At 57.1% G+C, this 57,050-nt stretch carries 54 protein-coding genes (2 of these 54 cut by a window edge); 43 read left to right on the top strand and 11 right to left on the bottom strand.

Features of this window, described 5'->3' with window-relative positions; translation table 11 throughout:
• Positions 1-13, bottom strand: the 5' portion of a protein-coding gene (gene pepT, locus NHF56_RS08195) for a peptidase T (protein WP_252803247.1). 1,223 nt of this gene lie to the left of the window's left edge; the window shows 13 of its 1,236 coding nt (coding positions 1-13); its start codon is at positions 11-13; its stop codon lies beyond the left edge, outside the window.
• Between the two features lie 387 nt (positions 14-400).
• On the opposite strand from pepT, the gene NHF56_RS08190 reads away from it, so the two are divergent.
• A complete protein-coding gene (locus NHF56_RS08190; protein ID WP_252803246.1) occupies positions 401-1,366 on the top strand; it encodes an alpha/beta hydrolase in 966 nt (321 codons plus the stop codon).
• 16 nt (positions 1,367-1,382) lie between these two features.
• Here the strand turns inward: NHF56_RS08190 and NHF56_RS08185 are convergent, their stop codons facing one another.
• Positions 1,383-2,237 (bottom strand): DUF1989 domain-containing protein, encoded by an 855-nt coding sequence (locus NHF56_RS08185; RefSeq protein WP_252803245.1) that lies wholly within the window; start codon positions 2,235-2,237, stop codon positions 1,383-1,385.
• A gap of 114 nt (positions 2,238-2,351) precedes the next feature.
• Here NHF56_RS08185 and NHF56_RS08180 point away from each other — a divergent pair, with 114 nt between their 5' ends.
• The 5 genes from NHF56_RS08180 to NHF56_RS08160 all read left to right on the top strand — a co-directional run bounded on the left by NHF56_RS08180 (position 2,352) and on the right by NHF56_RS08160 (position 7,199).
• Positions 2,352-3,089, top strand: a complete 738-nt coding sequence (locus tag NHF56_RS08180) for a hypothetical protein (RefSeq protein WP_252803244.1) — start codon at positions 2,352-2,354, stop codon at positions 3,087-3,089.
• 251 nt (positions 3,090-3,340) lie between these two features.
• Entirely contained in the window at positions 3,341-3,958 is a 618-nt protein-coding gene (gene rpsD, locus NHF56_RS08175) for a 30S ribosomal protein S4 (protein ID WP_252803243.1), read from the top strand.
• 116 nt (positions 3,959-4,074) lie between these two features.
• Positions 4,075-4,935 (top strand): tRNA 2-thiocytidine(32) synthetase TtcA, encoded by an 861-nt coding sequence (gene ttcA, locus NHF56_RS08170; protein ID WP_252804928.1) that lies wholly within the window; start codon positions 4,075-4,077, stop codon positions 4,933-4,935.
• Positions 4,936-4,941: 6 nt separating this feature from the next.
• Positions 4,942-5,772 (top strand): inositol monophosphatase, encoded by an 831-nt coding sequence (locus NHF56_RS08165; protein ID WP_252803242.1) that lies wholly within the window; start codon positions 4,942-4,944, stop codon positions 5,770-5,772.
• Between the two features lie 104 nt (positions 5,773-5,876).
• The gene (locus NHF56_RS08160; protein ID WP_252803240.1) at positions 5,877-7,199 is read left to right on the top strand and encodes an alpha/beta fold hydrolase; all 1,323 of its coding nucleotides are present in this window, start codon (positions 5,877-5,879) and stop codon (positions 7,197-7,199) included.
• 93 nt (positions 7,200-7,292) lie between these two features.
• Here NHF56_RS08160 and NHF56_RS08155 read toward each other — a convergent pair whose 3' ends face one another.
• On the bottom strand, positions 7,293-7,799 hold the full coding sequence (locus tag NHF56_RS08155) for a hemerythrin domain-containing protein (protein ID WP_252803238.1): 507 nt from the start codon (positions 7,797-7,799) through the stop codon (positions 7,293-7,295).
• Positions 7,800-8,006: 207 nt separating this feature from the next.
• Here NHF56_RS08155 and ccoN point away from each other — a divergent pair, with 207 nt between their 5' ends.
• The 9 genes from ccoN (at position 8,007) to gndA (ending at position 17,862) form a co-directional block, all read left to right on the top strand.
• The gene (gene ccoN, locus NHF56_RS08150) at positions 8,007-9,614 is read left to right on the top strand and encodes a cytochrome-c oxidase, cbb3-type subunit I (RefSeq protein WP_252803237.1); all 1,608 of its coding nucleotides are present in this window, start codon (positions 8,007-8,009) and stop codon (positions 9,612-9,614) included.
• Between the two features lie 12 nt (positions 9,615-9,626).
• Positions 9,627-10,358, top strand: coding sequence for a cytochrome-c oxidase, cbb3-type subunit II (gene ccoO / locus NHF56_RS08145; RefSeq protein ID WP_252803236.1), 732 nt, complete (start codon positions 9,627-9,629; stop codon positions 10,356-10,358).
• Between the two features lie 13 nt (positions 10,359-10,371).
• Positions 10,372-10,524 (top strand): cbb3-type cytochrome c oxidase subunit 3, encoded by a 153-nt coding sequence (locus tag NHF56_RS08140; protein WP_252803234.1) that lies wholly within the window; start codon positions 10,372-10,374, stop codon positions 10,522-10,524.
• A gap of 3 nt (positions 10,525-10,527) precedes the next feature.
• Positions 10,528-11,394, top strand: a complete 867-nt coding sequence (ccoP, locus tag NHF56_RS08135) for a cytochrome-c oxidase, cbb3-type subunit III (RefSeq protein ID WP_252803233.1) — start codon at positions 10,528-10,530, stop codon at positions 11,392-11,394.
• Positions 11,395-11,841: 447 nt separating this feature from the next.
• Complete coding sequence (gene ccoG, locus NHF56_RS08130) at positions 11,842-13,428, top strand: cytochrome c oxidase accessory protein CcoG (RefSeq protein ID WP_252803231.1); 1,587 nt, start codon at positions 11,842-11,844, stop codon at positions 13,426-13,428.
• 10 nt (positions 13,429-13,438) lie between these two features.
• Positions 13,439-13,924, top strand: coding sequence for a FixH family protein (locus NHF56_RS08125; protein ID WP_373456290.1), 486 nt, complete (start codon positions 13,439-13,441; stop codon positions 13,922-13,924).
• Position 13,925: 1 nt separating this feature from the next.
• The gene (locus NHF56_RS08120) at positions 13,926-16,202 is read left to right on the top strand and encodes a cation-translocating P-type ATPase (RefSeq protein WP_252803227.1); all 2,277 of its coding nucleotides are present in this window, start codon (positions 13,926-13,928) and stop codon (positions 16,200-16,202) included.
• Entirely contained in the window at positions 16,199-16,354 is a 156-nt protein-coding gene (gene ccoS, locus NHF56_RS08115; protein WP_252803225.1) for a cbb3-type cytochrome oxidase assembly protein CcoS, read from the top strand. The genes NHF56_RS08120 and ccoS overlap by 4 nt, the downstream gene beginning before the upstream one ends.
• An 86-nt stretch (positions 16,355-16,440) precedes the next feature.
• Positions 16,441-17,862, top strand: coding sequence for an NADP-dependent phosphogluconate dehydrogenase (gene gndA, locus NHF56_RS08110; protein WP_252803223.1), 1,422 nt, complete (start codon positions 16,441-16,443; stop codon positions 17,860-17,862).
• Positions 17,863-17,973: 111 nt separating this feature from the next.
• On the opposite strand, the gene NHF56_RS08105 is transcribed toward gndA, so the two are convergent.
• The gene (locus tag NHF56_RS08105; RefSeq protein WP_252803221.1) at positions 17,974-19,893 is read right to left on the bottom strand and encodes a hypothetical protein; all 1,920 of its coding nucleotides are present in this window, start codon (positions 19,891-19,893) and stop codon (positions 17,974-17,976) included.
• A gap of 128 nt (positions 19,894-20,021) precedes the next feature.
• Positions 20,022-21,041, bottom strand: coding sequence for a zinc ABC transporter substrate-binding protein ZnuA (gene znuA, locus NHF56_RS08100; protein ID WP_252803220.1), 1,020 nt, complete (start codon positions 21,039-21,041; stop codon positions 20,022-20,024).
• Between the two features lie 108 nt (positions 21,042-21,149).
• Between znuA and NHF56_RS08095 the strand changes: the two genes are divergently transcribed.
• Genes NHF56_RS08095 through NHF56_RS08085 form a run of 3 tightly spaced genes read left to right on the top strand, consistent with a single transcriptional unit; the run spans position 21,150 to position 23,216 of the window.
• On the top strand, positions 21,150-22,019 hold the full coding sequence (locus tag NHF56_RS08095) for a metal ABC transporter ATP-binding protein (RefSeq protein WP_252803218.1): 870 nt from the start codon (positions 21,150-21,152) through the stop codon (positions 22,017-22,019).
• Positions 22,012-22,824, top strand: coding sequence for an iron chelate uptake ABC transporter family permease subunit (locus NHF56_RS08090; protein WP_252804926.1), 813 nt, complete (start codon positions 22,012-22,014; stop codon positions 22,822-22,824). The genes NHF56_RS08095 and NHF56_RS08090 overlap by 8 nt, the downstream gene beginning before the upstream one ends.
• Positions 22,821-23,216: a Fur family transcriptional regulator gene (locus NHF56_RS08085; protein WP_252803216.1), complete on the top strand. Its 396-nt coding sequence runs from the start codon at positions 22,821-22,823 to the stop codon at positions 23,214-23,216. The genes NHF56_RS08090 and NHF56_RS08085 overlap by 4 nt, the downstream gene beginning before the upstream one ends.
• A gap of 6 nt (positions 23,217-23,222) precedes the next feature.
• Here the strand turns inward: NHF56_RS08085 and NHF56_RS08080 are convergent, their stop codons facing one another.
• The gene (locus NHF56_RS08080; protein ID WP_252803214.1) at positions 23,223-24,260 is read right to left on the bottom strand and encodes an alcohol dehydrogenase catalytic domain-containing protein; all 1,038 of its coding nucleotides are present in this window, start codon (positions 24,258-24,260) and stop codon (positions 23,223-23,225) included.
• A 116-nt stretch (positions 24,261-24,376) separates the two neighbouring features.
• Between NHF56_RS08080 and NHF56_RS08075 the strand changes: the two genes are divergently transcribed.
• Positions 24,377-25,222 carry an SDR family NAD(P)-dependent oxidoreductase gene (locus NHF56_RS08075; protein WP_252803212.1) on the top strand — a complete coding sequence of 282 codons (846 nt, stop codon included), beginning with the start codon at positions 24,377-24,379 and terminating at the stop codon, positions 25,220-25,222.
• A gap of 50 nt (positions 25,223-25,272) precedes the next feature.
• Here the strand turns inward: NHF56_RS08075 and NHF56_RS08070 are convergent, their stop codons facing one another.
• Positions 25,273-25,806 (bottom strand): gamma carbonic anhydrase family protein, encoded by a 534-nt coding sequence (locus tag NHF56_RS08070; protein WP_252803210.1) that lies wholly within the window; start codon positions 25,804-25,806, stop codon positions 25,273-25,275.
• Positions 25,807-26,009: 203 nt separating this feature from the next.
• On the opposite strand from NHF56_RS08070, the gene NHF56_RS08065 reads away from it, so the two are divergent.
• Positions 26,010-26,681, top strand: coding sequence for a YjbE family putative metal transport protein (locus tag NHF56_RS08065; RefSeq protein WP_252803209.1), 672 nt, complete (start codon positions 26,010-26,012; stop codon positions 26,679-26,681).
• Entirely contained in the window at positions 26,659-27,714 is a 1,056-nt protein-coding gene (dusA, locus tag NHF56_RS08060; RefSeq protein ID WP_373456264.1) for a tRNA dihydrouridine(20/20a) synthase DusA, read from the top strand. The genes NHF56_RS08065 and dusA overlap by 23 nt, the downstream gene beginning before the upstream one ends.
• On the opposite strand, the gene NHF56_RS08055 is transcribed toward dusA, so the two are convergent.
• Positions 27,703-29,370 carry a SulP family inorganic anion transporter gene (locus tag NHF56_RS08055; protein ID WP_252803207.1) on the bottom strand — a complete coding sequence of 556 codons (1,668 nt, stop codon included), beginning with the start codon at positions 29,368-29,370 and terminating at the stop codon, positions 27,703-27,705. The genes dusA and NHF56_RS08055 overlap by 12 nt on opposite strands.
• A 303-nt stretch (positions 29,371-29,673) precedes the next feature.
• On the opposite strand from NHF56_RS08055, the gene crcB reads away from it, so the two are divergent.
• The 7 genes from crcB to NHF56_RS08020 all read left to right on the top strand — a co-directional run bounded on the left by crcB (position 29,674) and on the right by NHF56_RS08020 (position 37,319).
• Positions 29,674-30,051 carry a fluoride efflux transporter CrcB gene (crcB, locus tag NHF56_RS08050; RefSeq protein WP_252803205.1) on the top strand — a complete coding sequence of 126 codons (378 nt, stop codon included), beginning with the start codon at positions 29,674-29,676 and terminating at the stop codon, positions 30,049-30,051.
• A 35-nt stretch (positions 30,052-30,086) separates the two neighbouring features.
• The gene (locus NHF56_RS08045) at positions 30,087-31,073 is read left to right on the top strand and encodes an RluA family pseudouridine synthase (RefSeq protein WP_252803202.1); all 987 of its coding nucleotides are present in this window, start codon (positions 30,087-30,089) and stop codon (positions 31,071-31,073) included.
• Entirely contained in the window at positions 31,070-31,738 is a 669-nt protein-coding gene (locus NHF56_RS08040; RefSeq protein WP_252803200.1) for an HAD-IA family hydrolase, read from the top strand. Before NHF56_RS08045 ends, NHF56_RS08040 begins: the two co-directional genes overlap by 4 nt.
• Entirely contained in the window at positions 31,731-32,519 is a 789-nt protein-coding gene (locus NHF56_RS08035; protein WP_252803199.1) for an ATP12 family chaperone protein, read from the top strand. Before NHF56_RS08040 ends, NHF56_RS08035 begins: the two co-directional genes overlap by 8 nt.
• A gap of 226 nt (positions 32,520-32,745) precedes the next feature.
• Complete coding sequence (locus NHF56_RS08030) at positions 32,746-33,174, top strand: CBS domain-containing protein (protein ID WP_252803197.1); 429 nt, start codon at positions 32,746-32,748, stop codon at positions 33,172-33,174.
• Between the two features lie 130 nt (positions 33,175-33,304).
• Positions 33,305-36,232 carry a valine--tRNA ligase gene (locus NHF56_RS08025; protein WP_252803195.1) on the top strand — a complete coding sequence of 976 codons (2,928 nt, stop codon included), beginning with the start codon at positions 33,305-33,307 and terminating at the stop codon, positions 36,230-36,232.
• A gap of 280 nt (positions 36,233-36,512) precedes the next feature.
• On the top strand, positions 36,513-37,319 hold the full coding sequence (locus tag NHF56_RS08020) for a tetratricopeptide repeat protein (protein WP_252803193.1): 807 nt from the start codon (positions 36,513-36,515) through the stop codon (positions 37,317-37,319).
• A gap of 41 nt (positions 37,320-37,360) precedes the next feature.
• Here NHF56_RS08020 and xth read toward each other — a convergent pair whose 3' ends face one another.
• Positions 37,361-38,149: an exodeoxyribonuclease III gene (xth, locus tag NHF56_RS08015; protein WP_252804922.1), complete on the bottom strand. Its 789-nt coding sequence runs from the start codon at positions 38,147-38,149 to the stop codon at positions 37,361-37,363.
• A gap of 224 nt (positions 38,150-38,373) precedes the next feature.
• Between xth and NHF56_RS08010 the strand changes: the two genes are divergently transcribed.
• Positions 38,374-39,723, top strand: coding sequence for a uracil-xanthine permease family protein (locus NHF56_RS08010; RefSeq protein ID WP_252803191.1), 1,350 nt, complete (start codon positions 38,374-38,376; stop codon positions 39,721-39,723).
• A 63-nt stretch (positions 39,724-39,786) separates the two neighbouring features.
• On the opposite strand, the gene erpA is transcribed toward NHF56_RS08010, so the two are convergent.
• Positions 39,787-40,119: an iron-sulfur cluster insertion protein ErpA gene (gene erpA / locus NHF56_RS08005; protein ID WP_252803189.1), complete on the bottom strand. Its 333-nt coding sequence runs from the start codon at positions 40,117-40,119 to the stop codon at positions 39,787-39,789.
• Positions 40,120-40,310: 191 nt separating this feature from the next.
• On the opposite strand from erpA, the gene NHF56_RS08000 reads away from it, so the two are divergent.
• From NHF56_RS08000 to NHF56_RS07935, 14 genes are all read left to right on the top strand, one after another.
• A complete protein-coding gene (locus NHF56_RS08000; RefSeq protein WP_252803187.1) occupies positions 40,311-41,528 on the top strand; it encodes a deoxyguanosinetriphosphate triphosphohydrolase in 1,218 nt (405 codons plus the stop codon).
• 73 nt (positions 41,529-41,601) lie between these two features.
• Complete coding sequence (argS, locus tag NHF56_RS07995) at positions 41,602-43,362, top strand: arginine--tRNA ligase (RefSeq protein ID WP_252803185.1); 1,761 nt, start codon at positions 41,602-41,604, stop codon at positions 43,360-43,362.
• A gap of 61 nt (positions 43,363-43,423) precedes the next feature.
• Positions 43,424-46,129, top strand: coding sequence for an SPOR domain-containing protein (locus NHF56_RS07990; RefSeq protein WP_252803181.1), 2,706 nt, complete (start codon positions 43,424-43,426; stop codon positions 46,127-46,129).
• A 116-nt stretch (positions 46,130-46,245) separates the two neighbouring features.
• Complete coding sequence (gene nagZ / locus NHF56_RS07985; RefSeq protein WP_252803178.1) at positions 46,246-47,271, top strand: beta-N-acetylhexosaminidase; 1,026 nt, start codon at positions 46,246-46,248, stop codon at positions 47,269-47,271.
• Positions 47,268-48,131 (top strand): ScpA family protein, encoded by an 864-nt coding sequence (locus NHF56_RS07980; RefSeq protein WP_252803176.1) that lies wholly within the window; start codon positions 47,268-47,270, stop codon positions 48,129-48,131. The genes nagZ and NHF56_RS07980 overlap by 4 nt, the downstream gene beginning before the upstream one ends.
• A 19-nt stretch (positions 48,132-48,150) precedes the next feature.
• Positions 48,151-48,846 (top strand): SMC-Scp complex subunit ScpB, encoded by a 696-nt coding sequence (scpB, locus tag NHF56_RS07975; RefSeq protein ID WP_252804920.1) that lies wholly within the window; start codon positions 48,151-48,153, stop codon positions 48,844-48,846.
• Between the two features lie 56 nt (positions 48,847-48,902).
• Complete coding sequence (locus NHF56_RS07970; protein ID WP_252803174.1) at positions 48,903-50,039, top strand: ABC transporter ATP-binding protein; 1,137 nt, start codon at positions 48,903-48,905, stop codon at positions 50,037-50,039.
• 15 nt (positions 50,040-50,054) lie between these two features.
• A complete protein-coding gene (locus NHF56_RS07965) occupies positions 50,055-50,246 on the top strand; it encodes a twin-arginine translocase TatA/TatE family subunit (RefSeq protein WP_252803171.1) in 192 nt (63 codons plus the stop codon).
• A 73-nt stretch (positions 50,247-50,319) separates the two neighbouring features.
• Positions 50,320-51,045 carry a Sec-independent protein translocase protein TatB gene (tatB, locus tag NHF56_RS07960; protein ID WP_252803169.1) on the top strand — a complete coding sequence of 242 codons (726 nt, stop codon included), beginning with the start codon at positions 50,320-50,322 and terminating at the stop codon, positions 51,043-51,045.
• The gene (gene tatC / locus NHF56_RS07955; RefSeq protein WP_252803167.1) at positions 51,042-51,872 is read left to right on the top strand and encodes a twin-arginine translocase subunit TatC; all 831 of its coding nucleotides are present in this window, start codon (positions 51,042-51,044) and stop codon (positions 51,870-51,872) included. Before tatB ends, tatC begins: the two co-directional genes overlap by 4 nt.
• Before the next feature lie 97 nt (positions 51,873-51,969).
• Positions 51,970-53,247, top strand: coding sequence for a serine--tRNA ligase (gene serS, locus NHF56_RS07950; protein ID WP_252803165.1), 1,278 nt, complete (start codon positions 51,970-51,972; stop codon positions 53,245-53,247).
• A gap of 18 nt (positions 53,248-53,265) precedes the next feature.
• Positions 53,266-54,027 carry a 5'/3'-nucleotidase SurE gene (gene surE, locus NHF56_RS07945; RefSeq protein ID WP_252803164.1) on the top strand — a complete coding sequence of 254 codons (762 nt, stop codon included), beginning with the start codon at positions 53,266-53,268 and terminating at the stop codon, positions 54,025-54,027.
• A gap of 3 nt (positions 54,028-54,030) precedes the next feature.
• Positions 54,031-54,684, top strand: a complete 654-nt coding sequence (locus NHF56_RS07940) for a protein-L-isoaspartate(D-aspartate) O-methyltransferase (RefSeq protein WP_256995385.1) — start codon at positions 54,031-54,033, stop codon at positions 54,682-54,684.
• A gap of 378 nt (positions 54,685-55,062) precedes the next feature.
• Positions 55,063-56,115, top strand: a complete 1,053-nt coding sequence (locus tag NHF56_RS07935) for a peptidoglycan DD-metalloendopeptidase family protein (RefSeq protein WP_252803163.1) — start codon at positions 55,063-55,065, stop codon at positions 56,113-56,115.
• Between the two features lie 71 nt (positions 56,116-56,186).
• Here the strand turns inward: NHF56_RS07935 and NHF56_RS07930 are convergent, their stop codons facing one another.
• Positions 56,187-57,050: the 3' portion of an ATP-binding protein gene (locus tag NHF56_RS07930; RefSeq protein ID WP_252803162.1), read on the bottom strand. The gene runs 6 nt beyond the window's last position; 864 of the gene's 870 nt are visible here — the last part of the coding sequence; its start codon lies beyond the right edge, outside the window; it ends in the stop codon at positions 56,187-56,189.

Genomic DNA, 57,050 nt, shown 5'->3' with positions numbered 1-57,050 from the left:
CGGTGTCGGTCATGAAAATACCCGGATTTTGATTGGTCTGGAAACGTGGCGCGGTTGCCTGGAAAACGACCATAGGCATAGCAATGCATCTAGATGTTGTCCAACAAACTTGCTGCAGGCGACAACGGTCGGCGAACGCAAACAGCCGGTGGTCTCGGACTCTCTTCAAGACGATTAGATGACAAAAATCATGTAAACGTGTCACGCCTTAGAGGAAATTGTCTGTCGATCGTATCCTGACGCACGAATTCTATGGCGTTTTGGTCTCAATCAGGCACAGGTTATTCCAATAATCGGCGTGCATACTGCGTTGGGCTTTGCTGTGGCCTGGCAGGTGATTTGTGAACTGTTTCGGATTTACGCATTTCCAGCGCCGCTCCATCAAAGGAGTGCAGCGCAAATGGGGGCCCTGATGCAACTGTGGCGGCAGTTTCTCTTTGCGGCAAGCATGCTCTTGGCACTTGCTCTGCCATTCTCTTCATTTGCAGGTGGAACCGGCGGCATGGAGGTGGTGCCTCTGTGGCATAGCCATCAGTGGCGTGGCGGCCCGAAGGGTGCGGCAACCGAAACCGCTCGCGGTTTTGTCAAGAATGTCGCCAATCCCGATATCCGCGCGTTTCTGCCGGAAAAGCCCAATGGTGCCGGCGTATTGGTCATGCCGGGCGGCGGTTACAAGGCGATTTCGCGCAGAGACGAGGGCTACGCCGCCGCCAAATGGCTGAACGAGCGAGGCTATGCCGCATTCGTCTTGACCTACCGCCTGCCGCGCGAAGGCTGGGACGATGGTGTGATTGTATCGCTGCAGGACGCCCAGCGCGCGATCCGCGTGATACGCTCCATGGCCTCTCGCTTCGGCATCAAGTCAGAACGCCTTGGCGTGCTCGGCTTTTCGGCGGGCGGACATCTGGCAGGCCTGACAGCCCTTCGCTCCGGGTTCCGCTCCTATGCAAGTGTCGACGAAATCGACAAGCTCTCCGCCAAGCCCGATTGGGCAGCACTCATCTATCCGGTCATCACGCTCAAGCCGCCCTATCAGCGAAGCTCAACGTTCAAACAGATGCTTGACCCTTCACCAAGTGCCGAGCAGATGATGAAATGGTCTGTCGAAACCTATGTCGATCATCAGGCACCGCCGTTTTTGCTCGTGCACGCCGACGATGATCCGTCAGTAGATGTGCATCACAGTCGCATCATGAAGAAATATTGCGACGCGGCCAAGGTGCCGGCTGAACTGGTGGAACTTCCCGCTGGCGGACACGGCTTTGGCATGAGCAGACCGGGTGCGCCAAGTTTCGGCTGGAGTGCAAAGCTCGAAACCTGGTTGAAGCAGGTGGACAAACCGTCTTCCGAAACCGCGCGACTTTGAAACGCCTGAAAGTCGCTCAGCGCGGTGGCTGGTAGGCGCTTTCTTTCGGCCACGGCCAATCGCCGAGCAGCGCCATATCGGGCCTGAAGATTTCGACCTTGAGCGGGTAACAGGCAGCAGCATCGCTGGAATGGGATGAACTGCAATCGCCACCGGGGCAAGCCGACAGGGCTCCTAGAAGATCGATTTCGGCGAAAAATTCGAGATAGTCACCGGGACGAACCGGGCTTGCCTTCATGAAATATTGATGCGTGTCCTTGGTGAAACCGGTGCACATGAAGACGTTCAGAACGTCGTGCACATATTTCTCCGCTTCCGCGAAACCGAACCCCTTGGCGACCGCCAATGCATTGCAGAGATTGGAATGGCAGCAGTGATGATAATCGTCGCCGCTCAGAAGTCGGTTTGTATAAGGATCGCAACGCGTACCGATCACATCATGAACGCTGCCGCCATCCGCATCAAACCCGTACCAGCCGAGCGTGTCGTGCGTAATGGTCGCCATGGGACGCAGAGAAGGCATGGAACTCCATAAGCGATGGCCGGTGGTGACATGGGTGGCATGAAGCTGGCGTGTCTTGCCGCTGAAGAAACGTTCGCTCAGGTCTTTGGCGTTCCAGAGATTGAGGTCGCCGACTTGCGGACCATCAATGCTGACGATCCGTGCGAAATGGCCTTCTGGCACTGAAAAGGTCGAAGCCTCACGCGGCGGCACGATCACCTCATCAATCTTGGCAAGCGTTTGCCGCGCCTGTTCAAGCAGACCCATATTCGGCTGTGGCAATTGCGAAACCGGGTAGCAGATGACCGGCTTGGCAGCCTGCCGTTCGGCAGCATCGGCGGGCGCGGCGATTGTGTTTTCCGTGTTCATCAAAATCTCTTTCCCCGGGACCTTTGAAAATGTCGCGCTAAGGTGCACAAGGGTTTTGGCGAAAGCAATATGCCAGCAGTGTGATACCGGCTTGAATGATCCAATGGAGGCGAAATGAATTCCAATCTGCTCAAGTGTGTACTGGCTGCGTGTCTGTATGCGTTTGCATGTCCCGCGACCTTGCTGGCCAAAGAGCCCGGCTCGAAGATTGAGGCCGTGAACGAGCTTCTCGACAGGGCAGGACTGAACACGCCGCCTGTGGCCTACGAGGCTGTGCTCGGCCCGCCGATCTCCATCTACAGGCAGAGGGAGGGCGCACCGCTGCGCCACATACGCTATGAGGATGGCCACGGTATCAGGCTGCAGATTGCACTGGTGAATGAACAGGTTTTCTCGATCTCCGGCTTTGACTCGGGATCAAACCTGCGCATTCCGAAGCTTAACATGGGGAGCAAGAGCCGCAGCGGAGAAGAAAAGACCTACACAAAACTGTCCGACTTCACCGTCAGCGATGCGCTTTATCAATGCGGCGGTGCCCATGGCTCGATGTCGGCAGGCAAAGCGGGCAATTTCTTTGTCGGGCCCTGCTATTTTGGACGGCCAGGGGGCTACGCCCAGTTTTATTTCATCTTCTATCCGCAAGAAGACACGAGCGAAGCCTGTATAACCATGATTTTTAGGGCTGCAGAAATCGAGCCGGACAAGCTCGGCGCATGTGAACATGAAAAGCTCTCGCCCGTCGGATTCATGGTCTATAAGGACGACGAGCTGCCGGAAGGTTTTGATGCCGAAGAGGCGGCTCATGACGCGCTGGACCGATTCATCGGTGTGCTCAACGGGGATTATGATTGAGCCGAAGCCCATGATGCGCGCATTTTCGTGTGCGATGCTTGACTTTCCGCCCCGTTGCCCCTAAAGACCGCGCCAACGCCGGAGGCCCAGTGTTTCCGGTGTTTTTAATGACATGTCCCGTGGCCGCTTCGAGCGCAGATTCGCAAGCAGCCTGTCAGGACCTCCAAAACGGGGTTCAGAGGAGGGCGTGTTTCCTTCAACTGGTTTGGCAACAAACCGGCATAAAAACTTGTTATAAGAAAGGAAATGCGATGAGCAAGCGCAACGCATCCAAGTATAAAATCGACCGCCGCATGGGCGAAAACATCTGGGGTCGTCCGAAGTCTCCGGTCAACCGCCGCGAATATGGTCCGGGTCAGCACGGTCAGCGCCGCAAGGGCAAGCTTTCCGACTTCGGTGTTCAGCTCCGCGCCAAGCAGAAGCTCAAAGGCTACTACGGCGAAATCCGCGAAAAGCAGTTCCGCGCGATCTTCGAAGAAGCCAACCGCCGCAAGGGCGACACGGGTGAAAACCTGATCGGCCTGCTGGAAAGCCGTCTTGATGCGATCGTTTACCGCGCCAAGTTCGTTTCGACCGTGTTCGCCGCCCGCCAATTCATCAACCACGGCCACGTGAGCGTGAACGGCGTGAAGGTCAACATCCCGTCTTACCGCTGCAAGGCCGGCGACGTGATTGAAGTTCGCGAAAAGTCCAAGCAGCTCGTCATCGTTTTGGAAGCTTCGCAGCTCGCAGAGCGCGATGTTCCGGACTATATCGACGCCGACCACAACAAGATGAGCGCAACCTTCGTCCGCGTTCCGTCGCTCTCTGACGTACCGTACCCGGTCGTCATGGAACCGAACCTCGTCGTCGAGTTTTACTCACGTTAATTCGAGGTCCGATTTCGGATTTTGGAAAAGCCGCCCTCGGGGCGGCTTTTTTCGTTTTGTTTGCAGCGCAAGATGCGCTATGGCCTGCACGCAGACCAAGGGGCGCAAATATGCTGATGGAAAATCCGCAAATTGATGAAAACGATGGCGGCTTTGCAGGCGACCCATCCATGGCGGCCCTCTTTCGCCACGCACCCGACAGCAACAATTTCAACAAGCTGAGAAAGCGTCTTTTGCGCAATACACGCCAGGCGCTGGACGACTATGGCATGCTGAACGGCCAGAAACGCTGGTTGGTGGCGCTGTCCGGCGGCAAGGACTCCTACGGCCTTTTGGCCCTGCTGATGGAGCTGAAATGGCGCGGCCTGCTGCCGGTTGATCTGGTTGCCTGCAACCTCGATCAGGGGCAGCCGAATTTTCCCAAACACATTCTGCCCGATTATCTGGCCTCGCTCGGGATCGAATACCGGATCGAATATGAGGATACCTATTCGATCGTGAAGGAGAAGATGCCGGAAGGGGCGACTTACTGCTCGCTCTGTTCGCGGCTGAGACGCGGCAATCTCTACCGGATTGCCCGTGAAGAAGGATGTGACGCGCTGGTGCTGGGCCACCACCGTGAGGATATTCTGGAAACCTTTTTCATGAACCTCTTCCACGGCGGCAAGATGGCCACCATGCCGCCGAAGCTTCTCAATGATGAGGGCGATCTGATGGTGCTCCGGCCGCTCGCACTCTGCGCCGAAGATGACCTCGCAAAATTTGCCGGCGCCATGCAGTTTCCCATCATCCCGTGTGATTTGTGCGGCTCGCAGGATGGCTTGCAGCGCAACGCGATGAAGGCAATGCTGGCCGATATGGAAGCGAAGATGCCGGGCCGCAAGGACGTGATGCTGCGCGCCATGGCAAACATCAACCCGTCGCATATGCTCGATAAAAAGCTTTTTGATTTCGCAAGTCTTGAACCAAAGGAATGATGGAAAATGACATCTGCCGTGCCGCTAGAAGCCCTGTGTGATCTCTTACGGCGGGCGGCAAAAGCCGAAATCATGCCGCGCTTCCGCAATCTGGGCGAGGGGCAGGTCCGTGCCAAATCCGAGGCGAGTGACCTTGTGACCGAGGCAGACGAATCCGCCGAACGGTTCATGCGCGGTGAAATCGGTGACATCGTGCCGGGCGCGCTTTTCATCGGTGAAGAATCCGTTGCAGCCGATGCGGCCCTTCTTGGCCGACTGAAGGACGCGGAGACCGCCATTATCGTCGATCCGGTGGATGGAACCTACAATTTCGCCGCCGGTGTGCCGCTCTTCGGCGTGATGCTCTCGATGGTCCGCAACGGCGAGACGGTTGCGGGCATCATTTATGATCCGGTGGGCGATGACTGGTTCGTTGCCGAAAAGGGCGCTGGCGCGTTTCGCATAACCCCTGACGGGTCAAGAAGCAGGCTGGCAGTGGCAGAGCCGCTGCCGCTCGAGCAAATGGTCGGCACGGCCTCCATCGGCTTCCTGTTCGGCAATCAGCGTGCACAGGTGCTGAGCAATCTGGCGCGCGCCCGCAGCTTTTTCAATTACCGCTGCGCGGCCCATGAATATCGTGTTTTGTCCGCTGGCGTCACCCAATTCACCATCTACAACAAGCTGATGCCCTGGGACCACCTGGCGGGCGTTCTGATCCATCAGGAAGCAGGCGGATATGCGGCCAAATTCGACGGCTCGCCTTATCTGCCGACCGATACGGATGGCGGCCTGATTGCGGCAGTCGACAAGGAAAGCTGGAAGCTCATCCTCAAGGAGATCATCGAGCGCGGTGCATGACGTTAGGCAAGGTATTGTGCCTACGGCACAACCAGGAATGTAAACAAAACCTTCGACAAGCGAAATTTTACTTCTTAAAGTTTCGGCGAATGGGAGGAAAAAGAATGCGGAAAATATGGATGCGGCTTGCAGCAGTGGGCCTGGTTTTGGGAACGACGTTTAATATGGCTGCTGCAGCAGATGAACTGCCGATCGTGTTCGTGCATGGCGACAGCGACACGGCGGCCCTCTGGATTGCGCCGATCTGGCGCTTTGAAAGCAACGATTATCCCGCAGACCATCTGTTCGCCGTAGACATTCCCCATCCCCAGGCGCGCGCCGATGTCAGTGTTGCCGAAGACAATCGTTCCTCACCGGAAGATGCCGCAAAGGCCGTTGCTGCTGAGGTCGATGAGGCGCTTGCAGCCACCGGTGCAAAGAAAGTGATTCTGATCGCCAATTCGCGCGGCTGCCAGACCTCACGCAATTACGTGAAAAATTTCGGCGGCGCTGAAAAGGTCGCCAAGATGGTGCTGACCGGCTGCGTGCATCATGGTGTCTTCGTTGCGCCCGGCTTTGCAGAAGGCTCGGAATATAACGGCGCAGGCAAATTCCTGAAGGCGTTGAATGCCACGCCCGAGGTACCAGCCGACATTCCGGTGACGCTCATCCGCTCCGACAAGTTCGACCTTTATACCCAGCCGGACGCCCGCTTCATCGGCAATCCGGGCCAACCGACCGGCGTTACCTACGAATCGCAGGAACTGGAAGGCGCTGACAACCATATTCTCGAAGGTGTCGACCACCGCGAAACGGCCTACTCGCCGCAGGCGTTTGAGATCATGTACAAGGCGGTCACCGGCGAGGAGCCGGAGACACTGGATATTGTCAAAGAGGGCGATATCGTTCTGACCGGCAAGATCACCGGATTTGAAAACGGCGCGCCGACGAATATGCCGCTGAATGGTGCGCGGCTAACCGTCTACGCCACAGACGCTGCAACGGGCGCGCGTCTTGCCGCTCCCGTCTATGAAAAGACGGTTGGTGCAGATGGCGTCTGGGGCGATTTCCAAGCCAAGGCGAGCCAGTCTTACGAGTTTGTTATTCAGGCAGACGGCTATCCGTTGACGCGCATTTTCCGCTCGGCCTTTCCGCGGTCGTTCAAATATCTGAATTTGCGGCTTTATCCGGCGCTTGGAGAGGGGTCGGCGGTAAATATCATGCGTCCACGCGGATATATCGGACCCGACGACAAGGCGCTGGTCAACGGCAACCCAATGCCGGATATACCGAGCGACACACCTGTGCCGCATGTGTGGAAGGTGACGATACCCGTTGATGCCAACAAGCAGGAAAGCGTGAAGGCGGAATTCAACGGCGAACGCATCGCAGCCTTGAGCACGGTCGACACCAAGGACACCGTCACCTGGATCGAATTCACGTACTGATTCCAAGCTTGAGCCGCTGAAACGGGCAGCGTGAAGACAACAAAAAAGCGCCGCGCGGGTTAATCGCACGGCGCTTCCTTGAATTCGTTTCGGTCACGCGTCGTAGTCGCCCGAAAGCCTGGTGACCAAACCCATCAGGTGCTCGCGCTCAAAGGCAATGTGCCGTCTGACGCTCTCGAAGAAGCCACGCAACATATAGCCTGCTGCTTCTGCATTGGCAGGCTTGCCGCCGACTGCCATCTTGTGCAAGAGGTCGAGAAGCTCCTCGGCGAAACATTCATCCTCCACGTGCTCGAATTTGAGCCGGTTGAGTGTTTCGCGCAAATCCTCCCGATCCGGAAGCTGCGCCTCAAGCCAGGGAAAGAGGGTGTTTTCCTCAAACTCATGGATGCGTTTGATCAGCGAGGGGAGGGATTTTTCCACAGCAAGACATTGGGCTTTATCAACGTCGTCCGGCAGGCTGTCGGCGATCTTTTCAAGGGTGTCGCAAAGCGAAAGCTGTTCGATATGGCCTTGGGTCAGCCAACGCAGCTTGGAAGCATCCATTGTCACGGGGGCTTTGCTTTCCCCGCTTGTCATGACTGCAGAGGTATGGGGCATGCCGATTTCTTCCCAGTTCGTTTTGCAAGAGCTGGTCCTCCAGCTTGGTGTCTTTATGCACGAAATTCCCCATGCTCTGCCTTGATCTAAGTCAAGGTAGGGGCACCCTTCAAATGCGAAGTCTCAGCAAGCCGCGGAAGGCGGGCAGGGATGATTCCTTGCGCGCATTCCGGGGATGATCAGCCAGGACGTTGGGGGAAACCAACAATGACTTATGTATTTGAAACTGTGGCGCTGGCAGCTTTTGCCTTTCTCGCGCTACTCGGAGCGGCTTTCGCACAAGATAGCCTGTTCCAGGCCCACATGTGGGTTCTATTCGCTGTGCTGTTGATCAGCACGGTTCTCATGTTGCGGCGGATTTCGTTTGCGCCTGCCGCAACCGACAAATCCGCCTATATGGACACCGTGGTAAAATACGGTGTTATCGCGACCACGTTTTGGGGTGTCGTCGGCTTTCTGGTCGGCGTTGTGGTCGCTCTGCAGCTCGCATTTCCGGATCTGAACATTGAACCGTGGTTCAACTTCGGCCGTATGCGCCCGCTGCACACATCAGCCGTGATCTTCGCATTCGGCGGTAACGCGTTGATTGCCAGCTCGCTCTACGTGGTTCAGAGAACATCGCGTGTTCGTCTCTTCGGCGGCGATCTCGCATGGTTCGTTTTCTGGGGTTACCAGCTCTTCATCGTACTGGCTGCAACCGGCTATCTTCTGGGCATTACCCAGGGCCGTGAGTATGCCGAGCCGGAATGGTATGTCGATATCTGGCTGACCATTGTCTGGGTTGCCTATCTCGTGGTGTTCCTCGGAACGATCATGACCCGCAAGGAAAGTCACATCTATGTGGCCAACTGGTTCTACCTGTCCTTCATTGTCACCATTGCCATGCTGCACCTGGTGAACAATCTGGCCGTGCCGGTGTCGTTCCTCGGTGTGAAGAGCTACTCGGCTTTCGCAGGGGTGCAGGACGCTCTGACCCAATGGTGGTATGGCCACAATGCTGTGGGCTTCTTCCTGACAGCCGGCTTCCTAGGAATGATGTATTACTTCGTTCCCAAGCAGGCCAACCGTCCGGTCTATTCCTATCGCCTTTCAATCGTGCACTTCTGGGCGCTGATCTTCCTGTACATCTGGGCCGGTCCGCACCATCTGCACTACACCGCTCTGCCTGACTGGGCACAGACACTGGGCATGGTTTTCTCGATCATGTTGTGGATGCCTTCATGGGGCGGCATGATCAACGGTCTGATGACGCTCTCGGGCGCCTGGGACAAGATCCGTACCGATCCGATCATCCGCATGATGGTCATGGCGATTGCCTTCTACGGCATGTCGACCTTCGAAGGTCCGATGATGTCGATCAAGGCGGTGAACTCGCTCAGCCACTACACAGACTGGACCATCGGTCACGTGCACTCTGGTGCGCTCGGCTGGGTCGGCATGATCTCCTTCGGCATGGTCTATTACCTTGCACCGAAGCTGTGGGGCCGCACCCGTCTGTACTCGCTGCGTCTGGTTAACTGGCACTTCTGGCTCGCAACACTCGGCATCGTCGTCTACGCCGCTGTCATGTGGGTTGCCGGTATCCAGCAGGGTCTGATGTGGCGCGAATATGACGAGCAGGGCTTCCTGGTTTACTCGTTTGCCGAATCCGTTGCAGCGATGAAGCCTTACTACATCCTGCGCGCAGTCGGTGGTCTCATGTACCTCACAGGCGCTATCATCATGGCTTACAACGTCTTCATGACGATCATGGGCCACGAACGCAACGAAGCGCCGATCCCGGGTGCAGAACCTGCCATGCAGCCTGCCGAATAAGGAGTTGGACCAATGTCTTTAATGTCAAAACACGAAGTTCTTGAAAAGAACGCGACCCTTCTCCTGGTTGGCTCACTTCTGGTGGTCACAATTGGCGGTATCGTTGAAATCGCGCCGCTCTTCTACCTGGAGAACACGATCGAGAAGGTGGAGGGGATGCGTCCCTATTCACCGCTCGAGCTGGCTGGCCGTGACATCTACGTCCGCGAGGGCTGCTATGTCTGTCACAGCCAGATGATCCGCCCGTTCCGCGACGAAGTGGAGCGTTACGGTCACTACTCTCTGGCAGCGGAATCGATGTTCGATCACCCGTTCCAGTGGGGTTCAAAGCGCACCGGGCCGGATCTGGCCCGCGTGGGTGGACGCTACTCCGACGAGTGGCATGTTCAACACCTGATCGAGCCGCGTGATGTGGTGCCCGAATCGGTCATGCCCAGCTATTCCTTCCTCAAAGACACGCCGCTGGAAATGGCCAATGTGGCGGGTCATCTCAAGGCAAACCAGATGGTCGGAGTTCCTTACTCCGACGAGGCTCTGGAAAATGCCGAGGCTGACCTGGTCGCACAGGCAAATCCGGATGCGGACACGGACGGTCTGCTGGCGCGTTACCCGAAGGCGAAGGTCTCGAATTTCGATGGCGACCCGACGAAACTGACCGAGATGGATGCGCTTGTGGCCTATCTCCAGATGCTCGGCACGCTGGTTGATTTCTCGACCTACGACGATGCCTCGGGCTATCGCTAAGGAGGTGTGAGACATGGAAACTTACACCGCAATGCGCCAATTTGCCGACAGTTGGGGGCTTCTCTTTATGGCTCTCTTCTTCGTAGGCGTCATCCTTTTCGCGATACGCCCCGGCTCCAAGAAACAGGCCGAAGAGGCCGCATCTATCCCTCTGAAGGAGGACTAAGAGATGTCGGAAAAACATGTTGACGAACTCAGTGGCGTTGAGACCACAGGCCATTCCTGGGACGGTATCAAGGAACTGAACAATCCGCTGCCCAGATGGTGGGTTTACACCTTCTATCTGACCATTGTGTGGGCCATCGGCTACACGATTGTCTACCCGGCCTGGCCCTTGCTGAACAGCGCCACCGCAGGCATCTGGGGCTGGAGCAGTCGTGCAGAGCTGACCGAAGAAGTCGCTGCCGCAAAAGCCTCGCAGAAGGTCTATCTGGACAAGATCGCCGCCACGGACGTGACGGAAATCGCTGCTGATCCGGAATTGACCCAGTTTGCTCTGGCCGGTGGTGCAGCTGCCTTCAAGGTGAACTGCACGCCCTGCCATGGTTCGGGTGCTCAAGGTGGGGTCGGCTACCCGAACCTCAACGATGACGATTGGCTGTGGGGTGGCGACGTTGAAGCCATCTATACCACCATCGCCCACGGCATCCGCGATACATCGGACGACGATACCCGCATCTCGGAAATGCCGGCATTCGGCGACATTCTGCAGCCTGAGGAAATCAAGCAGGCCGCAGCCTATGTCTACAGCCTGAGTGGTGGCACACCTGCCGATCCGTCTCTTGTAGAACCGGGCAAGACGGTGTTTGCCGACAACTGTGCGGCCTGCCATGGCGAAAACGCAGAAGGTGGACGTGACTTCGGTGCACCGAACCTGTCTGATGCGATCACGCTGAAGGCTTCGACCGAGCCGCAGATCGTGGCACAGATCACCCAGCCGAAACATGGTGTCATGCCCGCTTGGGCCGGACGCCTGGGCGAAGCAACGGTCAAGGAACTTGCCGTCTACGTCCATTCGCTGGGTGGTGGCGAATAAGCCTTACCTGAACCAATCTTGAGAAAATGCCGCCCGCCTGTCTCAGGCGGGCGGTTTTCGTTTGGCGCTCAAGCCGGATGGAAAACCGGAAATAAATCAGGTGTTTGATCTGAATCAATGAGGCGGGATTAAGGCTGGTGGATAGTACATCCATCGCCGGTGATTGCCGCATGGTTTTTCACAGGCTGGCCTGCAGATGACGCGGGCCTACTCTTCTCTCCAGCATGATTTAATCATGCCCCTTGCCACGCCCAAACGGCGTGGCTTTTTTGTTTGGATTGAAACACATATAAATAAAACTATTTGTATGCGGCAGATTGTCCTGACTTGACTTAAGTCAAGGTTGGATTGCGGCCCAGATGCGAAAAGCATTGCAAGAATTCCCGCGGAATGCGTGTCGATTCTGGTCGGAATCATGGTGCGGGGCAGGGCGCAAAAGGTGCTTTTATGAATATCTACAATGCTGAGAACGAAAACAGGGCAAAATCGGAAGAGGTTGTGCGTCACGACGCCGAGCCGGTGAACTCTGCAAAGGTGCGCAAACCACTTTATGAAGCGCGCAAGAAGATTTTCCCCAAGCGGGCAGAAGGCCGCTTCCGCCAGTTCAAATGGATTGTGATGCTGGTGACCCTCGGCATCTATTATATCACGCCCTGGATTCGCTGGGATCGTGGCCCCTTTGCACCGGATCAGGCCGTGCTTGTCGATCTCGCCCACCGCCGCTTCTATTTTTTCTTTATCGAAATCTGGCCGCAGGAGTTTTTCTTTGTGGCCGGCTTGCTGGTCATGGCAGGATTCGGGCTGTTCCTGATCACATCCGCCGTTGGGCGTGCATGGTGCGGTTACACCTGTCCGCAGACGGTGTGGGTTGACCTGTTCCTGGTAGTTGAACGTTTCATCGAAGGCGACCGCAACGCCCGCATGAAGCTCGACAAGGGGCCCTGGACGTTCGATAAAATCTGGAAGCGTGTTTCGAAACACGCCATCTGGCTGGCCATTGCGGTTTCAACCGGTGGCGCCTGGATTTTCTACTTTGCCGACGCGCCGCAGCTTTTGATCGACTTCTGGACCCTGCAGGCAGCTCCCGTTGCCTATATGACGGTCGGTGTTCTGACAGCCACCACCTACATTTTCGGTGGCCTTATGCGCGAGCAGGTCTGCACCTATATGTGCCCATGGCCGCGCATCCAGGGCGCGATGCTGGATGAAAGCTCGCTTGTCGTGACCTATAACGACTGGCGCGGCGAACCGCGCACACGCGGCACCAAGAAGGCAGCCGCCTCTGGCCAGCTTGCCGGCGATTGTGTTGACTGCAACGCCTGTGTCGTTGTCTGTCCCATGGGGATCGATATCCGCGACGGCCAGCAGCTGGAATGCATTACCTGCGCCCTGTGCATTGATGCCTGCGATGGCGTTATGGACAAGCTGGGCCGCGACCGGGGACTGATTTCTTACGCAACGCTTGCCGACTACCAGTCGAACATGGCGCTTGCGACCGGCAACGGGACCCATGAAATCAACCCCAATCTGGTGCGCGACGCAGACGGACATTTCCACGACAAGGTCAAGCATTTCGACTGGCGCATCATTTTCCGCCCGCGCTCGCTGCTTTATCTCGCCGTGTGGTCGCTGGTGGGTATTGGACTTGTCGTTGCGCTGCTTTCGCGTGATCGCCTCGAACTGAACGTGATCCACGACCGCAATCCGCAATATGTGATGGAATCGGATGGTTCGATCCGCAACGGCTACACGGTTCGTGTTCTGAACATGATACCAGAAGAGCGCGTTGTCTTCCTGACTCTGGAGGATTTGCCCGGTGCGACAATGAAGATCAACGAGATACAACAACCAGAAGGCCGGACATTTGCGATTGATGCCGCGCCCGACAAGGCAACCACTTTGAAGGTCTATATCACCATGGATCAGGCCAGCATCACGGATACCGCGATCCCGTTCAACCTTTCGGTTGAAGATAAGTCCAGCGGTGAAAAAGATGTCTATGAAGCCGTATTCAATGCGCCGGAGAGGAAGTAACATGGCGACCATGACAGAAACAAAGCGCGAATCCACCTTCACAGGTTGGCATATGCTGGCCATCATGGTGAGCTTCTTCGGGGTGGTGATCGCTGTGAATTTCACAATGGCCTATTTCGCCGTGTCGAGCTGGACTGGCCTTGTGGTCGAAAACACCTATGTCGCCAGCCAGGAGTTCAACGGCAAGGCGGCTGAGGCGCGCGCCTGGGCGGCAACCGGTATCAAGACGGATTTGAAGGCGAGCGCCGAAGGCATCCGCTATACGATCACGCATCCCGAAACAGGCCCGCTGAAAGGTGAGAAGGTCGTGGCTGAATTTCGTCACCCGGTCGGCGACAAGTTCGACTTTACCGTCACACTGACGCCGGAGGGCAATGGGGTTTTCGTGACAAATCACCCGGTTCCCGCCGGCCAATGGATTGTTGACCTCTTGACCACCGATGGCGGCACAACCGCCTATCACGAAGCCATCCGCATTCGGGTGAACGGAAACTGACATGAGCTGCTGTGCTGCTGGAGCCGAAGGTGCAATGGAGGCCGAAAAGGCGCTCCACGAACTGCCACCCTCCGATGAATTGTGGATGGCCTCACGCCAATTGGACAATGGCCGGCGGCAGACCGAACTGGCCGTGCCCGGTGTTTATTGCGGCGCCTGCATTTCGACAATCGAGAAAGCCCTGAAGGCAGAGCCAGAAGTGGAGCGCGCGCGCGTCAATCTCTCCACCAAGCGGGTGACCTTTGTGTGGAAGGAAGAGATCGACGGGAAAAGAACTGACCCGACAAAGCTGGTGGGCGCAATTGCGGCAGTCGGCTATGAGTCGCACCTCTTTTCAGCCGCTGTCGAAGAGGCGGACAGTGAACGCAATCTTCTATTGCGCTCCATGGCCGTTGCCGGTTTTGCGGCGATGAACATCATGCTGCTGTCGGTCTCCGTCTGGTCGGGCGCAGACGCGGCAACACGCGATCTGTTTCATTGGATATCGGCAGCAATTGCCGGTCCGACCATCATTTATGCGGGCCAGCACTTTTACAAATCCGCGTTCAATGCACTTCGCCATGGCCGAATGAACATGGATGTCCCAATCGTCATTGCCGTCACTTTGTCTTACGGCATGTCGCTCTGGGAAACGATGCATCACGGTGCCGAAGCCTATTTTGACGCGGCGGTATCGCTTCTGTTCTTTCTGCTCATCGGTCGCACACTGGACCATCTGATGCGCGACCGTGCGCGTTCGGCCATTACGGGGCTTGCAAGGCTCGTGCCGCGTGGCGCAACCGTGCTGTCCGAGGATGGCATGCGCGAGTTCCGGCCTGTGGATGAAATCGTGCCCGGCGAGCGCATCGTGATTGCCGCCGGCGAGCGCATCCCGGTGGATTGCGTGGTGCGCGAAGGCGCGAGCGATGTCGATATGTCGATCGTCAATGGCGAGAGCATGCCGGTGACCGTTGCAGTCGGCACGAGCTTGCGCAGCGGCACGCTCAATCTCACAGGGTCGCTGGTTGCCGAAGCCACAGCCGCGATGCGCGACTCCTTCGTTGCCGAAATCATCCAGTTGATGGAAGCCGCAGAGGGCGGCAAGGCGCGCTATCGGCGCATCGCTGACCGGGCCGCCGATATCTATGCGCCGGCAGTGCACACGCTTGCTTTCGCCGCCCTGATTGTCTGGGGCCTTTATTCCGGTGATTGGAAACATGCGCTGACGATCGCGATCGCCGTTTTGATTATCACGTGCCCCTGTGCACTGGGACTGGCCGTGCCGGTGGTGCAGGTCGTGGCTGCCGGCAGGCTGTTCAAGGACGGGATCATGGTCAAGGACGGTTCCGCGATGGAACGTCTCGCCGAGGCCGATACGGTGGTTTTCGACAAGACCGGCACATTGACCGCCGGACGTCCGCGCCTGACCAACGCGGCTGAGGTCGCTCCGGACATTCTGGCCCAGGCTGCCGAGTTGGCCTCGCACTCAAACCACCCGCTTTCAAAAGCGCTGGCCGCTTATAGGAGTGGCGGTGCTGCGATGCGCGACGTTCGAGAGGTTGCTGGCGCCGGTCTGGAGGGCAAGACCGATCGCGGCATCTGGCGTCTTGGAACCGGTGAATTCGCCTCTGGTGTGGCATCGACGGGCGAGGGCAGCCAAACGGTGCTGAGCCTCGATGGTGAGCCGCTGGCCACATTTCAGTTCGAAGATTCGCTGCGCCCCGGCGCACAGGCAACAATTGCGAACCTGCGCAATAACGGGTTTTCGCTTTCCATTCTTTCAGGTGACCGCGAAAGCGCTGTTGCGGCCATTGCGCGCCGCCTGGGCATTGAAAGCTGGCAATCGGGCGTTCGTCCGGGCGGCAAGGTTGATGCCGTGAAGGCGTTGTCTGCGCAAGGACGCAAGGTGCTGATGACCGGCGACGGGATTAACGATGCGCCGGCGCTTGCTGCTGCTCATGTTTCCATGGCACCTGCCACAGCAGCCGATGTCGGTCGCCAGGCCGCCGATTTCGTGTTCATGCATGAAGGGCTGGATGCAGTCGCGACCGCGATCGCCGTCTCTCGCAAGGCAGGCCGTTTGATCCGGGAGAATTTCGGCTTTGCAGTGGTTTACAATGCAATTGCAATCCCCCTGGCGCTTGCAGGCCTCGTTTCGCCTTTGGTGGCCGCCATTGCCATGTCGTCTTCCTCCATCGTCGTCGTCTTGAATGCGCTTCGTCTTCGCGGTGGTGGGCAGAAGAGCCGCGAAGACGCAAAGGACGATTCTGTCAGCTCGTCCGCGGTGCTGGCATCATGAATCTTCTGGTTTTTTTGATCCCCGTTGCCCTGCTGATGGGTGCGCTCGGTCTTATCGCCTTCCTCTGGTCGCTCAAGAGCGGACAATACGAGGATCTGGACGGCGCGGCCTGGCGCGTCCTCGATGACGGAGAAGACCAGCCGGAAGACTGAGGCGCTCCAAGCTTGGCTGTATTCCTGCTTGCATCCGCTGATACCCGGTGCGAGAAAGAAGCAAATTATAGCGAAGGAGTCTTATCGTGGAGCAAGCGGAAATTGGCTTGATTGGTCTTGGCGTGATGGGCGCAAATCTGGCGCTGAACATCGCCGAAAAGGGAAACCGGATTGCGGTTTTCAACAGGACGACCGAAAAGACGGACGAGTTTTACGCAGAAGCCGGCGCGCTTGCGGAGCGGATCATTCCCTGCCACACGATGGAAGAGTTTGTGGCGGCCATCCGTCCGCCGCGTCCGGTGATCATCATGATCAAGGCTGGCGAACCCGTTGACCAGCAGATCGATGCTTTGCGTGACCAGTTGGCTGATAACGACATCATCATCGACGCCGGCAATGCCAATTTCCGCGACACGATCCGCCGTTTCGAGGGGCTGAAGGATTCCGGCCTGACCTTTATCGGCATGGGCGTATCGGGTGGTGAAGAAGGTGCCCGTCACGGACCATCGATCATGGTTGGCGGTACGCCGGAGTCTTACGCGCGCGTGGAAAAGGTGCTGACCTCGATTGCTGCCAAGTTCGATGGCGAACCTTGCGTGGCCTGGCTCGGCAATGATGGTGCCGGCCATTTCGTCAAGACCATCCATAATGGTATCGAATATGCCGACATGCAGATGATTGCCGAAATCTACGGCATCTTGCGTGACGGCGGACATCTTGGCTCCAAGGAGATCGGTGCAGTCTTCGGCGAATGGAACAAGGGTCGGCTCAACTCCTACCTGATCGAGATCACGGAGAAGGTTCTGAACGCTGATGATCCGTTGGGCGATGGCCCGATGGTGGAGATGATCCTCGATAAGGCCGGGCAAAAGGGCACCGGCAAATGGTCGGTGATCGAGGCGCAGCAGATGGGTGTGCCTGCAACAGCGATCGAAGCTGCTGTCGCAGCCCGCGTTCTCTCCTCGATGAAAGACCAGCGCGAAAAAGCGGAAGCTGCTTTCGGCGCGAAGTCTTCAAAGGTCGCGGTGGATGATGCGCTGAAAAACGATCTTGAACTGGCGCTGTTTGCGGCCAAGATTGCAGCCTATGCGCAAGGGTTCGCGGTCATGGCGGAAGCCTCCAGCGAGTTTTCCTGGAACCTGCCGATGCCGACGATTGCCAAAATCTGGCGCGCCGGCTGCATCATTCGTTCGCAGTTTCTGGATGAGATCACCAGTGCCTTTACGGCTGATCCCGATGTCTCGAACCTGATCATGACACCGGCTTTTTCGCAGATGGTGAAAGAATCGCTGCCGGCGCTGCGGCGCGTGGTGGCGCTGGCCGTCACCAACGGGCTTCCGGTTCCGGCACTGGCCTCCGCCTTGACCTATTTCGACGCCTATACGCAGTCGCGCGGCACAGCCAATCTGATACAGGCTCAGCGCGATTTCTTCGGAGCCCATGGGTTCGAACGCCTTGATGGCAAGGCAAGCAGTCACGGCCCGTGGGGCGACTGGAAGCTTTCCTGATGGACCAGCAGTCCTTTTCCGCTTGAGCCGGAGCAGGATTGCGTGTCTTTGAACACAAAACGCCCGGATCATTGTCCGGGCGTTTTGCGTTCAACAATACAAGCTGCGGCTTTACATAAACGGCGCTTCGCGCGGTGGCAGGGCAGGGACGTCGAAATGATCCGGGTCCTCGCCGGCCTTCGCTTTTGCCACCATGGATTCGAATGCGCTTTCCAGATGGCGGCAGAACCGTTCGGCGTCGAAGAGCGGTGCACGGAAGCGGTTTTCATTGAGCTTTGCCTTCAAGCTTGCAACACGCGCCTTGTCGTTGGCCAGTTCGGTTGCAATTCTGACGAAGTCATCGTTATCGCTCGCCACCAGTTCATCAAGCCCGATGACCGAAAGCAGGCTTTCAGAAACCCGTGAGGCAAAATGACCACCCTTGCGGGTGACCTGCGGCAAACCGGCCCAAAGATTGTCCGATGTGGTCGTGTGGCCATTATAGGGGAAGGTGTCGACCGCAAAGTCGGCGGCCTGCAGACGCGCGATATGATCGTGGTTTGAGACTTTTTCCGCGAAAATCAGGCGATCCGGCATAATGCCCTGCATGAGCGCATGCCGAATGATGTTCTGCTCTGCCAGTTCGCTGAAGCTCATCATCCAAAGAACGCTGTTGGGGACCTTTTTGAGGATCGCCAGCCAGAGGTTCATCGTCTCGGGCGTGATTTTCTGCGGCACGGAGAAGGCGGCAATCACGATCTTGTCTTCCGGCAGGTTCAATTCAGCACGCGAAGCGGCAGCCGGCAGGGTGCGGTATTCTGGATCGTTCGGCTGGTAGGTTTCCGGCAGCCGGCAGAATTTCTCATGGTAGAACGGCTTGGAACTGTCCGGCAGAACGATCTGGTCACCGATGATATAGTCCACATCCTGGTTGATCGTGCTGGCCGGATAGCCAAGCCAAGAAACCTGAACAGGCGCTGCCAGCCAGTTCATCAGCCCGAGACGGGCACCGCCTGTAATACCCTTCAGGTCGACCAGAATATCGATATTTTCGGACTTGATAAGTTCCGCCGCATCCTCGTCGCCCATGTCTTCGATGGAGATGATACGGCCCCATTTCTGGCGGTTTCCGCTGTCCATCGCAATGAAATCGCGTGGTGTATAGCAAAAGAGTGTCGTCTCGAACCTGTCCTTGTCGTGGGCCGTCAGAACCGTCTGCAGGAGACGCATGGTCGAATGGTCGTCCCAGAACTCATTGGAGAGGTATCCCACCCTGATCTTGTCGCCCCACTCGTGCGGCTGCGCGCGACGAACATATTCCAGGCCTTCCGGCAGCTGCGGCAGGTCGTTGACATTTTCGGCAAGCGCGTTGATCCGCTCGTCCATCGTCCACATCAGGCTGTGGCGCGGGAAATCGAGCCGGAAAATATCGTCGTTGCCGGCAGCTTTCTCCTCGGCGAGGCGCGCTTCGAGCGCCGAAATCGTATCGAAATCGCAATAGATCGATGCGAACTCCATGAGCGAGAAGAGAATCTGACCCTGGTCGGGCGCAAGCGCATAGAGCTTTTTGTAAAGCGTCAGATGTTCCTCGCTGAAACCCTGACCACCAACGACCTTGGACGCAAGCGCAAGGTGATCGGGATTGTCACTGTTGATGAGCTTTTTCTTGAATGCTTCCACAAGCTCGATTTCTCCGCGCTCGAGAAAACCGCGCACCAATATATAGGCGACATCCACGTCATCGGGCGTGAGCTTGTTGAGCTGCAGGGCGATCCAGAATGCCTTTTCCTCGTTTCCGGCCCGATCATAAAGCATCATCGATTTTTGAAGCAGGGCAGCCGTGTCGGGGCTTTCAGTCGTTGCCGCGCGTTCGAACACTTCAGCCGCCTCCGTTGTCATGCCGGCTGCAACCATGGCATCACCCAGCAAGGGCAGGACGCGCACGTCGGTAGCGCCACTGTCACCGAGAATGGAGTTTATGACGTTGAAAGTGGTTTCGAGATCACCGGCCTTGAAAGCCTCAAGCGCTTTTGAATAGGCGTCTTCTGACAATGGGAGCCCCTTATTTGTGTCACCGCCGGAGAACAACAAACAGAAATCGCCCGACTCATTAGCCGAATTTTGCAGAAGGGGGTCTGCATCGGCAAGAGCCGGGCGCGAAGTTTGGGCCTTCGTCCACTTTAAGATGGTATCAGGCAACCCTTCAGATTGTCTGCAAGCGCCTTGAGGAGAGCAGGATACATCTCGGGGCCCTCGGGCAAGGTTGCTCCAATCGGATCAAGCTCGCCACTGCGGACATTATCCTGGCTGGCAAGCGTTTGAATAAGCTTTGGCGCAAACTGCGGTTCGGAAAAGATGCAGACGGCATCAAGAGACCGGATCTTGTTATCGATCTCCGCAATGCGCGCAGCGCCTGGCTGGACTTCCGGATTGACGGTTATCGAGCCGACAGCGGTGATGCCGAAGCGTTTTTCAAAATACTGATAAGCATCATGGAAAACGATGAACGGCTTGTCGGCAAGCGGCTTCAACTCCGTGCGCAACTGATCTTCGAGTGTGACCAGTTGAGCATCCAGTGCCGCGCCGTTTTCGGCATAGAGGTGCGCGTTTTCCGGGTCCTGAGCACTCAGAACCGAAACGATGGTGCTGGCTGCGGCACGCGCATTTTCAGGATCCAGCCAGAAATGCGGGTCGATTTCCTCTTCACCGTCATGGGCTGCGTGGTCGTGGTCGTCTTCATGGCCATCGGCATCGTCATGACCTTCTGCATGCTCATGTTCATGGTCGTGGCTGTCAGCATGCTCATGATCGTGGTCGTGAGGCTCGAAATTGCCGTTTTCTCGGGGGGCGAGAAGCTGTACGCCCGGAGCCTCCATCAACGACACGACCACATTGTCGCCGGTCAGTGCATCAAGCGGTTTTTCCATGAAACGCTCCAGAGCCGGCCCCGCCCAGAAGACCACGTCTGCCTTTTGCAGCGCTTCGGCATCGGAGGGACGCATGGAATAGGTGTGCGGCGAAGAGGCCCCCTTCACGAGGAGGGTGGGCGTGGCAACCCCCTTCATGATCGAGGCGACCAGCGATTCCAGCGGCTTGATGGAAACCACAACCGATGGCGCGGCCAAGGCCGGCGTTGCACCGGCCATACCAAACAGCAGCAAGCCGAAGCCGGTACGAGAAAGCGTTTGTTTGAAATTCATTTTGGAACCTCTATGTAATGTTATTACGTTTGTTGTGTTACGCTATAACGTATGCCATATGGAAGAAGCAAGATTGAATTTTGAAAAAATGACAGCGAGGCTTCCGGGATGGCTGAGTCCCTGATTTCATTGGAAAATGCCGGTGTGCAGCGTGGCGCACGATGGCTCGTGCGTGGTGTTGGGCTCAATGTGCATCGCGGCGAGATCGTCACACTCATTGGGCCAAACGGCTCGGGAAAGTCCACAACCGTGAAGATGGCGACGGGCATTGCCAAGCCGACCGAGGGCAGGGTGACGCGCAGGCCTGGTCTGGCAATCGGCTATGTCCCGCAGAAACTGGCCGTTGATTGGACCATGCCGCTGACCGTTCGCCGTCTGATGACATTGACCGGCCCGCTGAGCGACGTCGAGATGGACGCTGCCCTGGGCGAAGTCGGTATTGCCCATATGAAGAATGCGAGCGTTGCCAATCTTTCCGGCGGTGAATTCCAGCGTGCACTGCTGGCGCGTGCGATTGCCCGCAAACCCGATCTTCTGGTCTTGGACGAGCCGGTACAGGGCGTCGATTTTTCCGGCGAGATTGCGCTTTACGACCTGATTGCCGATATCCGACGCAGAACCGGTTGCGGCATTCTGTTGATTTCCCACGATTTGCACATCGTGATGGCCGAAACCGATACGGTGATTTGCCTGAACGGACATGTCTGCTGCACGGGCACGCCACAAGCGGTCAGCGCAAGTGCCGAATACCGAAATCTCTTTGGGCCGAAGGCCGCAAACGCCATTGCTGTTTACGCCCATCATCACGATCACACGCATATGCCGGACGGTCGCGTTCTGCATGCAGACGGCAGCGTGACCGACCATTGCCACCCCGAAGATGGCCACCACCATGGCGGTGACCACCATCATCACGATCACCATGACGGCCATGCGCATGCTGATCACGGTTCTGAACGGAGAGACGCCAATGCCTGATGATTTCTTCGTTCGCGCAATGGTCGCCGGCGTTGGAGTTGCCCTCATGGCCGGTCCGCTCGGCTGTTTTGTGATCTGGCGGCGCATGGCCTATTTCGGCGATACCATGGCCCATTCGGCACTTCTCGGTGTCTCCATGTCACTGCTGTTTCAGGTCAATCTGACGGTGAGCATTTTCGCCGTGGCTGTTGTCGTGGCAGTTGCGCTGATATTTCTGCAGCGGCGCGGCGGGCTGTCCACGGATGCGCTTTTGGGCATTCTGTCCCACGCATCCCTTGCCGTAGGCCTCGTTATCACCGCATTTTTGACCTGGGTGAGGATTGACCTGATCGGTTACCTGTTTGGCGACATTCTGGCGGTCACGCAGCAGGACTTGCAGATCATCTGGGGTGGCGGCGTTCTGGTCGTGTTTGCCATTATAAAACTGTGGCGTCCCCTGCTGGCCTCCACGGTCAATGCGGAACTGGCCGAGGCCGAGGGCCTGCAACCGGAGCGCGCGCGCTTCTTTTTCATGCTGTTGATGGCCGCCGTGATCGCGATTGCCATCAAGGTTGTGGGCATATTGCTCATCACCTCGATGCTGATCATACCGGCCGCCGCCGCACGCCGTTTTTCGGCCTCGCCCGAGATCATGGCGGTTGCGGCCTCACTGATCGGCGCTGTTTCGGTGGTGATCGGCTTGAGCGGCTCGCTGGAATTCGATACGCCATCGGGGCCGTCGATTGTTGTGGCAGCCCTGTTGATGTTCCTTGTCAGCCAGGTGCCGTCTTTTCGCCTTGCAAGAGAAACGGGAGAACCGAAATGAAAACACAGGATCTGACCCGCAATCAGTCACTGGTGTTTTCGGCACTGAATGATGCCAAAACGCCGTTAACCGCCTATGCCATTCTCGACGAACTGCGCGGTGAAGGCTTCCGTGCGCCGCTTCAGGTTTACCGCGCACTTGAAAAGCTGGTCGAACGTGGTCTGGTGCATCGGCTGGAAAGCGTGAATTCCTTTATCGCCTGCGCACATGAAGGCGCGAGCTGCTGCAAGCATGGTCTGACCGGCTTTGCCATCTGCACCGCCTGCGGCAACACGATGGAATTTCATCACCATGGCGTTGAGCATCAGCTTGAAGCCCTGCTTGGCGAAAAGGGCTTCAAGCCGGAAAAGACCGTGGTTGAAATCCGCGGTCTCTGCGCCAATTGCGCCTAAAACCCGTCAGGGCGTGAGCAAGACTTTGCCGGCGCGCTTGGCAAGCGTTGCTGGAAGTTTCTCCATCACCTCAGCAAGCGGAATGACGGCGGAAACGTCGGTGGTCCACTTGCGGGAAATGAACCGGTCCTGAACCTCGCCGATAACCCGCTTCTGCTCGTCAGGCGACGTTTCGTTGAACCATTTCGTCAACCAGAAACCGCTGATGACCTTGTCCATGAAGACAAATTGGCCAAGTTCACGCGCCGTGATGGGGCTTGAATCAAGCTTGCCGTAGATCACCCAGTTCGCCCTGTTGGGCATGGCGAAAAAAATATCGCTGGACAGCTGGTTGGAGACGGCATCGAGCATGATGCGGGGCTTTTCAGACCGCGAAATCTGCTTGAACTGTTCAACGACATCGGCATCGTTTTCATCAAGCACATAAGCTGCACCAAGCGCTTTCAGCGGCTCGGTCATTTCGTTGCGGCGCACAACAACAATCGGCCGGTATCCCTCGTCTTTGGCAAGCGCGATGATGAGCTTGCAGAGCTGACTTGCACCGGCGGTGAGTACGAAGCTTTCGGTATTGGCCTTTCGAACGAGGTCGAACATGGCCATCGCCGTCAAGGGATTGACGATATGTCCGGCAGCATCTTCGTCCAGCATGCCGTGCTTGACCGGGATGCAGGTTTTGGCAGCTGTCACGGCGTAGTCTGCCCAGGTTCCCGAACCATCAGGCGTCGCGGTAAAGGCCACGCGCTGTCCAATCAGCTTTTCGGCATAGGCTCCTGAGCCCGCAACAACTTCGCCAACACCTTCGAAGCCGGCCGGCTTGCCTTTCTGGCGCGGCTGACCGTATTCCCCCTTGATGAAATGCAGATCGGACGGGTTGATATTGGCCATGGCCATGCGGACAAGCACCTGACCGTCTTTCAATTCCGGCACCGGAATTTCCGCATATTCCAGATAAGGCTCCAGAGTGTCGATGGAAATGCCCGTCTGCTTGCCCGAATAGCCGTCGCCCTTTTGCAAGAGGGCGTGCATGGTGGCTGGAACTGTCATAGATTATCCTCCCAGTGCGCTTCAGCGCAGTATTTCTTTTGCAATTTGTTCAAGGATGAACTTATTATGATTCCACGTCAATGTGGAATCCCGGAGAACAAAAGGGATTTCGAAAAATGGGAGGATACAAGACGGTGCAGACTGCAGATTATTTGAAGAGCCTTTACGGGTTGGATGGCAAGGTGGCGCTGGTAACCGGTGGCGCAACGGGCATTGGGCGTATGGTGGCAGAGGCTCTGGTGAGCGCTGGTGCAAAGGTCTTTATCGCTTCGCGCAAGGCGGCCGACTGCGCCAAGGTGGCCGATGAACTGAACGCCATGGGCGCTTCGGGGTCTGCCGAGGGATTTGGCGCCGACCTGTCCACCGAAGAGGGCATCAATGCGCTGAGCGAAGAGATTGCCAAACGGACCGACAAGCTGCACATTCTTTTCAACAATTCCGGCGTCTCTTGGGGCGCGCCGATGAAGGATTTCCCGCACTCGGCCTGGGAAAAGGTGATGAACATCAATGTTGCCGCAGCCTTCACGCTGACGCGCAATCTGTTTCCGCTCTTAAGGGCATCAGCTTCTGACAGCGATCCGGCCCGCATCGTCAATATCGGCTCGATCATGGGCATCATGCCCTTTGCCGATGGTGCCTATTCCTATTCCGCCTCAAAGGCCGCTATCTTGCATTTGACGCAGATCCTCGCGCAGGAATTTGCGTCCAAACGCATCACGGTCAATGCGTTCGCGCCGGGACCATTCCAGTCGCGCATGACGGCTTTTGCCACCGATGGGGAAGACAAGGCCGCCAAAGTCGGTGAGGGGGTTCCGCTGGGGCGCATCGGCTTGCCGAGCGATATCGCCGGTGCCACGCTCTATCTTTGCGGCAAGGCTGGTGCCTATGTCACGGGAACAACGATTCCCATTGATGGCGGTCTTCACAACGTGACCCATACGGGTCTCTTCAATCTGGATTGATTTTTAAAGCTGGCATGCCGGTGAAATTCCGGCATGCCGATCGCCTGATGTCAGTCGGCGACCTTTTTCAGGCCGGTTTTGAATCGCTTCCAATTGGCCACATAATGGCTTGCCGACATCTTCAAACCAGCGACGGCCCCATCGTCCAGCGTACGAACAGCCTTCGCAGGCGCGCCCACAATCAAGGAATTGTCGGGAAATTCCTTGCCTTCGGTTACGAGCGCATTGGCTCCGACAAGGCAGTTTTTGCCGATCTTTGCGCCGTTGAGCACTGTTGCACCCATGCCAATCAGCGAATAGTCACCGATTGTGCAGCCGTGAATAATGGCGCCGTGTCCAATCGTGCAGCCCTCTCCGATCGCAATCGGAAAGCTCGGATCGGTATGCATGATCGTGCCTTCTTGAACATTGGTGCCTTTCCCGAGCGTAATTGCCTCATTGTCACCCCGGATGGTAACGCCGAACCAGATACCGACATCGTCGCCGATGATGACTTTGCCGATCACATTCGCATCGGGCGCAACCCAATAGTTTTCGTTTTCAGGCGTTTCAGGCCGAATGCCGTCAAGTTCATACAATGCCATGGGAGCCTCCGCTTATCCGATTGTTATGTAAGGTTTTGAATGGAACGAATTCAGCTTTCAAGCCTTTCTTGGAATAATGCAGTTGACAGCGACACGACTTCACGGCACGTCTCGGCCCAAATTGCCGCAGCCGTTTCATTCGGATTGCTGCAACACCATATTGAGTCCACGAGAGTTTCCCAGCGTAACGAAAGCGAATTGCAATGATCGGCCTGGATATGACCGCAATCTATGCCTTTCTCCAGGTGATCATGATCGATCTGGTGCTGGCGGGCGACAATGCCATCGTCATCGGCATGGCTGCGGCAGGCTTGGACAAACATCTGCGTGCAAAGGCAATCCTGATCGGAATTCTGGTCGCTACAGTATTGCGCATCGGATTTGCGCTCATTGCCACCCAGCTTCTGGAATTCACCGGCTTGCTTTTGGCCGGTGGCATTCTGCTTCTGTGGGTGTGCTGGAAGATGTGGCAGGAGTTGCGCGTCACCGATCACGAACTGACGGAAGGCGAGGAGGCATTGGAAAATGCTGATCTCGACGCCGACGGCAAGGTTGCAGGTGGGATCACGGGCAAGACGCTGCGCCAGGCGGTGGTGCAGATCATCATCGCCGACGTTTCCATGTCGCTGGACAATGTTCTAGCAGTCGCCGGTGCTGCGCATGATCACGCCGGTGCGCTGGTCTTCGGTCTTGCCCTGTCCGTGCTTCTGATGGGTGCTGCATCATCCTTCATAGCCTCGCTTCTGCACCGCCACCGCTGGATTGCCTGGGTGGGATTGCTGGTGATTCTCTATGTTGCTCTGAATATGGTATTTGATGGCGTGGACGATGTGACGGCCGGCGCAATGCCCTATGTTCCCTTGTTCAAGGGATAAGGCCAGGAGATATCGATTGACCGATTTCTACCGGAAAGCACAACAGGACGGGACCAAGATCTTTGCCGTCGCGCCGATGATCGACTGGACGGATCGCAATTGCCGCTACCTTCATCGCCTTCTGAGCCGGAATGCCCTTCTGTATACGGAGATGGTGGTGGCAGATGCTGCCATTCATGGGCCACGTGAGCGGCTTTTAGGTTTCGACGAGAAGGAACATCCGGTCGCACTGCAGCTTGGTGGCTCTGATCCGCAAAAGCTCGCTCAGGCAGCGGAAATCGGGCTTGGATTCGGCTATGACGAAATCAACCTGAATGTCGGCTGTCCATCAGACCGGGTACAGTCCGGCACATTTGGTGCCTGCCTGATGAATACGCCGGAACTGGTGGCAGATTGCGTTTCTGCCATGAAAAAGGTTTCCAATGTCCCGGTGACAGTCAAATGCCGCATCGGTGTGGATGATCAGGACCCGGAAGTAGCGCTGCCCGAACTCGTTAGCCGCGTGCTCGATGCCGGTGCCGATGCCATCTGGGTTCATGCGCGCAAAGCCTGGCTCCAGGGCCTCAGCCCGAAGGAAAACCGCGATATTCCCCCGCTCGACTACGATATTGTCTACCGGCTGAAGTCCGACCATCCCGACACATTTATCGGGATCAACGGCGGTATTCTGACATTGGAAGACGCGAAATCTCATCTTGAGCACGTCGACGGTGTGATGCTGGGCCGCGCCGCCTATCACAACGCGTCTATTCTCGCAGAGGTCGACTCGCTGATCTATGGCGACGACCATCCGGTTCTGTCGCGCGATGAACTCCGTGATGCGATGATGGCCTATAGCGCTGAACGGATGGCCGATGGCGCACGTCTCTCGCACGTCACGCGCCATATGGTCGGCCTGTTCAACGGTCAGCCGGGCGCACGCCGTTTTCGCCAGATCCTGTCGACCGACGCCACGAAGAAGGATGCAGGCCCGGAGGTGATTGCTCGGGCCTTCGAAGCTTTGGATCAGGCGGTCGAGGCCTTAGCTGTATGACACAGGCTTGAGGCCAACCGCCTTTGAGGCTGCTTCAAGTGTCGGATGAAATTCCACATCAGGCTCTGAAACATGATTGGCCTTCAGCATCTGGCGGATTTCGTCGGAAGCGCCTGCAATGATGAAGCGCACGCCGCCGCGTTTTGCCCGCCGCACGGAACCTTCGATAACATTAGCCGCCGTCGAATCGAGAAACGGTACTGCAGAGCAATCCAGAATGAAGTTTTTACGCTGGTCGGAAATGCGGTCGAGAACCGCGCCGACATGCGATGCGGCACCAAAGAAGAAGACACCCGAAATGTGATAGACCACGGTATCCGGATCCGTTGCCCGGATCGGACTTTCGGTCTCTTCCGTTGTCGTTTCGAGGCCCGCAAGAACGCCGGTCTTTTCCGCAATTTGGATATTCTTGCCCATCCGGTCGATAAAGATGAACGCACCGAGCGTAAACCCGACAATGATACCTTCCGTCAGGTCGCGGAAGATCACGAACAGGAACGTTGCCAGGAGGACCACAGTATCGGCACGCGATGAGCGGAAAAGCGCACTGATGGAATGTTTCTCCACCATGTTATAGGCCACGAAGGCCAGAACGCCGGCCAGTGCCGAAAGCGGAATATAACTGGCAAGCGGTGCTGCGATGAGCAGGAAGATGAGCAGGAAGAGCGAATGCAACATGCCCGAAAACGGGCTGGTGGCACCCGAGCGCACGTTGGTCGCTGTACGAGCAATCGTGCCCGTGACGCAGATTCCGCCGAACAAGGCGGAAACGATATTGGCTGCACCCTGACCGATCAGTTCCATGGATGAACGATGACGCCGGCCTGTCATGCCATCGGCGACCACTGCGGAAAGCAATGATTCGATGGCTCCGAGCAAAGTGAAGGAAACGGCATCCGGCAGAACGGCAAAGAAGAGATCGCTGTTCATCTGGGGAAGATGCGGCATGGGAACACTGCTTGGAATTCCGCCGAACTTCGTTCCAATGGTCTCTACGGGAAGATGAAGGAAATAGGCGGCGAGGGAAGAAAGTGCGACCGCAATCAGCAGTCCGGGCCAGCTCGGCCGCAAAATCTTGAGCGCCAGAATGATGATGATCGTGATTGCCGCGAGGCTCGTGGCAGCCGGGCTGAAGGTCGATGCATTTTCGGCAAGAAAAACCAGCTTGTCGAGAAGCGGACCCGGCTCATTGCCGTTGATCTTGAGACCGAACAGGTCATGGATCTGGCTGGCAAAGATGATAACGCCAATACCAGCCGTAAAGCCGACCGTGACCGGGTAGGGGATGAACTTGATATAACGCCCCAGCCGGAACCATCCGGCAATCATCATCATCACGCCGGACATGGCGGTTGCAAGAATGAGACCTTCGACGCCGTTTTTCGCAACGCAGGCAGCGACCAGCACGATAAAGGCCCCAGCCGGACCGCCGATCTGATGACGGCTGCCACCCAAGAGTGAAACGACGAAACCACCAAAGATAGCGGTATAAAGTCCGCGGTCGGGGGTCACGCCCGATGCAATGGCGATTGCCATGGAAAGTGGTAGCGCCACAATCGCCACGGTGAGGCCGGAAAGCGCGTCGCTGCGCAGCCGGTCAAGACTGTAACCCTCTTTCAGGACGCTGAGGGTTTTGGGCACGAGTGTATCGGTCATTGAAGCCTGCCTTTGTCAGACGGGCGCGGCGGCAAAAGCTCACAATAAATAATAAGAACCTATGCGCCGCCTTCTTGGGGCCGCTGGCATGGCTGTTGCGCCTGCCTGGTGATCGCCTGACGTTTGAAGAAAGCCAATCCACCGAATAGGTTCTTATCATTGACCACGGATTTGTCGTCTCGCCGGGTTGGAAGAGACTCCACTCTATAATCCAGCTTCTTGATCGTTGCAAAAAATCTTGGAATGCAGGCCGCCTTCGCCTATGCAAAGGCATAGCCAGACCATATTTTCAGGAGAGATTGCATGCCCCATATCCTATTGGCCGCGCTTGGCGGCGCAGTCGGCTCTTCCTTCCGCTACCTTGTCGGCGTCTGGGCCTTGCGCTTTTTTGGGCCCGGTTATCCCTGGGGCACATTTATCGTGAATGTGGTTGGCTCCTTCCTGATTGGCGTGCTGGCAGAATTTATTGCGCTGAAGATGAACGCATCGTCTGAACTGCGCGTGCTGATCGTGACCGGCTTCCTCGGCGGCTTCACGACCTTCTCGGCATTTTCACTGGAAACGATGACCTTGTTCGAGCGTGGCGCGCTTGGCCTGTCGGCCATCTATGTGCTGTCGAGCCTCGTCCTGTCCATTGCTGCCGTATTCGCAGGGCTGGCGCTGGTGCGCTCGCTGGTATAAAGGCTGCCGCTTCAAGATGATCGAAAGAGCAGGTTATGGCGGGTATTGAACATATCGAAGTGAGCGAAGACGAGGCGGGCATGCGTCTCGACCGCTGGTTCAAGGTTCATTATCCGGGCCTGGGTTTTGGCGCGCTGCAGAAGCTCCTGCGTTCGGGACAGGTGCGGGTGGACGGCGGTCGGGTGAAGACGGACACGCGCGTGCAGCCGGGGCAGACGGTGCGCATTCCGCCAATGAATGTTGATTCAAAGGATGACAAACCGCTTTCCGGCAAGGAGCTGAAACATTCGGGCGATGGCGAGCTGTTGAAGCGCATGCTCTTGCATGAAGATGAAAAGGTCTTTGTGCTGAACAAACCCGCAGGCCTTGCCGTACAGGGTGGTTCCGGGGTCACGCGCCATATCGACAAGATGCTGGAAGCCTGGACCAACAAGAAGGGCGAAAAGCCGCGTCTCGTCCATCGCCTGGACCGTGACACATCGGGCGTGCTGGTGATTGCCCGTTCAAGAGGTGCCGCACAGAAACTGACGGCTGCCTTTCGCGAGCGCGACACGCACAAGACCTATTGGGCGCTGGTCAAGGGTGTGCCGAGAAAACGCGAAAACCGCATTTCCACCTGGCTCGTCAAAGAGCAGACACCGGATGGTGACAAGATGCGCGTCTGCGAACACGGCGAAACCGGTGCAGACCACGCAATTTCCTTTTACCGGGTGCGCGAACAGGCCGGGCAGAACCTCGCATGGCTGGAGATGGAGCCCTATACGGGGCGCACCCACCAGCTTCGCGTGCATGCCGCCCATATCGGCCATCCGATCATCGGTGATCCGAAATATTTCGACGCTGATATCAACTGGAGTTTTCCCGGCGGCATGCAGAACCGGTTGCATCTTCACGCGCGCCACATCGATATTCCGCATCCCTCTGGCGGGCGGTTGCGGGTCACGGCACCTTTGCCTCCGCATATGGTGCAGAGCTGGAACCTGCTCGGCTTCGAAACGGAGCCTCAGGAGGACAACGATTGAAGCTCGTTCTTTTCGATTGCGACGGAACGCTTGTCGATAGCGTTGCCTTGATTCACGAAACCATGCGCCGCACCTTCCGCGCTTTTGAAAAGCCGGACCCACAGGAAATGGCGACCCGTGCGATTATCGGCCTTACGCTCGATATTGCGATTGCCCATATGCTTGGCCGGGACCATGCCGACGAAGAATGCGTGCGCATGATGGCGCATTACAAGTCGCTTTTTGGAACGGTGAGAGCCGAAGGATTTCAAGAGCCGTTGTTTCCCAGGGTCAGCGAAGTGCTGGAAACGCTGCACGCTCAAGACGATGTCATTCTGGGTGCCGTGACTGGAAAGTCGCGCCGTGGCCTGGATATGATCTGCAGCACTCATGGGTTTGAAAAGCTGTTCTTCGTTTCCCGCACCGCCGATGATTGCCCGTCCAAACCGCACCCGGCCATGGTGACCGAGTGCTGTTATCAGGCCGGTATAAATCCGGCTGACACGGTTGTCATCGGCGATGCACGATACGATATGGAAATGGCAAAAGCTGCCGGTGCCCGCGCCATTGGTGTATCATGGGGCTATGGCAGCTTAGAAGAACTGAAATTGACGGGCGCGGATTTGATCGCGGAAAACGTTGCTGAACTGCCCACACTGATCGAACAGGTTTTGAACCATGCGTAACATCCTCACAGATCTTTCCGACCATCTGTCTGATCCCGATCCGGTCAAGCGCGCCCAGATTGCCATGAAAGCGCCGTTGCCGAAGCGTTTTTATAAAGAGGTGACAGTCGGAGGTGAGGGGGATCGCTGGACGATCCTTCTTGATGGACGCACGGTCAAGACACCAGCAAAGGCAACGCTCGAAGTTCCCAATAGAGCTGTTGCACAGTTGCTGGCCGAAGAATGGGATGCTCAAGCGACTGTCATTGATCCGATAAAGATGCCGCTCACGCGCCTCGTCAACACCGCACTCGATGGCATAGCGACCGATCCGCAGGCTGTGCATGAAGATATCCTGCGCTTCTCCTCGTCCGACCTTCTCTGCTATCGCGCCGACAGCCCGAAGGAACTGGTGTCGCTGCAAGGTGACAAATGGGACCCGGTGATGGACTGGGCTTACAATGTTCTGGGCGCGCGGTTCATTCTAGTCGAAGGCATCATGCATCAGGAGCAACCCTGCGAGGCCACTGCCGCTTTTGCTGTGACGTTGCGCAAATATGATCATGCCATTGATTTGGCGAGCCTGCATACGATCACGACGCTGACGGGTTCAGCCATTCTGGCTGTTGCCTTTGCCGAAGGTTTCCTCACCGCCGATGAGGCCTGGGAACTGGCGCATGTGGATGAAAATTACCAGGCGGGTCTCTGGGGTCAGGACGACGAAGCGATCCTGCGCATGACAAAACGCAAGATTGAAATGGATGCGGCCGCACGGCTCTTTACCGCAATGCGGGACAAGTGATTAATCATCTGATTGCTTGAGGCATCCGATGCCTTGAAATCTGCGACATTCTGGCGCACCATCTCCAAACCTTGATGCAGGCTTGGAGGGGATGAAAGCTTCGTATCTCGGTCTGAAGCGGCATGCTTGCCGGGCTTTTCAGCGCAACCCGGCGCGCATGCCTCTCAATGAACATAGAGGCGCACCTGGTGTGTTTGCCCTCTCGATAAAGGCAGAGGAGGCCGGAATGTCAGTAAAAACCATCCTTGATCTGAAAGGGCGCAACGTGGTGACGGTTGATCCGGAAATCACGCTGAGAACGGCAGCCCGCCATCTTTATGAAAATCGCATCGGTGTCGTCGTCATTTCCGACGATCAGAAAAGCATCAAGGGCATCCTGTCCGAGCGTGATATCGTCACCGCAATCGGCCGCCATGGCGCGGAGTGCCTCGACCGGCCTGTATCTTCGGCCATGGTGACAAATGTCTACCGTTGCACGGAAGACATGACGGTGGAAGAGGTGATGCAGGTGATGAACAGCCGCAAAATTCGCCACCTGCCGGTTGAAACGGACGGCAAACTCGGTGGCATCATCTCGATCGGTGATGCGGTGAAAGCCCATATTGCCCGGATGGAAATGGAAGCAGAGCAGATCAAGGCCTATATCGCCGGTTGATTTTTAACGCCTGCCGAGATCGGCAAACCGCTCCGCGACGATATGCGGGGCGGCTTTGCTGTTGACTTACCCCGCCCCATCCGGTTTACAAGCCGCCTGTTGTTTTCTCTCGAAAAAAGCTGGTCACACAATGCTTGATAAAACCTATGATTCTGCCGCCGTTGAGCCGGAAATCGCCAAGAAATGGGATGAGGCAGACGCATTCCGTGCTGGCGCGAACGCCAAGCCGGGCGAGGACAGTTTCTGCATTGTGATCCCGCCGCCGAATGTGACCGGCTCGCTGCACATGGGTCACGCGCTGAACAATACGCTGCAGGACATTCTGGTGCGTTTTGAGCGCATGCGCGGCAAGGACGTTCTGTGGCAGCCGGGCATGGACCATGCAGGCATTGCGACCCAGATGGTGGTCGAGCGTCAGATGGCCGAGCGCCAGGAGCTCGGTCGCCGCGAAATAGGCCGCGACGCCTTCATCGAGAAAGTCTGGACCTGGAAGGAAGAATCCGGCGGGCTGATCTTCAACCAGTTGAAGCGCCTCGGTGCCTCGTGCGACTGGTCGCGCGAACGCTTCACCATGGATGAGGGGCTCTCCAAGGCCGTAATCGAAGTCTTCGTCACGCTCTACAAGGAAGGCCTGATTTATCGCGGCAAGCGGCTGGTCAACTGGGATCCCAAATTCGAAACGGCGATTTCCGATCTCGAAGTCGAGAATACCGAAGTTGATGGCCATATGTGGCATTTCAAATATCCGCTGGCCGGCGGCGAGACATACACCTATGTCGAAAAGGACGAAGACGGCAACGTCACGTTTTCCGAGGAGCGCAACTATATTTCCATCGCGACCACGCGACCCGAAACCATGCTGGGCGATGGCGCGGTTGCCGTTCATCCGTCCGATGAGCGTTATGCAGCCATTGTTGGCAAGCTCTGCGAAATTCCGGTCGGCCCGAAAGAACATCGCCGCCTGATCCCGATCATCACGGACGAGTATCCGGACCCCACATTCGGTTCGGGTGCGGTCAAGATCACGGGCGCGCATGATTTCAACGACTATCAGGTTGCCAAGCGCAATCACATTCCGCTCTATCGTCTGATGGACGTGAAGGCGGCGATGCGCGACGATGGCGCGCCCTATGCAGAATGTGCAGCCAAGGCGGTCGAAATCGCAAAGGGTGGCGAGCTGCCAAGCGAGGAGGAGGTTGATGCCATCAATCTCGTGCCGGAAGAATATCGTGGGCTTGATCGTTTCGAGGCCCGCCAGAAAATTGTCGCGGCAATCAATGCTGAAGGCCTTGCCGTTACGGTGAAGGACGAGGACGGCAACGAGGTTCCCTTCGTCGAAAACAAGAAGATCATGCAGCCCTTCGGCGACCGCTCGCACGTGGTTATCGAGCCGATGCTGACGGACCAGTGGTTCGCCGACGCCAAGACGCTGGCCCAGCCGGCCATCGAATCTGTGCGCGAAGGCCGCACCAATTTCGTGCCGAAAAACTGGGAAAAGACCTATTTCGAATGGATGGAAAACATCGAGCCCTGGTGCATTTCGCGCCAGCTCTGGTGGGGCCATCAGATTCCGGCATGGTATGGCCCCGACGGCCAGGTTTTCGTTGAAAAGGACGAAGAAGCAGCCCTGCATGCGGCCATCCAGCACTATATTTCCCATGAAGGCCCGTGGAAGGCCTGGGTGGAGGAAAAGCTCGAAGACTTCAAGCCGGGTGAAATTCTCACGCGCGATGAAGATGTGCTCGACACCTGGTTCTCGTCTGCACTCTGGCCTTTCTCCACACTCGGTTGGCCGGACGAGACCCCGGAACTGGCGCGCTATTATCAGACGGATGTACTGATCACCGGCTTCGATATCATCTTCTTCTGGGTCGCCCGCATGATGATGATGGGCCTCCACTTCATGGAAGATCAGGAAGGCAATCCCATCGAGCCGTTCCACACGGTCTATGTCCATGCGCTGGTGCGGGACAAGAACGGCCAGAAGATGTCGAAGTCCAAGGGCAACGTCATCGACCCGCTGGAACTGATCGACGAATACGGTGCCGATGCGCTTCGTTTCACGCTGGCGATCATGGCCGCTCAGGGCCGGGACGTGAAGCTCGATCCGGCGCGCATCGCGGGCTACCGCAATTTCGGCACCAAGCTCTGGAATGCGACGCGCTTTGCGGAGATGAACGGTGTTCAGGCCGATCCGCATTTCCTTCCCGAAACGACAACACAGACCGTCAACCGCTGGATTTTGACTGAACTTTCGCGCACCGCCAAAGAAGTGACGGCAAGCATTGAGGCTTATCGCTTCAATGATGCAGCGGGAACGATTTACAAATTTGTATGGAACCAGTTCTGCGACTGGTATCTGGAACTTCTGAAGCCTGTGTTCAACGGCGATGACGAAGGCGCCAAGAAGGAAGCACAGGCGACTGCCGCTTATGTGCTGGAAGAAACCTACAAGTTGCTTCATCCCTTTATGCCGTTCATGACGGAAGAGCTTTGGGCGCGCACGGCAGCCGAAGGCACCGAGCGCAAGTCGCTGCTCTGCCACGCCGACTGGCCGACCCCGGACTTTGATGACGATGCGTCAGCCGATGAAATCAACTGGCTGATCGATCTCATTTCCGGCATTCGTTCCGCGCGTGCGGAAATGAACGTGCCGCCGGCGGCGACCGCACCCCTGGTGGTCGTCAATGCGAATGTGCTGACGGCTGAACGCCTCAAGCGCCATGATGCGGCCATCAAGCGGCTTGCGCGCACTGAGGAAATCAGCTTGGCCTCGGCAGCGCCCAAGGGCGCGGCGCAGGTGGTGGTGCGTGAGGCAACGGCCTGCCTGCCGCTCGGCAACCTGATCGATCTGACGGCTGAGAAAGCCCGCATTGAAAAGGCGCTTTCGAAGTTGGAGGGTGATCTGGCGAAGATCAACGGCAAGCTTTCCAATGAGAAATTCGTGGCCAATGCCAAGCCGGAAGTGGTTGAAGCCGAGCGTGAACGCAAGGATGAACTCGAGCAGCAAAAAGCAAGCCTTCTGACCGCTTTGGCACGGGTGAATGAAGCCGGCTGAAAACCGACCGTCTCATCGCCTCCAGAAATCGAAAATTGACATCCGGCATCTCCCGCAGGTGCCGGATTTCGTTTGCGATGCGATCGTGACGATTCCGCAACACTTTATTTCCATTCTTCTGCTATGGATATTTCCAGCGGCGATATTGTCCATTTCCCGCCACAAACCGGGTGCAGGTTTGGGTCAATGGAAAACGGGCGATGTGCCCGCAAGAAATTAAAGAAGTGCTGCGCCGCTGTCGCCATGAGGCTGACCGCGCAGTGGAGAAAAGTGAGAAAACATGTTTGGATATGCGTCTAGGGCCGGTGTCTTCGCATCTGCGGGGCTTGCTGCTGCCATATTGGCGTCCACAGCATCAAATTGTTCGGCCTTTGACCCCAATGCGGGCGTGAGCAAGGACTCCGGTCCCGGCGTTCTTTTCCGGTTCGGTTATCAGGCCTATAAATCCGGTCAGAAAAGTGATGCGGTGGAAGCTTACCGCTATGCCGCTGAGCAAGGACATACCGCATCGCAATGGGCTCTTGCGAAAATGTACGCCTCCGGTGACGGCGTATCGAAGGACGACTACGAGGCCTTCAAGATTTTCTCGCAGATCGCCCGCGCTGGTGTCGAGCCCGGGTCTGCGGAAGGCCGCTATTTCAGCAATGCGCTGACATCGCTGGCTGACTATTATAAAAATGGCATTGCCCACAGCCCGGTCAAGCCCGACCTTTCGATTGCATGGCAGCTTTATTTTCAGGCGGCCTCGACATTTGGCGACGATGAGGCGCAATTTCGCCTGGCGCAGATGATATTGGCAGGCGAGGGTGGCCGCGACGATGTTCAACAGGCCAAGAAGTGGCTCAACCTCGCGCGCAAGAAGGGCCACATGGGCGCAACGGCGCTGTTCGGCAATCTGATCTTTCAGGAAGGCAAGCGCGTGCGCGGGCTGGCATTCATGACCAACGCACTGAACCATTGCAGCCCAAAAGATTGCGAGTGGATGTCGGCGATGCAGGAAAAGGCGTTTTCCGTTGCCAGCGAAGACGAACGGCGCGGGGCCGTGGCACTGGCAAGCGACCCGACCTTCCTTGCATCGGCGCAGTAAACGGGCGCGCGTGTCCGTCGCGTCAATCTCGTACTGACGTTTCAACCGAAATTGAAATAGCCCGCCACCGGCACGTGGTCCGATGGCTTTTCCCAGGCACGCACATGCTTTTCAACGGCGACCGATTGCAGCCGGTCCGCCGCTTCGGGCGAAAGCATGAGGTGGTCGATGCGGATGCCATTATTCTTCTGCCATGCGCCAGCCTGATAATCCCAGAACGTGTAGACAGGCACGGCGTCGCTGGAGGCTCTCAGCGCATCCGTGAGGCCGAGGTTTTCAAGCCGTCGAAACGAATGCCGTGTTTTGGGCAGGAACAGCGCATCACCCGCCCAGACAGCCGGATCATGGCAGTCATGCGGCTCGGGAATCACGTTATAGTCTCCCGCGAGGATAAGAGGTTCCTCTAACGTTAGGCGCTCTTCCGCGAAACTGCGAAGCCGCTCCATCCAATTGAGCTTATAGGGATATTTGACCGGATCGTCGGGCGGATTTCCGTTCGGCAGATAGAGCGAGCAGACCCGCACCACTCCATTTTCGACAGAGTAGATGCCTTCGATGAAGCGTGCCTGTTCGTCACCATCATCGCCTGGCAGGCCGCGATTGATTTCATCGGGTTTGATCTTGGAGAGAAGAGCAACGCCGTTGAAGCCCTTCTGCCCATGTGTCTCGACGTGATAGCCGGCGTCTTCAATTGCCGCACGGGGGAAATTCTCGTCCTGGGACTTGATCTCCTGAAGGCAAACGATGTCCGGGTCGGATTCCTTCAGCCACGTGAGCAGATTTTCGATCCGGGCGCGAACGCCATTGATGTTCCAGGTGACGATTTTCATTTTGGCCCAATCGGTCAGCGCATATTTCCTCTGCCCCAACTTATCGACGCTTTGAAATGGGAAGGCAAGCCGGCGACCGCCTACGGCATTGAATGGGTGTTGGAATTGCACAGACATTCTTGTGCATGAACAAACAATGTGCTTGCATATATTTTGGGCGACAGGCTGACGGGGACTTAAACGAGATTGGCTGCGCTTTTCTTCCATCAACAGGGGACAACAGAATGAGCGAACCAGCAAGCAGCGCATCGACCGGTATGGTCTATAAATTGACGGACAAACCGTCGCCGGGTCCGGCGGTCCTGGCCGCATTCCAGCACGTTCTGGCCAGCATCGTGGGCATCGTCACGCCGTCTCTCGTCATCGGGGGTGTTTTGGGACTGGGCGAACATGTACCCTATCTGATTTCGATGTCGCTTTTCGTTTCAGGTGTGGCGACGTTCATCCAGAGCCGGCGCATCGGGCCGGTCGGCTCAGGCCTCTTGAGTGTCCAGGGAACCAGCTTTGCATTTCTGGGGGCCATCTTGGCTGCAGGTTTTGGCGTGAAGGCTGAAGGCGGTACACCGGAAGACATTCTGGCCATGATCTTTGGCGTTTGCCTCGTGGGTTGCCTTGTTGAGGTCATTCTCAGCCAGTTCATCACCAAGCTTGACCGGATCATTACACCGACCGTCACAGGCATCGTGATCACGATCATCGGTCTCAGTCTCGTCAAGGTCGGCTTCACCGATTTTGCCGGAGGTGTGGGTGCAGAAGACCTTGGAAGTCCGGTCAACCTTGCCCTCGGCGCGATCGTGGTGGTTGTGATTCTGGCATTTACCTTCCAGAAGAATCCGATGTTGCGCATTGCGGCCATCATGCTGGGCCTTGTGGCAGGATTCATCGTCGCGGCAGCGCTTGGAAAGGTGAACTTTTCAAGCCTCGGCACGCAGCCGATTTTCGCGCTGCCGATACCATTCAAATATGGCTTCAGCTTCGACCTCGGCCTGTTTCTGCCAATCGCCTTCATCTACCTGATCACGGCGATCGAGACGACCGGAGACCTGACGGCGAACTCCGTTGTATCCGGTGAACCGGTTGAGGGCGAGGTCTACCTGCGCCGCATCAAAGGCGGTGTTTTGGCCGACGGCATCAATTCAGGGCTGGCCGCGATTTTCAACACCTTCCCGAATACGACCTTTAGCCAGAACAACGGTGTTATCCAGTTGACCGGGGTCGCCAGCCGCCATGTCGGGCTCTATATCGCAGCCATTCTGGTGATTCTGGGCTTCTTCCCCATTATCGGCGGTGTATTCACGCTGATACCAAAGCCGGTTCTCGGCGGGGCAACACTGGTGCTGTTTGGCACGATTGCCGTTGCCGGGATCCGTATCCTGGCAACGCAGGAGATCGACAAACGCAAGGTCTACATCATGGCCATTTCCTTTGGCCTCGGTCTTGGTGTGACGCTGGTGCCGGATGCTGTGAAAGGCCTTCCGACCGTCGTTCAGCAGGTATTTGCAACACCGATCACGCTTTCCGGCTTGAGCGCCATTATCCTGTCGCTGGTTCTTCCCGAAGAAAAGAGCGCGTAAAACACAATCAGGCGGGGAAACCCGCCTGAATTCTTGTACGGCAAAGCTGTTGTTTGGAGTCGATCAGATTGAGAAACTGGTGCCGCAGCCGCAATTGGCCACCGCATTGGGATTATTGATCTGAAAGGACTGTCCGAGCAGGTTGTCGACGAAGTCGATTTGCGATCCACCCATGAAATTGAGCGACATCGGGTCAATGAGAACCCGGGCCGAATCCCGCTCGAGAATCAGGTCGTCGGCTTCCTCTTCATCCACAAGATCATACTTGTAGGAAAAGCCCGAACAGCCGCCGCCTTCGACCGACACTCTCAGAGCCGTCTTGCCGGGCTCGCTGGCAAGGATCGTGGCGATGCGCTTGGCGGCACTTTCTGTAATGGTTACGCTGTTTTCACTCATTGTCTTCCTCCAGCCGGGGTCAAGATCCGGTGAGTCTGATGAATATCGCCTGAAATTGAGCGGTGAGCGGGTGCATTTCAAGTCCAAAGGCGTCAAAATCAGAGAAATTATTCGCAGTTGCCATTCAAATGTGGTCTCAGCGGTGCAATCTGGTGTTAAGAGATGCCGACAACAACACGCAAGAAAAATTCATGAATTTTGATAGACAGAGACTTGGCTTTGGTTATGGCGAACGGGCGGTTTATGCCTCCGATCCCTGGAAAACACGTGGTCGGCTTTACGCGGAAGGCGAGAGCCCGACCCGTTCGGATTTCCAGCGTGACCGCGACCGTATCGTGCATACAACCGCCTTCCGTCGACTGAAGCACAAGACGCAGGTATTTATTGCCAGCGACGGCGATCACTATCGTACCCGGCTCACCCATACGATTGAGGTGGCGCAGATTGCCCGCGCACTGGCCCGCGCCATGCGGCTTGATGAAGATCTGGCCGAAGGCGTTGCGCTGGTTCACGATTTTGGCCACACGCCTTTTGGCCATACAGGCGAGGACGCGTTGCATGAAGTGATGGAAGGCTGGGGCGGCTTCGACCACAATGCGCAGTCGCTGCGGGTCGTGACAAAGCTTGAGCGCCGATACGCCGAATTTGATGGTATTAATCTGACCTGGGAAAGCCTCGAGGGTCTCGTCAAGCACAACGGTCCGCTGCTGGATAAAAAAGGTGAGGGCAGGAAAGGGCCCGTTCCACAACCGATTCTCGACTATTGCATGATCCACGATCTGGAGATCGGAAGCTACGCCAGCTTGGAGGCGCAAGTTGCTGCCATTGCAGACGATATCGCCTACAATACGCACGATATTGATGACGGCCTGCGCTCAGGTTATCTGACCTTCGACATGCTGGATGAAGTGCCGTTTCTGGCCGATCTCCACCGCGAGGTTCTGGACCTTTATCCCGGGCTTGACCCGTCACGCCTGACGCACGAAATGATGCGGCGGCAGATCACCCGGATGATTGAGGATGTTATCGGCGTGGCCCAAAAGCGCCTTGATCAGGTGCAGCCGCAATCGGCGGATGACATTCGCAGTGCCGGCGTGACCATGATCGAGTTTTCTCAGGAAATGTCGAAAACCGACAAGGCGATCAAGAAGATGCTGTTTTCGCGCATCTACCGTCATCCGCATATCATGCAGATACGCTCTGACGCCGCACAGATGGTGAAGGACCTTTTCGAGGCATTCATGAACGATCCGACACTGATGCGCAAACACCATTGGTTCGACCGCATCTCGGAGCTTCCCACAAGCGCCAGAGCCCGCCAGGTCGCCGATTATATTGCCGGAATGACGGATACTTTTGCGATTTCCACCCACAAGCAGATATTTGACCACACACCTGAATTGAGATAGGCAGCGGCCAACGAAAATATGGGCTGGACTGCCATTTGCGCGGGGCCTGGAGCCTGCCGCAGGACTGGATGATATGAACCTTTTCACCGACTTTGAAACAAGAATAAAAGACGTAATACAGTCGCTTGATATCGTAAAAGAGCAGGGCGGTGACATCGATCTTTCCCGCCTCACGGTTGAACCGCCGCGCGACCCCGCCCATGGCGATGTCGCCACCAATGCGGCAATGGTGCTGGCCAAGCCGCTTGGAACAAACCCGCGCGAGCTGGCCGCCATAATCTGCGAAGGCCTGGAAGCAGACAGCGATATTGCGGAAGTGTCCGTCGCAGGCCCCGGCTTCATCAATATCCGATTGGGCCAGGCTTATTGGCAGAAGCTGCTGGTGAAGATGGTTGACGCCGGTGAAGAGTTCGGCCGCTCCAAAATCGGCGTGGGCAAAAAGATCAATGTCGAATACGTCTCCGCCAACCCCACCGGCCCCATGCATGTCGGGCATTGCCGTGGCGCAGTGGTGGGCGACACGCTCGCCAATCTCCTGGCCTTCAGCGGCTACGAGGTCGTGAAGGAGTATTACATCAATGATGCCGGCTCGCAGATCGATGTTCTTGCGCGCTCGGTTTACCTGCGCTACCGCGAAGCGCTTGGCGAGGATGTTGGTGAGATTCCGCCAGGCCTCTATCCTGGCGATTATCTGGTTCCCGTTGGAAAGGCGCTGGCCGATGAGTTCGGCACAAAACTGCGCTCCATGCCGGAGGAAGAGCGTCTCGCGCTTTTGAAAGACCGCGCAATTGACGCGATGATGGCGATGATCCGTGATGATCTGGCCGCCCTCGGTGTCAGCCACGATGTTTTCTTCTCCGAGCGTACGCTGCATCAGGATGGTGGAAAGCGCATTCTCTCGGCGATCAACGACCTGACCTACAAGGGGCATGTCTACAAAGGCACGCTGCCGCCGCCCAAGGGCCAGGTGCCGGAGGACTGGGAAGACCGTGAGCAGACCCTGTTCCGCTCGACCGAGGTGGGCGACGATATGGACCGTCCGCTGATGAAGTCGGATGGCAGCTTTACCTACTTTGCCGCCGATGTTGCCTATTTCAAGGATAAGTTCGACCGTGGTTTCTCCGAGATGATCTATATTCTCGGCGCTGACCATGGTGGCTATGTGAAGCGCCTGGAAGCTGTTGCCAAGGCGGTGTCGGGCGGTGATGCAAGGCTGACCGTGCTGCTTTGCCAGCTGGTGAAACTCTTCCGCAACGGCGAGCCGGTCAAGATGTCCAAACGGTCCGGAGACTTCGTGACGCTGCGTGAGGTGGTGGACGAGGTCGGTCGCGATCCGGTTCGTTTCATGATGATCTATCGCAAGAATAGTGAACCGTTGGACTTCGATTTTGCCAAGGTCACAGAACAGTCTAAAGACAATCCGGTTTTTTACGTGCAATATGCGCATGCACGGTGCAAGTCGATTTTCCGTCAGGCTGAAGAAGCCCTGCCGGGTCTTGACGTTGCAAAACTGAGCTTTAGCGGCGAAAATGCGGCCCTGATCAATGATCCTGCGGAAATTCAGTTGATTGCCAAACTGGCGGAATATCCGAGAATCGTTGAAGCTGCGGCCTCTGCGATGGAGCCGCATCGTATTGCGTACTACTTGTATGATCTGGCCGGAATCTTCCACGGACACTGGAATAAAGGCAAGGAAAATACAGACTTACGGTTTGTTAACGATAAGAACCGAGAATTGAGCATCGCCAGACTCGGGCTGGTGCAAGCAGTGGCCTCAGTATTGCGATCGGGACTTGGTATAACCGGAACCGCCGCGCCAGAGGAAATGCGCTGATTGTCACCATTTACCCACATTGCGCTGGCACTAAGCTTAGAGCGTATGCAAGTGGTGAAGTATGGCTGACAGAAATTGGACCGGTAACGCAAACAGGGCGTCGGGATTTGTAGACGACGACGATCCGTTTGCGGCGTTGACGCGACTGGTGGAACTGGATGCTTCCAACCACCCTGAACGTGCAGAACCGACGCGCGAAAGCCCGGTAGCGGATTCCAGGACTGCGCCCTCTGACTTCGACCTGGAAGCGGAACTGTTGCAGGAGTTCGAGCGTTACGATGCCGGCAGTGCAATCCAGTTTTCCAGGGACGCCGAGACCAAAGGGCAGGACGCAGCGCCCTTGCCGGAACCTTCTGTCGAGCAAGACACCGACCCGTCCGATATTGCCGAAACCATGAGTAAAGCCCAGGTGGCGCTGGACGAGCCGTCTCTGGAAAGCGATCTGCAAGATGCCATGGCCAACGAGCTGGGCATGTTTGCTGGTGCCGTTGAAGCGGACGAGCCGACGATTGATACGCCATTTTCAGGGCCGGTGCCAGACATCGAGGCCGATTTTGGCGAAAGTGAAACGCCAATCGAAGAGGCTGCATTTTCGGGGCCTGTTCCCGATCTTGAAGCGTTTTCGGAGGGTGAATTTGGGATTGATGATTCCGACATCGCCTTTGCGGGTCCGTCCCCGGACTTCGATTTTGATGCTGACTTTTCCGCGGCACCCACCGGTGCTGCAATTTTGGACGACATATCTGTTGAAGACGGCGAAGTCTCAGCCGATGACCTGATGGCGGGCGAACTGGAAATGTCGCTCGGTATTCCGGAAAAGGAGGCGCCTGCCGCCAGCGAGCCGGTTTCGGCCTTTGCGGAGTGGAAAAACGAACGCCTGAGTGTGAACAGTTCGACGCTGGAAGAGCGCTGGGTACCCGAGCCCGTTCTGGGCCACCCCGGTGAAGCGCTGAACGAGGCTGACGATAAGGCCGATGATGCCTTTGCACCGGCGGAAGACTTTCTTGCTGTGGATGATTTCGCTGAAGAAGAAACCATCCCGCCTGTTGCTGCCGCACCAATTGTGACGCCGCCACCAAAAGTCGAACCGGTCTGGCAGGAAACCACTGACCCGCTCGCGGAGCTGCAGGCGATTATGGGCAAGGCCACACCTGCTCCGGCCTCGACGAACAAGCAGGCCCCAGAAGAAGACCTGGACTTCGATATCGATTTTGACACTCTCGAGATGGACCTGGCGTCTGTGGAACTCGATGAACTTGAAAATATCGATGCAGATGCCGTTGGGGCAAGCCAGGCGCGCAGCGCATCATCCGAACGACCGGCTGACGAACTCGTCTTTGACCCGGCACAGATCAACCCGGTTGACCTCGATGCAGAGTTCATCGCCGATCTGGAAATACCGCATGTGCCGATGGAAGATGCGAAAACCGCGGACTCGGACCGGAATTATGAATACGAATTCGAAGCGGAGATGGCCGAACTGCTGAGCGAGAACCTCGGCGTGGCTGCAGCCGCATCCGCAGTTAAGGCGCGCGAAGATGAGCCGGTAACGGTTGCCTTTGAGCGCGAGCTTGAGGAAGAGCTGCACGATGTACCGCCTGCAGCCGTCGACTACTCCCGCGATTTGCTCAATTTCCAGGAATATGACGAGCGTGTCGACCCGCTTGGCCGCAATCGCAGGGGCGGTGTCTGGATGGCGGTTGCCGCAGGTGCGGCAGTTGTTGTCATTGTGGGCGGGGCTTTTGCCTGGCTTAACTCCGGTTCGGGCAACGACACGGTGTTTTCCGGCGATGGAGAGCCGCCGATTATTGCTGCGGACAATACGCCGTTCAAGGAGGTGCCCGCGGACAAGGGCGGCGCAGTCGTTCCCAACCAGGACAAGGCCGTCTACGATCAGGTGGAGGGCAATTCGGTCGATACCGTCAAACAGGAAGCGCTGATCAGTTCCGAAGAAGCGCCGGTCGATGTCGCCCAGCAGACGGCACAGGAAAATATTCTCCCCCTTGAAATCAACGGTGAAGAAACTGCCGATGCTTTCCCGCAGGATGATCGTTTGCTCCCGAGTGACGAAAACGCTGGCGATTCAGCCGGCGAGGGCAAGCCTGCAACTATTGCGCCACGCAAGGTGAAAACCATGATCGTGATGCCAGATGGCACGCTGGTTGCGCGTGAAACTCCCGAACCTGAAGCCGCACAGACAGCCTCTTCAGCTGGTGAAAATGCAACTGATGAGACCGCGACCAACAGCGAAACTGGCGCAAACGATACGAACACCAGTCAGAGCGCGGTGGAGCAGGCTGCAAACGCCCAGGTTGACGAGACGGCACCGGTTCGCCCCGTCCAGATAACCGAAGTGCCTGGCGCACCGGTTCCAACGCCGCGTCCGAATGAACAGCCGGTCAATGTGGTCTCCACAGTAACCGAACGGGGCAATGTTTCCGCACCGAGCACTCCAAGTGCACCCGCTACGGAAAATCAAGCCGCCGCACCGGCCGCGCCAGTTCAGCAGACGAATGTCCCAACCGGCTCCTATGTCGTTCAGATAGCCTCGCTTCCTTCGCAGGAGAGCGCGGAGAAAACCTATGCAAACCTGTCATCCCGTTTCGCTTCGGTGATTGGTGGACGTGGTGTCGACATCCAGAGGGCGGATATCGAGGGCAAGGGTACGTATTATCGCGTGCGCATCCCTGCCGGCACGCGCGATGAAGCTGTTGATCTCTGCCAGCGCTACAAGGCTGCCGGTGGCAGCTGCCTGGTATCGCGATAGCATTGGCAGCAACAGTATAGTTTGCAGTCTGAGAGCGCCCGCCGGGCGCTCTTTTGTTGTGAATCGGCATCGGCGCTGATTCGCTCTTTGCGACTGCCACCGCTATGATTTCAAGCATGAGCGAATCAAGTGCCGTGATTTTTGGCTGTAAAGGCCTGACGACAAGTTCCGAAGAAGCCGCCCTCTACCGGGATGTGCGGCCATGGGGCTTCATCCTGTTTGGGCGCAATATTGAAACGCTGGGCCAGGTGCGCCAGCTGGTGGATGAACTGCGCTCGACGGTCGGATACCACGCTCCGGTCCTCATCGATCAGGAAGGCGGGCGGGTTCAGCGCATCAAGCCACCGCTGACGCGCAAATATCCATCGGGTGCTGATCTCGGCGCTGTCTATCAGGCGGATCGGGACAAGGGCTTGCGCGCCGCCTGGCTGATGTCGCGGCTGCATGCTTTTGATCTTCTGAAACTGGGGATCAACGTGAATTGTCTGCCTGTACTGGACGTGCCGGTCGAAGGAAGCCATGACGTGATCGGCAACCGCGCTTATGGCCATGATCCGCTGACCGTGTTCGAGATGGGGCAGGCCGCCGCTGATGGGTTAAAGGCCGGCGGTGTGCTTCCCGTCGTGAAACACATGCCCGGCCATGGTCGCGGCTTTGCTGATTCTCATCATGACCTGCCCGTCGTGGATGCACCAATCGACGTTTTGAAAGCGCATGACTTTGAGCCCTTCCGCCGCATGAACGGTGAATTGATGGCCATGAGCGCACATGTCGTTTACACTGCGCTGGATACGTCTGCACCGGCAACGACCTCGAAGACGGTGATAGATGATATCCTGCGCGGTTATATCGGTTTCGACGGTCTACTGATGTCTGACGATGTCTCGATGAATGCACTTGCAGGCTCGATTGGTGAGCGTGCGGCAAACATCATCGCGGCAGGCTGTGACATGGTCTTGCACTGCAACGGACTTATGGAGGAGATGAAAGCTGTAGCCGCCAATGTGCCTGCGCTTTCTGGCTCTGCGCTTGAGCGCGCAAGGCGCGTCATGTCGGGTTTTCCGGCAGCTGATGGCCTTGTCGAGGCTGAAATGGCACTTGAATTCGAGGCGATCATGGGCGCGCATGGGGCTGTCGTATGAGTGGGTCTAGCGAACCGGAAAAGGACAAGCCGGGCGTAACACCGATGGATTCGCTCTGGCAGGACAATAAGGAGGCGCGTGCGGTCAGCGATCCAGCGCTGCTGATTGATGTCGCAGGCTTTGAAGGTCCGCTGGACCTTCTTCTGCATCTCGCGCGCACCCAGAAGGTGGATCTGGCCCGCATTTCCGTCCTGGCATTGGCAGAGCAATATCTGGCCTTCGTGGAGCAGGCGCGCAAGGTGCGCATCGAACTGGCCGCCGATTATCTGGTCATGGCAGCCTGGCTCGCCTATCTGAAGTCGCGCCTTCTTATTCCTCAGCAGGTCAAGGATGACGAACCCACCGGCGAGGAAATGGCCGCGATATTGGCCTTCCGCCTGAAGCGCCTGGAGGCCATGCGCGAAGCTGCGGGCCGCCTGATCAACCGCGACCGGTTGGGCCGCGATTTCTTTGTGCGTGGTGCGCCCGAGCACATTCCGCTTGAAAAGAAATCTGCCTATGAAGCGAGCCTTTATGATCTGCTGACCGCCTATGCCGCACTGCGCCAGCGCCAGGCTGTGACCAATGTGGTGATCGAAAAGCGGCGGGTCTGGTCATTGTCAGATGCAAAGTCGATCCTGTTCAGACTGATCGGTGAAGCGACCGACTGGGTGGCGCTGGACCGTTATCTGGTGCGATATCTCGCCGATCCCAAAGACCGGCGAACCATGATGGCCAGTTCATTTGCGGCCAGCCTCGAACTGGTCCGCGAGGGAAGTCTGGAAATCCGTCAGGAAAAGGCTTTCGCGCCTGTTTTCATGCGACCGGGCCAGAAACGTTCGCCTGCGGATGAAGATCACGGGGGCGCAAGCGATGCATGAAAGCGGCTTGCCAGATGCCATGACCGACGTTGAGGAGGCGAGAGCGCGGCTCGACCTCACCGATGCCCGCGTCGTTGAGGCATACAGGATTGCAGAAGCACTGGTCTTTGCCTCGTCCGAACCCGTTTCGCGCAATTATCTTGCGGCCCGCCTGCCGGGCGACACCGATATCGATGCGATCATGGCGGCCCTGCAAGAGGACTATGCCGAACGCGGTGTTCACCTCGTTCGCATTGACGGCCACTGGGCTTTCCGCACGGCACCGGATCTGTCCTTCATGCTGCGTGATGGCAATGAAGAGCCGAAGAAGCTTTCGCGCGCCGCACTGGAGGTATTGGCGATCATAGCCTATCACCAGCCGGTGACGCGCGCCGAAATTGAAGAAGTCCGCGGCGTGCAGACATCAAAAGGCACGCTCGATGTTTTGATGGAAGCGGGCTGGGTGCGATTTCGTGGCCGCAGGCGCACACCCGGCCGTCCAGTGACATTCGGCACAACGCTCGATTTCCTTGACCAGTTCGGTCTGGACGAAATTCGCGATCTGCCGGGACTGGAGGAATTGCGCGGCGCGGGGCTTCTTTCGGGACGCATTCCGGCAAACTTCAACATTCCCTCGCCAAATGACGACGAATTGGACGACGAGGAAGACCCATTGACGCAGATGGACCTCGAAGAACTTGGCCTCTTGACACCAGGGGGTGCCGGAGACGAATAAAGGTTCCTGAATTGATCAGGTTTCTTTGAAATCAAGACTTCGGATTGGTGCCGTTCTTGGCAAGAGCAACAAAGACAGAGACGCTGGCCAGTGTGCCGCAAAGCCGTCGCGCCAGTGTGACCTTTGCCGCGCAACTGAAATTTCAGGATATCCGCCACTCGTATCACGGCAGGGAAACCATCAAGGGTATTTCCCTGACGGCTGAGGCAGGTGAGGTTCTTTGTCTTCTCGGGCCGTCGGGTTCCGGCAAGACGACACTCCTGCGCATTGCCGCTGGTGTCGAAATCCAAAAAGGCGGAAACCTTCTGCTGAATGATCGCGTCATTGCAGGGCCTGGCGTCTTTACACCGCCCGAACGGCGGGGCATCGGTCTGATGTTTCAGGATTTTGCGCTCTTTCCGCATATGTCGATCCTCGACAATGTGCGCTTCGGTCTGACGGCGCTGAAAGAGAAGGAAGCCAAGGCCGAGGCGATGGCGGCGCTCGAGCGTGTCGGTCTTGCCCATGCTGCGGCAAAATATCCGCATGCACTCTCCGGCGGCGAGCAGCAACGTGTGGCTCTGGCCCGCGCTCTTGCGCCACGGCCGGCAGTTTTGCTGATGGACGAGCCATTTTCCGGCCTCGATTCCCGGTTAAAGGACACCGTGCGTGCAGAGACCCTGGCGATTCTACGGGAGTCGAAGGCAACGGCGATTATCGTGACACACGATGCGGAAGAGGCCATGCGAATGGCCGACAGGATTGCGCTTCTTCGTGATGGAAAGCTCGTACAAAGCGGCACATCGCAGGACCTTTATCTTCGTCCCAATGATATATTCACGGCAGGTTTCTTTTCCGAAATCAATCGCTTCGAAGCTGTCGTGGGGCAGGGCTATGTTGAGACGCCGCTTGGAAAAGGCGCTGCAGTAAACATGGTGGAAGGGCAGGCGGTCAGCGTGGCTGTGCGTTTGCAAAGCGTCAATGTCAGTGAACGTGACGGCACGATACCGGCTCGGGTCGTCTCACGACGCTTTCTGGGCTTCGTCGAAATCCTGGAGCTGGCTGTTCCGAACGCAGATCAGACGGTCAGAGCACGAATTCGTGCTGACCAGTTACCGCCGGGATTGCGCGACGTCACCCTTGACGTTAAGGAACAAGACATATTGGTATTTGAAAAAGAGCACCAAAGGTCTTACATCAACAAGACTGAATAAAGAGGAGTGTCTCAAATGGGTTCTTTCAGCATGGTGCATTGGCTCATCGTATTGGTGGTCGTGCTCCTGTTCTTCGGTCGCGGCAAAATTCCCGAATTGATGGGCGACGTTGCCAAGGGCATCAAAAACTTCAAAAAGGGTATGGCTGAAGACGAAAGCTCGGATAAGGCCAAAACCGTTGAACATAAGGCTGACGAGGCGAAGTAATCACTTCGCCAGTCGCGACGGATGCAGCCCCTTTCCGGGGCTGTGCTCTCTTTTGTCTTTAGGATAGTTTCCGATGCTGGATATTGGCTGGCCTGAGCTACTGGTCGTTGCCATCGTTCTTATTGTGGTCGTCGGTCCAAAAGATTTGCCGCCCATGTTGCGCGCTTTTGGTAAAATGACGTCACGGCTGCGCAAGACGGCCGGCGAGTTTCGTTCGCAATTCGATGAAGCGCTGCGCGAAGCCGAACTGGACGACGTGCGCCAGACGATATCGGATGCACGCAAACTCAATCCCATGAACTCGGTGCGTGAAGCGCTGAGCCCGCTCCGCCAGGCCGGCAACGAGATCAAGTCCGATCTGCAGAATGCGGTAAAGGCCGATCCCGTAAAAGGACCAGTCGAGACGCCGGATGCGGACAAGGAACTGAAGGTTGCCGAGCCGGCTGCCAAACTGCCCGCCGAACCGCCTGTTCTGAAAGACGAAGCGGACAAGTCTGAGACTGTAAAGCCCAAGACGGCGAAGGTACCTGCGAGGAAGGCGGCACCCAAAGTTGCGGCTGACAAGAAGCCGGAGGCGAGCAAGTCGAAGCCTGAAGCCGCTGTGACACCCGCAGAAAAAGCAAGCAAACCCGCCGCCAAGCCTTCGACAACCAAGCGCGGCAAAACAGTGGCCACCAAGAAAGACCCCGCTGCGGCAAAGCCATCGACAACGAAGGCGTCGACGGCTGCAAGCAAGGCAACGGCTAAGAAAACGGCTGCCAGAAAACCTGCAGCAACGAAGAAGACGGGTGACGCATGAGCGGTGAAATTGACGATCAGCCGCAGCCGCTTATGGAGCACCTGATTGAGCTGAGAACCCGGCTCGTGTGGTCGCTCGGAGCGTTTTTTGTCGCTTTCGTGGGCTGCTTCTATTTTGCCAAACAGCTCTTCAACCTGTTGGTCTTGCCCTATCAGTGGGCGATCAAATGGGCGGGCATGTCCGTTCAGGGCTCCGGCCTGATCTACACCGCACCGCAGGAATTCTTCTTCACCCAGCTCAAGATCGCCATGTTCGGCGCGATCGTGATTGCCTTTCCGGTGATTGCCTCGCAGATCTACAAGTTTGTCGCGCCAGGGCTCTACAAGAACGAACGCGCCGCCTTCGTGCCGTTCCTGGTCGCATCACCCATGCTTTTCCTGATGGGCGCGGCGATGGTCTATTTCTTCTTCACGCCCATGGTCATGTGGTTCTTCCTGTCCATGCAGGAGACCGGTGGCGATGATCAGCTTGCCATTCAGCTCCTGCCGAAGGTTTCGGAATATCTCGGCCTTGTCATGACGCTGATCTTCTCTTTCGGCCTTGTCTTCCAGTTGCCGGTGGTCACATCGCTGCTGGCGCGCGCCGGTCTCTTGAGAGCATCAACGCTTGCCGAAAAGCGCAAATATGCCATCGTGATCGCTTTCGTGGTTGCGGCTGTCCTGACGCCGCCCGATCCTGTTTCCCAGATCGGTCTTGCGCTTCCGACAATCCTTCTCTACGAGGTTTCCATTTTCTTGGCTCGACTCATCGAGAAGAAACGGGCCGAGGAGCTGACAGATGATGAAGGCGACACGTCTGAGTCCTCATCTTCCAGCGAATCCGCGTGACGGCGAGGCCGTCCCGCGTTTGATTGCCGGGGCGGGCCGAATGAGAGACGGAGCCCAAGCCGGCTGAAAATAACCCGTCTCGCAAGGCCGAACGACAATGCTAGATATCAAATGGATTAGAGAAAACGCTGCCGCCCTTGACGACGCGCTGAACAAGCGCGGCGCAGACCCGGTTTCAGCCGAGCTGATCGCGCTGGATGAAAAGCGCCGCTCTCTGGTTCAATCCATGCAGGACATGCAGACTCGCCGCAATGCCGCCTCCAAGGAAATTGGCCAGGCCATGGCGCAGAAGGATCAGGAACGCGCCGAAAAGCTCAAAAGCGAAGTCGCCGAACTGAAAACCACACTTCCCGCCATTGAAGAAGAAGAGCGCCAGGCAACCGCCGCACTCAATGATGCGCTTGCGCGCCTGCCGAATATTCCACTGGATGAAGTGCCGGTAGGTGCGGACGAAAACGACAATGTTGAAGTTCGCGTATCGGGGACAAAACCAGAGTTTGACTTCGCGCCGAAGGAGCATTTCGAACTTGGTGAAGCACTTGGCGGCATGGACTTTGCCACTGCAGCCAAGATGTCCGGCGCGCGCTTTGCAATGCTCAAGGGCGGTGTTGCACGTCTTGAACGGGCGCTGGGTCAGTTCATGCTGGACGTCCACACACAGGAACACGGCTATACCGAAGTGCAGCCGCCGCTACTCGTGCGTGACGAGGCTGCTTACGGCACTGACAAGCTGCCCAAATTCGGCGAGGATCTATTTCGAACCACCGACGGGCGCTGGTTGATCCCGACTGCTGAAGTGCCGCTGACCTACACGGTTGCCAACGATATTCTCGATCAGAGCGCGCTGCCAATCCGCATGACGGCGTTGACGGCCTGCTTCCGTTCAGAAGCAGGTTCAGCGGGCCGTGATACACGCGGCTATCTTCGTCAGCACCAATTCTACAAGGTGGAGATGGTCTCGATCACCGACGACCAGACCTCCATGGAAGAACACGAGCGCATGACCAAATGCGCCGAAACCATCCTGGAGAAGCTGGGGCTTCATTTCCGCACCGTGGTGCTTTGCACCGGCGACATGGGTTTCGGCGCCCGCAAGACATATGACATTGAAGTGTGGCTGCCAGGGCAGGGTGCCTATCGCGAAATCTCTTCATGCTCCGTCTGCGGCGACTTTCAGGCGCGCCGCATGAATGCACGCTACAGGGTGGAAGGTGAAAAGGAACTGCGCTTCGTCCACACGCTGAACGGTTCCGGCGTCGCGGTCGGCCGTGCGCTGATCGCCATCATGGAAAATTATCAGAATGCCGATGGCACCATTCGCGTGCCGGACGTTCTCAAGCCCTATATGGGCGGAATCGATGTCATCGGCGCCTGAGGCGAGGAGAAGTTCAAGATGCGGATTCTGCTGACCAATGATGACGGTATTCACGCGCCGGGGCTTGCCGTCCTGGAGCGTATCGCACGCACGCTTTCCGACGATGTGTGGATTGTGGCGCCCGAGACGGACCAGAGCGGGCTTGCCCATTCGTTGACCCTTTCCGATCCGTTGCGCGTGCGCAAGATCGACGAGAAGCATTATGCGCTCCGCGGTACGCCGACAGATTGTGTCATCATGGGCATCAAGGAGATCATGGATGCGCCGCCAGACCTGGTTCTCTCCGGCGTGAATGCCGGTGCCAACATGGCCGATGATGTGACCTATTCCGGCACCGTTGCCGGCGCGATCGAAGGAACGCTGCAGGGCATTCGCTCCATGGCGCTGTCGCAGGCCTATCAGTTCGATGGCGAACGGCGTGTGCCCTGGGACGTTGCTGAAACGCACGCGCCTGAACTCATTGAGAAGCTGATGACGGCAGACCTGCCGCGCGGCACATTGCTGAACATCAACTTCCCGAATTGCGGCAAGGATGCCGTCGAAGGCATTGAGGTGACAGGCCAGGGAAAACTCGACTTCGGCCTGATGGTCGAACAACGTCGCGATGGCAGAGGCTTTCCCTATTTCTGGCTGAAATTTGACGCCCGCACTGGTGAGTTCCGTGAGGGCACGGATATCCATGCCCTCAAACATGGCAAGATTTCCGTTACCCCGCTGAAACTGGACCTGACCGATTATGACGCCTTGAAGAGCGTTGGCACGGCATTGGGCCTGGAGTGATTCTTGAGCGCGGAGCGTGATTCAAGAGAAGATTTTGCGGCGCTGGTGATGCGGTTGAGAGCCGACGGCGTTTCAAACTTGGCCCTTCTGAAGGCGGTGGAGGCAACGCCGCGAGAGCAGTTCGTGTCGAAAGCCTATGCCGACTTTGTTTGGAGTGACCGGACCATTCCGCTCGAATGCGGCTCTTTCCTTGAGGGGGCTGACACAATGGTCAAGCTCCTGAACTTGCTCGACCTCAAGGAAGGCCAGCGCGTACTCGATATCGGGACCGGCAGCGGCTTTACAGCGGCCGTCATGGCCCGTATCTGCGAGCGCGTTCTCAGCATCGACCGCTACCGCACGCTTGCGGAAAGCGCCCGTCGTCGCCTATCCAAAATGGGTCTCACCAACATTGTGACGCGGCAGGCAGATGGCAGCCGCAAGTTGAGTGGCGAAGGAACGTTCGATCGTATTTTCGTCAGTGCGGCTTTTGACAGCATGCCACGCATGTTTACCGAGCACCTTGTGTCGGAGGGCATTATGCTCGCCCCGATGCTGCGCGAGGATGGAAGTGTCGTCATGGCGCGCTTTGTCAAAATCGGCAGCCGTTTTGACCGCGAAGACCTGTTTGACATTGCCTACCTGCCGCTGGCGTCAGGCCTGGCGTCTACGCTCTGAAAAGCGTTATGGTTATCAAATTCCAAAATGTATGAATTAATGGAGCGCTTTTTAACCGGGCGGTAACACTAACGCGCTTTAATCAAAGCATGACAGTTTCAGGTAATCAGTAGGTTGGTCATGCGTAAAGATGCGTCAAATGCGTTGCAAAAATCAGCAATGCGAGCTTTCGCGGTGATTTTACTCGCAGGGTCTGCAGCAGGCTGCAGTTCTGACGTTTCGCGATTTGAAGGCTATCTCTCCAAGTCAGACACAATCACGACGTCCTCCATCCAGAGCCGGGGCAACAGCTCCCCGCCTCAGGCATTGGGCGCAAACAGTGTTGCGCCGTCCGCGCCGTCTTCCGGCGCCATCGTGAGCCAGCCTTGGAATCAGCCGATGCCAGCCGCCAATGGCTCGACGGCAACCGTTGCTTCCAGCAGCAATATCTATGACCCGATCCGCACCGGAACCGTGGTCAAGCGCCAGCCGCTTTCTGCCGCCGGCGGGACGAACCAGGTCATGCCGCAAGAGCGGCCTGTTGCTCAGGCCGCACCGTCGGTGAGCATGCCGGATCCCGTTACGACCGCCTCAACGCCACGCAAGACAGACGCAAAAGCACAGCAGCCCCAGAAGGTTGCGTTGAATACACCGGTCGAAGTTCCACTGCCGAAGAAGGCACCAACGGACAATCAGGCCGTGATGCCGAAAACGCCTGAGGTGGAAAACAAACAGGCTGAAGAGGCCAAGAGCGAACCGTCAATGGGCGGTCTCTATGAGGTCAAATCCGGCGACAGCCTTGGTCGAATTGCCGCAAACCATGGCACCACGATCAACGCGCTTCGTGCCGCCAATGGCCTGACAAGCGATAACATCCGCATCGGCCAGAAGCTGAAAGTGCCGGGCAGCGCGCCGGCGAAGACAGAGACCGTGGCCGCGCCGGCACAGACCCAAACCGCCGACAACACCAAGACCGCTTCGACGCCGAAGGAATATCAGCCGCCGGTCAAGCAGGTTTCTGTGGAGCAGGCAGAAAAGAACACCAAGGTCGCCGTTGCCGCGCCTGAGGAAACCGGGATCGGCAAGTATCGCTGGCCCGCACGCGGTGCCATTATTGCCGGCTATGGCGCAAATGTGGACGGTGAACGCAACGACGGGATCGACATTTCGCTTCCTGAAGGGTCACCGGTCAAGGCTGCGGAAAACGGCGTGGTGATCTATTCCGGCGACGGCCTGAAGAAGCTCGGCAACACGGTTTTGGTGCGTCACGCCGATGGTAAGGTCACAGTATATGCCCATCTGAAGACGCTGAATGTTCAGCGCGGCAATCAGGTCAAACGCGGTCAGGTGATCGCTAGCTCAGGCATGACCGGCAGCGCATCGCGCCCCAAGCTCCATTTCGAGGTGCGCAAGGACTCCGCACCCGTCAACCCGATTACATTCCTCGAATAGTATTGCGTAGGGGAATGGACCTTAAAACCCGGCTTCGGCCGGGTTTTTTGTGTTTTCCTGTGCCGATGTTTTCAGCTCGAGAGGCTTTTGCCGAGTTGGCCTGCCACATCTTGGATATATTGCCAAGCAACGCGGCCCGACCGCGCGCCTCGTGTGACGGACCATTCAAGGGCACCGCGATGCAGGTCTTCAACGGGCATATCCAGGTCGAAATGACGCGCATAACCGTCGATCATGTCCAGATATTCGTCCTGGCTGCATTTATGGAAACCGAGCCACAGGCCAAACCGGTCAGACAACGAGACCTTTTCTTCGACGGCTTCAGACGGATTGATGGCAGTCGATTGTTCATTCTCCATCATGTCGCGGGGCAGCAGATGGCGACGGTTGGACGTGGCGTAAAGGATTGCATTGGCAGGCCGCCCCTCAACGCCGCCATCAAGTGCAGCCTTCAACGACTTGTAAGATGTGTCGTCATGATCAAACGACAAATCGTCGCAGAAGAGGATAACCCGGCAAGTCGCCTTCGCAATGATGTCCATGAGCCGGGGCAGGGTGGCGATGTCTTCGCGGTGGATTTCAACGAGCTTGAGCGGCGTGGGAGCTGTTTCCACAAGGCTGGCATGCACCGACTTGACCAGCGACGATTTCCCCATGCCGCGCGCGCCCCACAGAAGGACATTGTTGGCTGCATGCCCAAGGGCAAAACGGCGGGTATTTTCAAACAGGATATCGCGCACGCGATCAACGCCCTTGATCAGGTCAAGCTCCACTCTGTTGGGCTTTGCAACGGGTTGAAGCTCGGCGCGCGCTGGTGACCAGACAAAACAATCCGCCGCATTCCAATCGTTTATGGCGGGGCGCGGGCCGGCGATTCGCTCCATCGCCTCGCGAAGCAGCCTGACCTCCTTCAAGAGTTCATCACCATTTTCGAT

The organism is Rhizobium sp. L1K21 (assembly GCF_024055895.1).
Classification (GTDB): domain Bacteria; phylum Pseudomonadota; class Alphaproteobacteria; order Rhizobiales; family Rhizobiaceae; genus Ensifer_A.
Note: the sequence above shows the minus strand (reverse complement) of the source record. Positions and strands in the feature narration are given on the sequence as shown.

What these genes read in the sequence shown, in the direction of transcription:
- NHF56_RS08190 (WP_252803246.1), top strand. Translation starts at nt 401, where the DNA reads ATGGGGGCCCTGATGCAACTGTGGCGGCAGTTTCTCTTTGCGGCAAGC.
- NHF56_RS08185 (WP_252803245.1), bottom strand. Translation starts at nt 2,237, where the DNA reads ATGAACACGGAAAACACAATCGCCGCGCCCGCCGATGCTGCCGAACGG.
- NHF56_RS08180 (WP_252803244.1), top strand. Translation starts at nt 2,352, where the DNA reads ATGAATTCCAATCTGCTCAAGTGTGTACTGGCTGCGTGTCTGTATGCG.
- rpsD (WP_252803243.1), top strand. Translation starts at nt 3,341, where the DNA reads ATGAGCAAGCGCAACGCATCCAAGTATAAAATCGACCGCCGCATGGGC.
- ttcA (WP_252804928.1), top strand. Translation starts at nt 4,075, where the DNA reads ATGGAAAATCCGCAAATTGATGAAAACGATGGCGGCTTTGCAGGCGAC.
- NHF56_RS08165 (WP_252803242.1), top strand. Translation starts at nt 4,942, where the DNA reads ATGACATCTGCCGTGCCGCTAGAAGCCCTGTGTGATCTCTTACGGCGG.
- NHF56_RS08160 (WP_252803240.1), top strand. Translation starts at nt 5,877, where the DNA reads ATGCGGAAAATATGGATGCGGCTTGCAGCAGTGGGCCTGGTTTTGGGA.
- NHF56_RS08155 (WP_252803238.1), bottom strand. Translation starts at nt 7,799, where the DNA reads ATGCCCCATACCTCTGCAGTCATGACAAGCGGGGAAAGCAAAGCCCCC.
- ccoN (WP_252803237.1), top strand. Translation starts at nt 8,007, where the DNA reads ATGACTTATGTATTTGAAACTGTGGCGCTGGCAGCTTTTGCCTTTCTC.
- ccoO (WP_252803236.1), top strand. Translation starts at nt 9,627, where the DNA reads ATGTCTTTAATGTCAAAACACGAAGTTCTTGAAAAGAACGCGACCCTT.
- NHF56_RS08140 (WP_252803234.1), top strand. Translation starts at nt 10,372, where the DNA reads ATGGAAACTTACACCGCAATGCGCCAATTTGCCGACAGTTGGGGGCTT.
- ccoP (WP_252803233.1), top strand. Translation starts at nt 10,528, where the DNA reads ATGTCGGAAAAACATGTTGACGAACTCAGTGGCGTTGAGACCACAGGC.
- ccoG (WP_252803231.1), top strand. Translation starts at nt 11,842, where the DNA reads ATGAATATCTACAATGCTGAGAACGAAAACAGGGCAAAATCGGAAGAG.
- NHF56_RS08125 (WP_373456290.1), top strand. Translation starts at nt 13,439, where the DNA reads ATGACAGAAACAAAGCGCGAATCCACCTTCACAGGTTGGCATATGCTG.
- NHF56_RS08120 (WP_252803227.1), top strand. Translation starts at nt 13,926, where the DNA reads ATGAGCTGCTGTGCTGCTGGAGCCGAAGGTGCAATGGAGGCCGAAAAG.
- ccoS (WP_252803225.1), top strand. Translation starts at nt 16,199, where the DNA reads ATGAATCTTCTGGTTTTTTTGATCCCCGTTGCCCTGCTGATGGGTGCG.
- znuA (WP_252803220.1), bottom strand. Translation starts at nt 21,041, where the DNA reads ATGAATTTCAAACAAACGCTTTCTCGTACCGGCTTCGGCTTGCTGCTG.
- NHF56_RS08095 (WP_252803218.1), top strand. Translation starts at nt 21,150, where the DNA reads ATGGCTGAGTCCCTGATTTCATTGGAAAATGCCGGTGTGCAGCGTGGC.
- NHF56_RS08090 (WP_252804926.1), top strand. Translation starts at nt 22,012, where the DNA reads ATGCCTGATGATTTCTTCGTTCGCGCAATGGTCGCCGGCGTTGGAGTT.
- NHF56_RS08085 (WP_252803216.1), top strand. Translation starts at nt 22,821, where the DNA reads ATGAAAACACAGGATCTGACCCGCAATCAGTCACTGGTGTTTTCGGCA.
- NHF56_RS08080 (WP_252803214.1), bottom strand. Translation starts at nt 24,260, where the DNA reads ATGACAGTTCCAGCCACCATGCACGCCCTCTTGCAAAAGGGCGACGGC.
- NHF56_RS08075 (WP_252803212.1), top strand. Translation starts at nt 24,377, where the DNA reads ATGGGAGGATACAAGACGGTGCAGACTGCAGATTATTTGAAGAGCCTT.
- NHF56_RS08070 (WP_252803210.1), bottom strand. Translation starts at nt 25,806, where the DNA reads ATGGCATTGTATGAACTTGACGGCATTCGGCCTGAAACGCCTGAAAAC.
- NHF56_RS08065 (WP_252803209.1), top strand. Translation starts at nt 26,010, where the DNA reads ATGATCGGCCTGGATATGACCGCAATCTATGCCTTTCTCCAGGTGATC.
- dusA (WP_373456264.1), top strand. Translation starts at nt 26,659, where the DNA reads ATGTTCCCTTGTTCAAGGGATAAGGCCAGGAGATATCGATTGACCGAT.
- NHF56_RS08055 (WP_252803207.1), bottom strand. Translation starts at nt 29,370, where the DNA reads ATGACCGATACACTCGTGCCCAAAACCCTCAGCGTCCTGAAAGAGGGT.
- crcB (WP_252803205.1), top strand. Translation starts at nt 29,674, where the DNA reads ATGCCCCATATCCTATTGGCCGCGCTTGGCGGCGCAGTCGGCTCTTCC.
- NHF56_RS08045 (WP_252803202.1), top strand. Translation starts at nt 30,087, where the DNA reads ATGGCGGGTATTGAACATATCGAAGTGAGCGAAGACGAGGCGGGCATG.
- NHF56_RS08035 (WP_252803199.1), top strand. Translation starts at nt 31,731, where the DNA reads ATGCGTAACATCCTCACAGATCTTTCCGACCATCTGTCTGATCCCGAT.
- NHF56_RS08030 (WP_252803197.1), top strand. Translation starts at nt 32,746, where the DNA reads ATGTCAGTAAAAACCATCCTTGATCTGAAAGGGCGCAACGTGGTGACG.
- NHF56_RS08025 (WP_252803195.1), top strand. Translation starts at nt 33,305, where the DNA reads ATGCTTGATAAAACCTATGATTCTGCCGCCGTTGAGCCGGAAATCGCC.
- NHF56_RS08020 (WP_252803193.1), top strand. Translation starts at nt 36,513, where the DNA reads ATGTTTGGATATGCGTCTAGGGCCGGTGTCTTCGCATCTGCGGGGCTT.
- xth (WP_252804922.1), bottom strand. Translation starts at nt 38,149, where the DNA reads ATGAAAATCGTCACCTGGAACATCAATGGCGTTCGCGCCCGGATCGAA.
- NHF56_RS08010 (WP_252803191.1), top strand. Translation starts at nt 38,374, where the DNA reads ATGAGCGAACCAGCAAGCAGCGCATCGACCGGTATGGTCTATAAATTG.
- erpA (WP_252803189.1), bottom strand. Translation starts at nt 40,119, where the DNA reads ATGAGTGAAAACAGCGTAACCATTACAGAAAGTGCCGCCAAGCGCATC.
- NHF56_RS08000 (WP_252803187.1), top strand. Translation starts at nt 40,311, where the DNA reads ATGAATTTTGATAGACAGAGACTTGGCTTTGGTTATGGCGAACGGGCG.
- argS (WP_252803185.1), top strand. Translation starts at nt 41,602, where the DNA reads ATGAACCTTTTCACCGACTTTGAAACAAGAATAAAAGACGTAATACAG.
- NHF56_RS07990 (WP_252803181.1), top strand. Translation starts at nt 43,424, where the DNA reads ATGGCTGACAGAAATTGGACCGGTAACGCAAACAGGGCGTCGGGATTT.
- nagZ (WP_252803178.1), top strand. Translation starts at nt 46,246, where the DNA reads ATGAGCGAATCAAGTGCCGTGATTTTTGGCTGTAAAGGCCTGACGACA.
- NHF56_RS07980 (WP_252803176.1), top strand. Translation starts at nt 47,268, where the DNA reads ATGAGTGGGTCTAGCGAACCGGAAAAGGACAAGCCGGGCGTAACACCG.
- scpB (WP_252804920.1), top strand. Translation starts at nt 48,151, where the DNA reads ATGACCGACGTTGAGGAGGCGAGAGCGCGGCTCGACCTCACCGATGCC.
- NHF56_RS07965 (WP_252803171.1), top strand. Translation starts at nt 50,055, where the DNA reads ATGGGTTCTTTCAGCATGGTGCATTGGCTCATCGTATTGGTGGTCGTG.
- tatB (WP_252803169.1), top strand. Translation starts at nt 50,320, where the DNA reads ATGCTGGATATTGGCTGGCCTGAGCTACTGGTCGTTGCCATCGTTCTT.
- tatC (WP_252803167.1), top strand. Translation starts at nt 51,042, where the DNA reads ATGAGCGGTGAAATTGACGATCAGCCGCAGCCGCTTATGGAGCACCTG.
- serS (WP_252803165.1), top strand. Translation starts at nt 51,970, where the DNA reads ATGCTAGATATCAAATGGATTAGAGAAAACGCTGCCGCCCTTGACGAC.
- surE (WP_252803164.1), top strand. Translation starts at nt 53,266, where the DNA reads ATGCGGATTCTGCTGACCAATGATGACGGTATTCACGCGCCGGGGCTT.
- NHF56_RS07935 (WP_252803163.1), top strand. Translation starts at nt 55,063, where the DNA reads ATGCCAGCCGCCAATGGCTCGACGGCAACCGTTGCTTCCAGCAGCAAT.